The organism is Enterobacter sp. 50588862 (assembly GCF_001462935.1).
In the GTDB taxonomy this organism is placed as follows: domain Bacteria; phylum Pseudomonadota; class Gammaproteobacteria; order Enterobacterales; family Enterobacteriaceae; genus Enterobacter; species Enterobacter bugandensis.
On the sequence record NZ_LNHM01000033.1, the window covers coordinates 1 to 56,903 of the forward strand.

General features: G+C 55.3%; 52 protein-coding genes, 1 other RNA gene and 1 pseudogene (1 of these 54 running past the window's edge). 29 read left to right on the forward strand and 25 right to left on the reverse strand.

From position 1 onward, the window contains the following. Positions 1-254: 254 nt before the first annotated feature. Together yajL and panE are read right to left on the reverse strand one after the other, a co-directional pair. Positions 255-848: a protein deglycase YajL gene (gene yajL / locus APT89_RS17650; protein ID WP_045259897.1), complete on the reverse strand. Its 594-nt coding sequence runs from the start codon at positions 846-848 to the stop codon at positions 255-257. Further along, positions 811-1,722 (reverse strand): 2-dehydropantoate 2-reductase, encoded by a 912-nt coding sequence (panE, locus tag APT89_RS17655; RefSeq protein WP_041911083.1) that lies wholly within the window; start codon positions 1,720-1,722, stop codon positions 811-813. Before panE ends, yajL begins: the two co-directional genes overlap by 38 nt. A gap of 121 nt (positions 1,723-1,843) precedes the next feature. Between panE and APT89_RS17660 the strand changes: the two genes are divergently transcribed. Next, positions 1,844-2,335, forward strand: a complete 492-nt coding sequence (locus APT89_RS17660; RefSeq protein WP_023293165.1) for a YajQ family cyclic di-GMP-binding protein — start codon at positions 1,844-1,846, stop codon at positions 2,333-2,335. A gap of 32 nt (positions 2,336-2,367) precedes the next feature. Here APT89_RS17660 and APT89_RS17665 read toward each other — a convergent pair whose 3' ends face one another. From APT89_RS17665 to APT89_RS17700, 8 genes are all read right to left on the reverse strand, one after another. Beyond that, positions 2,368-3,729 (reverse strand): MFS transporter, encoded by a 1,362-nt coding sequence (locus APT89_RS17665; RefSeq protein ID WP_028012156.1) that lies wholly within the window; start codon positions 3,727-3,729, stop codon positions 2,368-2,370. A gap of 148 nt (positions 3,730-3,877) precedes the next feature. Further along, a complete protein-coding gene (gene cyoE, locus APT89_RS17670) occupies positions 3,878-4,765 on the reverse strand; it encodes a heme o synthase (RefSeq protein ID WP_003859062.1) in 888 nt (295 codons plus the stop codon). An 11-nt stretch (positions 4,766-4,776) separates the two neighbouring features. Beyond that, positions 4,777-5,103, reverse strand: coding sequence for a cytochrome o ubiquinol oxidase subunit IV (locus APT89_RS17675; protein WP_006176899.1), 327 nt, complete (start codon positions 5,101-5,103; stop codon positions 4,777-4,779). Further along, positions 5,103-5,717 (reverse strand): cytochrome o ubiquinol oxidase subunit III, encoded by a 615-nt coding sequence (locus tag APT89_RS17680; RefSeq protein WP_003859057.1) that lies wholly within the window; start codon positions 5,715-5,717, stop codon positions 5,103-5,105. The genes APT89_RS17675 and APT89_RS17680 overlap by 1 nt, the downstream gene beginning before the upstream one ends. Continuing rightward, complete coding sequence (gene cyoB, locus APT89_RS17685; RefSeq protein ID WP_028012157.1) at positions 5,707-7,698, reverse strand: cytochrome o ubiquinol oxidase subunit I; 1,992 nt, start codon at positions 7,696-7,698, stop codon at positions 5,707-5,709. The genes APT89_RS17680 and cyoB overlap by 11 nt, the downstream gene beginning before the upstream one ends. 16 nt (positions 7,699-7,714) lie before the next feature. Next, complete coding sequence (gene cyoA / locus APT89_RS17690; protein ID WP_008503322.1) at positions 7,715-8,662, reverse strand: cytochrome o ubiquinol oxidase subunit II; 948 nt, start codon at positions 8,660-8,662, stop codon at positions 7,715-7,717. A gap of 477 nt (positions 8,663-9,139) precedes the next feature. Further along, positions 9,140-10,615, reverse strand: coding sequence for a muropeptide MFS transporter AmpG (gene ampG / locus APT89_RS17695; RefSeq protein WP_047363949.1), 1,476 nt, complete (start codon positions 10,613-10,615; stop codon positions 9,140-9,142). Positions 10,616-10,660: 45 nt separating this feature from the next. Next, a complete protein-coding gene (locus APT89_RS17700; RefSeq protein WP_028012160.1) occupies positions 10,661-11,239 on the reverse strand; it encodes a lipoprotein in 579 nt (192 codons plus the stop codon). Positions 11,240-11,545: 306 nt separating this feature from the next. Here APT89_RS17700 and bolA point away from each other — a divergent pair, with 306 nt between their 5' ends. From bolA to APT89_RS17745, 9 genes are all read left to right on the forward strand, one after another. After that, entirely contained in the window at positions 11,546-11,863 is a 318-nt protein-coding gene (bolA, locus tag APT89_RS17705) for a transcriptional regulator BolA (RefSeq protein WP_003859051.1), read from the forward strand. A gap of 330 nt (positions 11,864-12,193) precedes the next feature. Beyond that, on the forward strand, positions 12,194-13,492 hold the full coding sequence (gene tig / locus APT89_RS17710; protein WP_008503318.1) for a trigger factor: 1,299 nt from the start codon (positions 12,194-12,196) through the stop codon (positions 13,490-13,492). A 260-nt stretch (positions 13,493-13,752) separates the two neighbouring features. Continuing rightward, entirely contained in the window at positions 13,753-14,376 is a 624-nt protein-coding gene (gene clpP, locus APT89_RS17715) for an ATP-dependent Clp endopeptidase proteolytic subunit ClpP (protein WP_014069126.1), read from the forward strand. A gap of 125 nt (positions 14,377-14,501) precedes the next feature. Then, positions 14,502-15,776: an ATP-dependent protease ATP-binding subunit ClpX gene (gene clpX, locus APT89_RS17720; protein ID WP_028012161.1), complete on the forward strand. Its 1,275-nt coding sequence runs from the start codon at positions 14,502-14,504 to the stop codon at positions 15,774-15,776. Between the two features lie 183 nt (positions 15,777-15,959). After that, positions 15,960-18,314, forward strand: a complete 2,355-nt coding sequence (gene lon / locus APT89_RS17725; RefSeq protein ID WP_023334706.1) for an endopeptidase La — start codon at positions 15,960-15,962, stop codon at positions 18,312-18,314. A 210-nt stretch (positions 18,315-18,524) separates the two neighbouring features. After that, entirely contained in the window at positions 18,525-18,797 is a 273-nt protein-coding gene (gene hupB, locus APT89_RS17730; protein ID WP_002444653.1) for a nucleoid-associated protein HU-beta, read from the forward strand. A 212-nt stretch (positions 18,798-19,009) separates the two neighbouring features. Then, a complete protein-coding gene (ppiD, locus tag APT89_RS17735; RefSeq protein ID WP_060573157.1) occupies positions 19,010-20,881 on the forward strand; it encodes a peptidylprolyl isomerase in 1,872 nt (623 codons plus the stop codon). 148 nt (positions 20,882-21,029) lie between these two features. Then, the gene (locus APT89_RS17740; protein WP_041911079.1) at positions 21,030-21,410 is read left to right on the forward strand and encodes a helix-hairpin-helix domain-containing protein; all 381 of its coding nucleotides are present in this window, start codon (positions 21,030-21,032) and stop codon (positions 21,408-21,410) included. Between the two features lie 97 nt (positions 21,411-21,507). Next, the gene (locus APT89_RS17745) at positions 21,508-21,906 is read left to right on the forward strand and encodes a YbgC/FadM family acyl-CoA thioesterase (protein WP_060573158.1); all 399 of its coding nucleotides are present in this window, start codon (positions 21,508-21,510) and stop codon (positions 21,904-21,906) included. Positions 21,907-21,967: 61 nt separating this feature from the next. Here the strand turns inward: APT89_RS17745 and queC are convergent, their stop codons facing one another. Beyond that, the gene (gene queC / locus APT89_RS17750) at positions 21,968-22,663 is read right to left on the reverse strand and encodes a 7-cyano-7-deazaguanine synthase QueC (RefSeq protein ID WP_023332238.1); all 696 of its coding nucleotides are present in this window, start codon (positions 22,661-22,663) and stop codon (positions 21,968-21,970) included. A 66-nt stretch (positions 22,664-22,729) separates the two neighbouring features. Beyond that, on the reverse strand, positions 22,730-24,430 hold the full coding sequence (locus APT89_RS17755) for an SgrR family transcriptional regulator (RefSeq protein WP_045631407.1): 1,701 nt from the start codon (positions 24,428-24,430) through the stop codon (positions 22,730-22,732). Between the two features lie 101 nt (positions 24,431-24,531). Here APT89_RS17755 and cof point away from each other — a divergent pair, with 101 nt between their 5' ends. Next, a complete protein-coding gene (gene cof / locus APT89_RS17760) occupies positions 24,532-25,350 on the forward strand; it encodes an HMP-PP phosphatase (protein WP_028012168.1) in 819 nt (272 codons plus the stop codon). A 40-nt stretch (positions 25,351-25,390) separates the two neighbouring features. Here cof and APT89_RS17765 read toward each other — a convergent pair whose 3' ends face one another. Continuing rightward, positions 25,391-26,437: a PLP-dependent cysteine synthase family protein gene (locus APT89_RS17765; protein ID WP_041911077.1), complete on the reverse strand. Its 1,047-nt coding sequence runs from the start codon at positions 26,435-26,437 to the stop codon at positions 25,391-25,393. Between the two features lie 115 nt (positions 26,438-26,552). Between APT89_RS17765 and APT89_RS17770 the strand changes: the two genes are divergently transcribed. The 5 genes from APT89_RS17770 (at position 26,553) to amtB (ending at position 32,469) form a co-directional block, all read left to right on the forward strand. Further along, positions 26,553-27,011, forward strand: coding sequence for an Lrp/AsnC family transcriptional regulator (locus APT89_RS17770; RefSeq protein WP_008503307.1), 459 nt, complete (start codon positions 26,553-26,555; stop codon positions 27,009-27,011). A gap of 30 nt (positions 27,012-27,041) precedes the next feature. Further along, complete coding sequence (locus tag APT89_RS17775; RefSeq protein WP_045259904.1) at positions 27,042-28,814, forward strand: SmdA family multidrug ABC transporter permease/ATP-binding protein; 1,773 nt, start codon at positions 27,042-27,044, stop codon at positions 28,812-28,814. Next, complete coding sequence (locus APT89_RS17780) at positions 28,807-30,588, forward strand: SmdB family multidrug efflux ABC transporter permease/ATP-binding protein (RefSeq protein ID WP_060573159.1); 1,782 nt, start codon at positions 28,807-28,809, stop codon at positions 30,586-30,588. Before APT89_RS17775 ends, APT89_RS17780 begins: the two co-directional genes overlap by 8 nt. Before the next feature lie 220 nt (positions 30,589-30,808). Further along, positions 30,809-31,147 carry a P-II family nitrogen regulator gene (glnK, locus tag APT89_RS17785; protein ID WP_008503304.1) on the forward strand — a complete coding sequence of 113 codons (339 nt, stop codon included), beginning with the start codon at positions 30,809-30,811 and terminating at the stop codon, positions 31,145-31,147. Positions 31,148-31,182: 35 nt separating this feature from the next. Next, positions 31,183-32,469 carry an ammonium transporter AmtB gene (gene amtB, locus APT89_RS17790; RefSeq protein ID WP_014882787.1) on the forward strand — a complete coding sequence of 429 codons (1,287 nt, stop codon included), beginning with the start codon at positions 31,183-31,185 and terminating at the stop codon, positions 32,467-32,469. Positions 32,470-32,562: 93 nt separating this feature from the next. Here amtB and tesB read toward each other — a convergent pair whose 3' ends face one another. Continuing rightward, positions 32,563-33,423 (reverse strand): acyl-CoA thioesterase II, encoded by an 861-nt coding sequence (tesB, locus tag APT89_RS17795; RefSeq protein WP_028012172.1) that lies wholly within the window; start codon positions 33,421-33,423, stop codon positions 32,563-32,565. A 203-nt stretch (positions 33,424-33,626) separates the two neighbouring features. On the opposite strand from tesB, the gene APT89_RS17800 reads away from it, so the two are divergent. After that, positions 33,627-34,154, forward strand: coding sequence for a YbaY family lipoprotein (locus APT89_RS17800; RefSeq protein ID WP_028012173.1), 528 nt, complete (start codon positions 33,627-33,629; stop codon positions 34,152-34,154). A gap of 33 nt (positions 34,155-34,187) precedes the next feature. On the opposite strand, the pseudogene APT89_RS17805 reads toward APT89_RS17800, so the two are convergent. Then, a pseudogene (locus APT89_RS17805) lies at positions 34,188-34,584 on the reverse strand (MGMT family protein). An 84-nt stretch (positions 34,585-34,668) separates the two neighbouring features. Between APT89_RS17805 and ffs the strand changes: the two are divergent. The 3 genes from ffs to APT89_RS17820 all read left to right on the forward strand — a co-directional run bounded on the left by ffs (position 34,669) and on the right by APT89_RS17820 (position 35,487). After that, positions 34,669-34,765, forward strand: an RNA gene (gene ffs / locus APT89_RS17810) — signal recognition particle sRNA small type. A gap of 258 nt (positions 34,766-35,023) precedes the next feature. Continuing rightward, a complete protein-coding gene (locus APT89_RS17815) occupies positions 35,024-35,275 on the forward strand; it encodes a hypothetical protein (RefSeq protein ID WP_041911071.1) in 252 nt (83 codons plus the stop codon). Continuing rightward, on the forward strand, positions 35,272-35,487 hold the full coding sequence (locus APT89_RS17820) for a hypothetical protein (RefSeq protein WP_028012176.1): 216 nt from the start codon (positions 35,272-35,274) through the stop codon (positions 35,485-35,487). Before APT89_RS17815 ends, APT89_RS17820 begins: the two co-directional genes overlap by 4 nt. Before the next feature lie 80 nt (positions 35,488-35,567). Here the strand turns inward: APT89_RS17820 and yczR are convergent, their stop codons facing one another. Next, positions 35,568-36,989, reverse strand: coding sequence for a MocR-like transcription factor YczR (yczR, locus tag APT89_RS17825; RefSeq protein ID WP_060573160.1), 1,422 nt, complete (start codon positions 36,987-36,989; stop codon positions 35,568-35,570). 86 nt (positions 36,990-37,075) lie between these two features. Between yczR and yczE the strand changes: the two genes are divergently transcribed. The 3 genes from yczE to APT89_RS17840 all read left to right on the forward strand — a co-directional run bounded on the left by yczE (position 37,076) and on the right by APT89_RS17840 (position 42,029). Next, positions 37,076-37,687 carry a membrane protein YczE gene (yczE, locus tag APT89_RS17830; RefSeq protein WP_047362439.1) on the forward strand — a complete coding sequence of 204 codons (612 nt, stop codon included), beginning with the start codon at positions 37,076-37,078 and terminating at the stop codon, positions 37,685-37,687. Positions 37,688-37,763: 76 nt separating this feature from the next. Beyond that, on the forward strand, positions 37,764-38,834 hold the full coding sequence (locus APT89_RS17835; protein ID WP_041912056.1) for a LacI family DNA-binding transcriptional regulator: 1,071 nt from the start codon (positions 37,764-37,766) through the stop codon (positions 38,832-38,834). A 102-nt stretch (positions 38,835-38,936) separates the two neighbouring features. Further along, positions 38,937-42,029: a beta-galactosidase gene (locus APT89_RS17840; protein ID WP_060573162.1), complete on the forward strand. Its 3,093-nt coding sequence runs from the start codon at positions 38,937-38,939 to the stop codon at positions 42,027-42,029. Positions 42,030-42,062: 33 nt separating this feature from the next. Here the strand turns inward: APT89_RS17840 and APT89_RS17845 are convergent, their stop codons facing one another. Further along, entirely contained in the window at positions 42,063-42,863 is an 801-nt protein-coding gene (locus APT89_RS17845; RefSeq protein ID WP_047362435.1) for a nickel/cobalt efflux protein RcnA, read from the reverse strand. Between the two features lie 133 nt (positions 42,864-42,996). Here APT89_RS17845 and APT89_RS17850 point away from each other — a divergent pair, with 133 nt between their 5' ends. Continuing rightward, positions 42,997-43,269, forward strand: coding sequence for a metal/formaldehyde-sensitive transcriptional repressor (locus APT89_RS17850; RefSeq protein WP_028012182.1), 273 nt, complete (start codon positions 42,997-42,999; stop codon positions 43,267-43,269). Here APT89_RS17850 and APT89_RS17855 read toward each other — a convergent pair. Continuing rightward, the gene (locus APT89_RS17855; RefSeq protein WP_060573164.1) at positions 43,262-44,827 is read right to left on the reverse strand and encodes an EAL domain-containing protein; all 1,566 of its coding nucleotides are present in this window, start codon (positions 44,825-44,827) and stop codon (positions 43,262-43,264) included. The genes APT89_RS17850 and APT89_RS17855 overlap by 8 nt on opposite strands. Before the next feature lie 219 nt (positions 44,828-45,046). Between APT89_RS17855 and APT89_RS17860 the strand changes: the two genes are divergently transcribed. Both APT89_RS17860 and ykgO read left to right on the forward strand, forming a co-directional pair. Further along, a complete protein-coding gene (locus APT89_RS17860) occupies positions 45,047-45,307 on the forward strand; it encodes a type B 50S ribosomal protein L31 (protein ID WP_006176933.1) in 261 nt (86 codons plus the stop codon). A 2-nt stretch (positions 45,308-45,309) separates the two neighbouring features. Further along, positions 45,310-45,450, forward strand: a complete 141-nt coding sequence (gene ykgO / locus APT89_RS17865) for a type B 50S ribosomal protein L36 (protein WP_003859006.1) — start codon at positions 45,310-45,312, stop codon at positions 45,448-45,450. On the opposite strand, the gene APT89_RS17870 is transcribed toward ykgO, so the two are convergent. Beyond that, positions 45,447-46,157, reverse strand: a complete 711-nt coding sequence (locus APT89_RS17870; RefSeq protein WP_060573166.1) for a GNAT family N-acetyltransferase — start codon at positions 46,155-46,157, stop codon at positions 45,447-45,449. The two genes, ykgO and APT89_RS17870, sit on opposite strands and share 4 nt — an antisense overlap. Before the next feature lie 101 nt (positions 46,158-46,258). On the opposite strand from APT89_RS17870, the gene pdxR reads away from it, so the two are divergent. Further along, positions 46,259-47,719, forward strand: coding sequence for a MocR-like pyridoxine biosynthesis transcription factor PdxR (gene pdxR / locus APT89_RS17875; protein ID WP_060573168.1), 1,461 nt, complete (start codon positions 46,259-46,261; stop codon positions 47,717-47,719). Here pdxR and APT89_RS17880 read toward each other — a convergent pair. The 6 genes from APT89_RS17880 to acrA all read right to left on the reverse strand — a co-directional run bounded on the left by APT89_RS17880 (position 47,691) and on the right by acrA (position 54,528). After that, positions 47,691-48,158 (reverse strand): YlaC family protein, encoded by a 468-nt coding sequence (locus APT89_RS17880; RefSeq protein ID WP_041911063.1) that lies wholly within the window; start codon positions 48,156-48,158, stop codon positions 47,691-47,693. The genes pdxR and APT89_RS17880 overlap by 29 nt on opposite strands. Before the next feature lie 116 nt (positions 48,159-48,274). Next, entirely contained in the window at positions 48,275-48,826 is a 552-nt protein-coding gene (gene maa / locus APT89_RS17885) for a maltose O-acetyltransferase (RefSeq protein ID WP_045631463.1), read from the reverse strand. A gap of 209 nt (positions 48,827-49,035) precedes the next feature. Next, the gene (locus APT89_RS17890) at positions 49,036-49,254 is read right to left on the reverse strand and encodes an HHA domain-containing protein (RefSeq protein WP_008499287.1); all 219 of its coding nucleotides are present in this window, start codon (positions 49,252-49,254) and stop codon (positions 49,036-49,038) included. 27 nt (positions 49,255-49,281) lie between these two features. Continuing rightward, positions 49,282-49,656, reverse strand: a complete 375-nt coding sequence (gene tomB, locus APT89_RS17895) for an Hha toxicity modulator TomB (protein WP_028012188.1) — start codon at positions 49,654-49,656, stop codon at positions 49,282-49,284. 509 nt (positions 49,657-50,165) lie between these two features. Beyond that, a complete protein-coding gene (acrB, locus tag APT89_RS17900; protein WP_041911061.1) occupies positions 50,166-53,312 on the reverse strand; it encodes a multidrug efflux RND transporter permease subunit AcrB in 3,147 nt (1,048 codons plus the stop codon). A gap of 22 nt (positions 53,313-53,334) precedes the next feature. Beyond that, entirely contained in the window at positions 53,335-54,528 is a 1,194-nt protein-coding gene (acrA, locus tag APT89_RS17905; RefSeq protein ID WP_041911060.1) for a multidrug efflux RND transporter periplasmic adaptor subunit AcrA, read from the reverse strand. A 141-nt stretch (positions 54,529-54,669) separates the two neighbouring features. On the opposite strand from acrA, the gene acrR reads away from it, so the two are divergent. Together acrR and mscK are read left to right on the forward strand one after the other, a co-directional pair. After that, a complete protein-coding gene (gene acrR / locus APT89_RS17910; RefSeq protein WP_023310602.1) occupies positions 54,670-55,323 on the forward strand; it encodes a multidrug efflux transporter transcriptional repressor AcrR in 654 nt (217 codons plus the stop codon). A gap of 112 nt (positions 55,324-55,435) precedes the next feature. After that, on the forward strand, positions 55,436-56,903 hold the 5' portion of the coding sequence (mscK, locus tag APT89_RS17915; RefSeq protein ID WP_041911059.1) for a mechanosensitive channel MscK. It continues 1,880 nt past the right edge of the window; 1,468 of the gene's 3,348 nt are visible here — the first part of the coding sequence; its start codon is at positions 55,436-55,438; the stop codon falls past the right edge of the window.

A 56,903-nucleotide genomic window follows, 5' to 3' on the forward strand; every position in this document is an offset into this window, starting at 1 on the left:
TGTGGTGGTACAGCACGAAAGTGGGGGTGATCGACCTGAAGAAAAAGTCGATCACCATGGGTAAAGGATGTTAAAAAGTGTTCACCATGTCCCCGAACACCTGTCTACCATGTCCCCGGACTGTACACCCTCAAGGGAGAGGGGGTTGTCCGTGCAGGTATTATTTTGTGGGGATCCCTCCGCCCACAGGGAGAGGGCGCAACCAAAGGTTGCCGTTTTGCTTTTACCTCGCGCCACCCGGCTTTTTTTATGCACTACTCTTCATAGTAATTATAAATCCCCGCCGGCATCACCAGCGACGACGCCACTTCGTAGGCCTTCTCCCGCCCGACCAGCAGATCAATAATCTTTAAGCCAAAATCAATCGCGGTGCCGGGTCCCTGGCTGGTCAGCAGGTTGACGCGCGGATCCCAGACAACGCGTTTATCCACCCAATGCTCCTCCGGGATCGTATCCTTAAGCCCCGGGAAGCCGGTCATATTGCCGATGGGGAAGATGTCGTGCGGAATCAGAACTGTTCCAGCGGCGGCACAGATTGCCGCGACGATACGACCCGACAGATGAAACTGACGCACGGTTTCAACCAGCAGCGGGCTGTCGCGGAAACATTCCGCGCCTTTTAAGCCGCCGGGCAGGACGATGATGTCGTAGTCGCCGTCAGCAACCTGGACAAGCGGTGCGTCTGCCAGTATTTTCACCCCTCGTGAACAGGTGATTGCCAGATTGCCGTCGCTGGCTACGCTGGCGGTTGTTACCTTAATGCCGCCACGTACCAGTAAATCAATGGTGGTGACCGCTTCCATCTCTTCGCTACCAGGAGCGAGGCAAATCAGTGCCGACGCGCTCATATTCACTCTCCTTACGTTTAACCAGGTCATACAGACGGGCGTTTTCCGGCACGGCGATGCCGTGCGAGCGGGCGCGCTTTAGCAGATAGCCGGTAATGTAATCTATCTCCGTATGGCGTAATGCCCGAACGTCCTGCAGCATCGAGGAGATGTTCTCAGCCGTACTCTCAATAACCTGCTCGACATAACAGCGTAAATCCTCTGCTGAGGTGTGCAGGCCTTCTCGCTCAATGACCGACGCGACTTCTGCACACAGGGACGCCACCTCCTGCGGATGGTTTTTCAGCTCCCCGTTCGGGCAGTTCCACAGCGCCGTCAGCGGATTGATCACGCAGTTTACGGCCAGCTTGCGCCACAGCTGAGGGCGGATGTTGTTGTGCCAGGCGACGTCCGGCAAGACCTTTTGCAGAACATCGGCCAGATAGCTGTAGTCGCCATCCTGTGTTCTGGCCGGGCCGATGTGCGTCACGCCGCTGGCGACATGCACGATAATAGTCCCGTCGCGACGCGCAGCGTGGGTGGTGGTCGCCATTAGCAGAGGCTGCGGGACGCTTTTCAGCTCATCAAGGGTTCCCATACCGTTATGCAGCAGCAGAATGGGGGACGTGGGGGGGAGCTGCGCGGCCAGAGTCTTAACCGCATCTGAGACCTGCCACGCCTTGAGCGTCACCAGCAACAGGTCGCTTTGCGCCAGGAAATCAGGATCGTTTGCGGTGAGGGATTCGTTAAAAATGCTTCCGTCTTCACCAATCAGGTTGACACTGCAATAGGGCTGGGGCACGCGCAGCCAGCCCTGAACCTCATGTCCGTGCTTGCACAGCGCGGTCAGCCACAGCTGGCCGAGCGCTCCGCATCCGAGCACCGTAATTTTCATTGTTCCTCCTCACCTGCAACTGCGCCAGGTGTTACAGCTTAATTATACAGCTAAGCTTGTGTTGAGTTATGCCTCGTAGCGGGTATTATGCAACGCAACAAAAGTGAAGGGAGAAGAAAAGATGCCATCTTTCGATATTGTTTCCGAAGTTGATATCCAGGAAGTTCGCAACGGCGTTGAGAACGCAACCCGCGAAGTTGAGTCACGTTTCGATTTTCGTGGCGTTGAGGCGTCGTTTGAGCTGAACGACGCAAATAAGACCATTAAGGTGCTGAGCGAGTCTGATTTCCAGGTGAATCAGCTGCTCGACATTCTGCGCGCCAAGCTGTTAAAACGTGGCATCGAAGGAACGTCTCTGGACGTGCCGGACGAGTTTGTCCACAGCGGTAAGAACTGGTTTGTAGAAGCCAAACTGAAGCAGGGCATCGAGAGCGCGGTGCAGAAGAAGATCGTGAAGCTTATTAAAGACAGCAAGCTGAAGGTGCAGGCGCAGATCCAGGGCGAAGAAATTCGCGTGACCGGTAAATCTCGCGATGACCTCCAGTCCGTGATGGCGCTGGTGCGCGGCGGGGATTTGGGACAGCCGTTCCAGTTTAAAAACTTCCGTGATTAAGACAAAAAAGCCCGGTTCAACCGGGCTTTTTTTCAGGCCTTCAGCGCCTGCTCCACCTCAAAGCGGTTCGTCACTTTGCTGTCAATTTTGACATAAGCGCTGCGCTCTTCGGGAACAATCAGCACCTCTGTGACCCCTTCTTTTCCTTCCAGACGCTGCTTCAGCGCGTCGCTAATCTCCACGTCATCCGGGATTTCTACCCGCAGGCTGCTCACGTAACGTGGCTCTTTCATGGTGCTGGCGACCAGCAGCCAGACTGTTGCCAGCAGCGCGCCCGCGAGAAACACGGTTTGTGAATCAAACAGGCCGTCGACCCAGCCGCCAAGCGAGCCGCCGATCGCCACGCCGAGGAACTGGCTGGTGGAGTAAATGCCCATTGCCGTGCCTTTGTAACCGGCGGGGGACTCTTTGCTGATCAGTGACGGCAGCAGCGCTTCCATCAGATTAAACGCCAGGAAGAACAGCTGCACGCCTGCGATCAGCTCCCAGAAGTGCGGGCCAGCGCCCCAGAGCACAATCTCGGCAATCAGCAGTAACGCCACGCAGCCCACGAAGACGCGTTTCATTTTGCGCTTCACTTCGGCGTAGATGATGAACGGCACGACAGAGACAAACGAAATCAGCATCGTGACCAGATAAATTTTCCAGTGCTCGGCCGCCGGGAAACCTGCTGCGGCAAGCTGACCGGGCAGGGCGACAAAGGTGGACATCAGCAGAATATGCAGGCACATAATGCCGAAGTTAAGCTTTAGCAGACGCGGCTCGGCGATGACTTTGCTAAAGCAGCCTTTAACCATCCCGGATTCACGGTTAAGGACGTGATTTTTACTGTCTGGCACAACCCACAGGGTGAGTGCGATCCCGATAGTCGCCAGCACCGCAATCATCCAGAACAGGGCGTGCAGACCCAGTTTGTGCGTAATGATGGGACCGAGCACCATCGCAATCGCAAACGTTACGCCAAAGCTCACGCCGATGAACGCCATCGCTTTGGTGCGGTTTTGCTCGCGGGTTAAATCTGACAGCAGCGCCATCACCGCGGCGGCAATCGCACCGGAGCCCTGCAGGGCGCGGCCCAAAATAATGCCCCAGATGGAGTGGGAGAGGGCGGCAATAACGCTCCCGAGCACAAAGACCAGCAGCCCGCCGACAATCAGCGGCTTGCGGCCCACCCGATCAGAGAGCAGGCCAAAGGGGATCTGAAAAATTGCCTGCGCCAGGCCGTAGATACCGATCGCCAGACCAATCAGCGCTTCGCTGGCACCCTGTAACGCCATGCCGTACGTGGTCAGAACGGGCAGGACCATAAACATGCCAAGCATCCGCAGCGAGAAAACAGTCCCTAAACCCCAGGTCGCACGCAGCTCGCCCGGCGTCATTTTATAATCGTTCATTACCACCTCAGTTCAAAAGCAGGCCATAGTGTAGTGCGGGGAAGGGGCGGGGTAAATAAAGGCTTATTTAACAAATATTACATGCGTAATTAATAGATTTCGTGAATAAAAAAGGGTGCCGAAGCACCCTTTTCATCATCACATAAACTTACCAGACGTAAGTCAGCAGGTTTTGCGAGTCCGGCACCATGAAGTCTACGGACATCATCACGGACAGGGAGGTGATGGCGACAATCGAGAACACAAACAGCTTGCGTGCCCAGACTTTGTCATCTTCCACCTTGTAGCCGCGCAGGGCCATGCCGAGCCACCAGACGCTCACCGCGGCTGCTACCACCAGATATTTATATCCGGCGTAACCGCCCAGAGAAAGCATCAGCGTTGCCACGGCAAAAGCGATGATGTAGAGCGTGATGTGGTTCTTGGCAACTGAAATGCCCTTCACGACCGGCAGAACCGGAATATTCGCTGCCTGATAATCCTTGAAGCGGAAAATCGCGATGGCATAGGAGTGCGGCATCTGCCACAGGCTAAAGATAGCCAGCAGGATGAGCGCACCGCTGTCGAACTCGTTCGTGACAGCGCAGTAGCCAATCACCGGCGGCGCAGCGCCGGAGAGAGAACCAATCAGCGTGCCGTAGACGGAGTGACGCTTCATATACAGGCTGTAGACGCCTACATACACCACGAACCCCATCACCCCCAGCCAGCAGGCCAGCGGGTTAGCACCAAACCACAGCAGCATAAAGCCAGCAATACCCAGCAAGGTGGCGTACACCAGCGAGACGGAAGGGGCAATCAGGCCTTTAACCAGCACCCGATTCTTGGTCCTTTCCATCTTCTTGTCGATATCCATGTCGATGTAGTTGTTAAATACACAACCGGACGCAACCACCAGTGACACACCGACCAGCGTGTAAATAAAGAGGGTGTAATCAATGCTGCCTTTAGAGGCCAGCAGGAACCCTCCGATTACGGAGATCAGGTTGCCAAAGATGATGCCTGGTTTCGTGACTTGCAGGTATTGCTTAAACATACTCGCCGCTCTTAGTGAACCATCATGTTGTAGTTGAGGTTCCACATAATCCAGATGGAACCGACTACCAGGATAGCGATGATAATCACGGTAAAGATAAAGGCAGTCATATTCCAGCCTTCATCGGACTTGGTGTTCATGTGCAGGAAGCAAACCAGATGCACCAGAATCTGAATCACCGCGGTCACCAGGATTGCTCCCAGGATAACCGGCTTGGACGCAGAACCGCTCATCACCATCCAGAACGGGATCACCGTCAGGATGATCGACAGGATGAAACCTGTCATGTAGGTTTTTACGCTGCCGTGGGAAGCGCCATGATCGTTAGAATGACTCATTACATCGCCCCCATCAGATAGACAACAGAGAACACGCAGATCCATACCACGTCCAGGAAGTGCCAGAACAGGCTCAGGCACATGATACGGGTACGGTTAGTGCTGGTCAGGCCGCGGCGGGAGATCTGGAACATCAGTACTGCCATCCAGATCAGACCCGAGGTCACGTGCAGACCGTGGGTACCCACCAGCGCGAAGAACGCGGACAGGAAGCCACTGCGATCCGGACCGAAGCCTTCCATAATCAGGTGGTGGAATTCATAGATTTCCATCCCGATAAAGCCAGCACCAAACAGCCAGGTCAACGCCAGCCAGGAGACAACCTGGCTCTTGTTGTTTTTGTACATGGCGATAGCCGCCATGCCGTAGGTGATGGAGCTGAATAACAGCAGTGCGGTTTCAACCAGAACGAACGGCAGTTCAAAAATGTCCTTGCCGGTCGGGCCGCCCGCTGTGCCGTTCACCAGAACGGCATAGGTCGCGAACAGACAGCAGAACAGAATGCAGTCGCTCATCAGGTAGATCCAGAAACCGAAGACTTTGGTCGGTCCTGTATCATGGTGCGCATGTTCATGCGCGTGGGCAGTTGAGTGCGCCAGAGTATCAGTTGCCATTTTTCAGCCCCGCTTTAGAAATCTCGTCGAAATGCTGATTTTCCAGCTTTTCAACTTCACGGACTGGTACGTAGTAGTCCACGTCCTCGTCAAAGCTCTTCACAATCCAGCTGATTACGATGCCAGCGAAGCCAACAATCGCCATCCACCAGATGTGCCAGATCATTGCGAAACCAAATACCGTTGCGAAAGCGGCAATCACGATGCCCGCAGCGCTGTTTTTCGGCATATGGATCTCTTCGTAATGCTCAGGTTGCTTGTACGCTTCACCTTTTTCTTTCATTTCCCAGAATGCGTCACGCTCGTGAATGTGCGGCACTACGGCAAAGTTATAGAACGGTGGTGGAGAAGAGGTTGCCCACTCCAGCGTACGGCCACCCCAAGGGTCACCGGTCAGGTCGCGGTTCAGGTTACGGTCGCGGATGGACACGTAGTACTGAATCAGCTGGCACAGAATACCGCAGGCAATCAGCGCTGCACCGCCCGCTGCAACCATCAGCATTGGGTGGAACTGTGGATCGATCTGCTGGCTCAGACGACGGGTCATACCCATGAAGCCCAGCACGTACAGCGGCATAAACGCCACGAAGAAGCCAATGATCCAGAACCAGAACGCGCGTTTACCCCAGGTTTCGTTCAGCGTGAAGCCAAACGCCTTAGGCCACCAGTAAGTCACACCTGCGAAGCAGCCGAAGACCACGCCGCCGATGATAACGTTATGGAAGTGCGCAATCAGGAACAGGCTGTTGTGCAGAACGAAGTCAGCACCTGGCACCGCCAGCAGTACGCCGGTCATCCCACCTACGGAGAAGGTCACGATGAAGCCGATGGTCCACAGCATTGCTGAGTGGAACACGATACGGCCCTGGTACATGGTGAACAGCCAGTTGAAGATCTTCACCCCGGTAGGGATGGCGATAATCATGGTGGTGATACCGAAGAAGGCGTTTACGTTCGCGCCCGCACCCATGGTAAAGAAGTGGTGCAGCCAAACGATGAACGACAGAACGGTAATACACACGGTTGCCCACACCAGAGAGGTGTAACCAAACAGACGCTTACGCGAGAAGGTTGCCGCGATTTCGGAGAACACACCGAAAACAGGCAGAACCAGAATGTACACTTCCGGGTGACCCCAGGCCCAAATCAGGTTGATGTACATCATCATGTTGCCACCCATATCATTCGTGAAGAAATGGGTGCCCAGGTAGCGGTCCAGGGTCAGCAGCGCGATGGTGACGGTCAGAATTGGGAACGACGCGATAATCAGTACGTTGGCGCACAGAGATGCCCAGGTAAATACTGGCATCTTGAACATCGTCATACCTGGTGCACGCATCTTCAGGATGGTCACGAAGAAGTTGATACCGGTCAGGGTAGTACCGACACCGGAGAGCTGAAGCGCCCAAATCCAGTAGTCAACGCCTACACCCGGACTGTACTCAATTCCCGAAAGCGGTGGGTAAGCCAGCCAGCCGGTCTGTGCAAATTCGCCCACGCCCAGTGACAGGTTAACCAGGATAACGCCGACAACCGTGAACCAGAAGCTCAGGTTGTTCAGGAACGGGAACGCTACGTCGCGCGCGCCAATTTGCAGCGGAACGACAACGTTCATCAGACCGATTACCAGCGGCATCGCCACGAAGAAGATCATGATAACGCCGTGGGCGGTAAAGATCTGATCGTAGTGGTGCGGTGGCAGGAAGCCGGCTTCGCCCGCAGACGCGAGTGCCTGCTGGCTACGCATCATGATTGCATCCGCAAAGCCACGAATTAACATGACGATACCGACGATGCAGTACATGATACCGAGTTTTTTGTGGTCAACCGAAGTCAGCCACTCATTCCACAGGTAGCTCCACTTACCGAAGTAAGTGATCAGGCCAACTAAGGCCGCGCCACCAATGATAATTGCAGCCACCGTAACCATGATAATCGGTTCATGGTAGGGCACTGCATCCAGTGTCAATTTTCCGAACATTTTCTTCCTCGGCCCCTTAGTGAGCGGTTTCCGCGTGGCTCATGTCCATGCCTTCCATACCTTCGTGCGCGCTGTGCTCGCCTTCTGGCTGGGTCATGTCCATGCTCTTGCCGTGATCCATAAATTTGCCAATAACGTCTTTGAACAAATCTGGTTTCACGTTAGAGAAGTACTCCACCTTGTTGTATTCGCTAGGTGCAGCCACTTTTTCGAACGCCGCCATGTCAGACATGGTGTTTGGAGACTGCTTCGCTTTTTCAACCCACTGGTCGAAAGCGGCACGGTCCGGCGTCGCAATAGCTTTGAACTTCATACCTGAGAAGCCCGGGCCGCTATAGCTGGCGGAGATACCATCGTAGGTGCCTGCTTCATTCGCGATCAGATGCAGGTTCGTCTGCATACCGGCCATCGCGTAAATCTGGCTACCCAGACGCGGGATGAAGAAGGAGTTCATTACGGAGTTGGAGGTCACTTTGAACTGAACCGGAGTGTTCGCCGGGAAGGCGATTTCATTCACGGTAGCAATGCCCTGCTCTGGATAGATGAAGAACCATTTCCAGTCCATGGAGACCACTTCAATGGTAATAGGTTTTTCATCGTGAACCAGCGGCTTGCTTGGCTCAAGTGCGTGAGTGGTTTTCCAGGTCAGTACGGCAAGGAACAGGATGATCAGGATAGGTACCGTCCAGACCACAGCTTCAACTTTGTTGGAGTGTGACCAGTTCGGGCTATACTTCGCATCTTTATTGCTCGCACGATACTTCCAGGCGAAACCAACAGCCATCAAAATGGCAGGAATAACCACAATCAACATCAGGCCAAAAGCCGTCAATATCAGTGAACGTTGTTCCAGTCCAATCTGTCCTTTGGGGTCTAGTAGTGCAGAATCACAGCCACTGAGTAATACAGTACCTGCGAATAATGACAACCATCCCAAACTTTTATTGTATTTCCTGAGTCTCATTTAACGACCTCAATTCCACGGGAGTCTGGTGGCGTTTAAAGTGTGCGGGCATTTTACGGGAAGGTTACATTACTGTAAACATCATTAGGCCTGTGTCAGGAAGGTGTTACCGGGTTCTGCCGCACATGTCACAAGTGTTGCAGATTATGTCGGTTTTTATGACCGAAGCCGCATGATATGGGCTTTATAACGAAAGGACCCCCAAGCATACCCTAAAAGGGGCAATTGGTATAACCATTGTTAAAAATATACAAAAAATTAACAATTAATTATCAATAAAAAGACATCTAAAAAACGAAAAATCAAACTTTCCAATGCTGAATCGTTTAATGAAAAATAGCGTTTTGGAATTGGCTCCAATAATTTCCAAATCCTATCCCGCACAAAACAACAAATATTTTTTTAGCGGCTGTTGGCTATTTCACCGTTATAATTTCGGTTAGTGATTACAACGGGAAATAACCTTTCACTTTTTCTTCAGGTCATTTGCGTTTTACGCAATGCCATAAAATCGAGCAAACCGCCCGTCAGGATCCCGGTGATGGCCAGCAGGGCTCCTGCGTCCAGCAGAAGGGCTTCGAGGGGGAGCGCCAGAGACGTACTGGCGTTAACGATAAGTACCACAAGCCATAGCGCCAGCGCGCCGCAGCCCGCCATTAGCAGACGTAACGCAAATCGGTAGGCGCGGTGATATTCAGTACGCGGCATAAAGTGTTCGGTCCGCTGGGTATATTCCAGCGTCTGGCGACACACCAGCAATAATAAAATCCCCGGCACGGCAGCCGCGACCGAGAAGAGATAAAACGTTGGCCAGCCGTGGGCTTCTACAAACCAGCCAGCAATCGGACCTACGTACACGCGCCCAACGGCCGAGAGCGCCGAGAGCAGCGCAAACTGCGTGGCGGAAAACGATTTATTGCACAGGGTCATCAGCAGGGCGACAAATGCCGCCGTCCCCATGCCGCCACAGAGATTTTCAAAGAACACCGCCGCGGCCATGCTGAACATATGCTTGTCCGTCACCGACAGCAGCCAGTAGCCCGCGTTAGATGCGCCCTGCAGGATGCCGAAGATCAGCAGCGCGCGGAACAGCGTCAGGCGCTGCATCAATACGCCGCCATAAAGCGCACCGACGATGGTCGCAAACAGCCCCAGCGTTTTATTCACCACTCCCACTTCACCGGCATCAAAACCGACGCCGCGGATCAGGAAGGTGGTGGTCAGGCTCATGGCAAAGGCATCGCCCAGCTTATAAAGGACGATGAGCAGCAGGATCAGCCAGGCATTGTTGCGGCCAAAAAAGTCACGCAGCGGTTCGGCCACGGCCTGCTCCAGCGAGCGGGGAACCGGAATGACGTCGCTCGGTTCGGGTGCAAATAGCGTAGCGATAATGCAGGGGATGAGCAGGGCAGCCATCAGCCAGTACATACCCTGCCAGCCGAGATAACGGTCGGCCAGCCACAACGCCAGCCCGCCGGAGACCAGCATCCCGAGGCGATAGCCCAGCACGCTGATCGCCGCACCGGCACCGCGCTCTTCCGCAGGTAACACGTCCGTCTTCCAGGCGTCGAACACGATATCCTGAGAGGCGGAACAGAAGGCTATCACCACCGCAAGCGCGGCCATCCAGCGGAGCTGTGTGGTCGGCTCAAGAAAGCCCATCGCCGCAATCGCCAGCAGCAGCAGGACCTGTGTCATCACTAACCAGCCGCGACGACGCCCCAGAAACGGCGGCGTATAGCGATCCATCACCGGCGACCACAGGAACTTAAAGACATACGCCTGACCGACAAGCGAGAAGAAACCAATGGTTTTGAGATCGATGTTCTCAACCGTCATCCACGCCTGAAGCGTGCCGGAGGTGAGCGCGAGGGGTAAACCGGAGGCAAAGCCGAGGATCAGCAGAATCGCTGATTTCGGTTGCTGGAAAATGCGTAAGTAGTGACTGGACATGTTCTTATGAACTGACCCGGTGAAGCACCGGGTCAGTGAGCAGGATTAACGTGCGTTCTGCTTGATAAAGTCGTGAATGCTGGTGTCCTGCGCCATATCGGCGATGGTGTCCGTCAGCACGCTATTAACGGCGTTAGCAATATTCTTGTTAGAGGCCTGGAACGCGCCTTCAACAGAGTAGCTGGCGCGGTAGTTTTTGGTCATCTTGTTGCCGTTCTTCGCGGTGGCAATGATGGCGATATCCGCTTTGGTCGCAATGTTGTAGCGCACGTTGCCCTGAGAGACGTCTGCGTACAGGTTGTTGACGATAATCTGCAGATCAACCGCGCCGCTTGGGCCAATCATGTAGCCGCGAGCGGTCATTTGCTTCTCAAGCACTTCCTGCAGCAGGAAGCGCAGGTCGCGGGACGCGGTCAGCGTCACCTGCTGGTTGTCGCGGGTCACTTTTGCCAGCGCCTGGTCCTGACGCTGATCGGCACCGTTAATGCTCACAGTGACGCCCATCAGGCTTGGGTCCTGCTGAGGCAGGGTGATTTTTGGTGAAACATCAATAGTGGTAGGCGGAGTCGCACAGCCTGCCAGCATAAAAAGGGCTACCAACGGAAAGAAGAGTTTTTTAAACATTTTCAGGTTCTCAACGAATCGTAAGCATTAAAGAGAGAAAAATTGCCGCCATCATATCATCGACTACGGCCAGGGGAAGTGGTCAACGCATGTAAATTCATCGTCTTGTCTGAAAACTGACCAGCTCATCCTTTTTCTCCTCCCGCGAGAGACGACAGGTATGAGTCTCACAGTGAACTTCATCCATTTGAATGAGAAAATCAGACGAAAGCTAAATATTTGTTGTCAAGGTGTAATGGAAACGGTAAAAGCGGCTAACATTTAAAGGGATGGGTGACATCTTAGCGTTGTCGGAGGAGTAATTTCATGATGATACGTGAACAGATAGAAGAAAAATTAAGGGCAGCGTTCAACCCTGTGTTCCTCGAAGTCGTCGACGAAAGCTATCGTCATAACGTGCCGGCAGGTTCTGAAAGCCACTTTAAAGTGGTTCTGGTTAGCGATCGCTTCACGGGAGAACGTTTCCTGAACCGACATCGCCTGATCTACAGCACCTTGACGGAAGAACTCTCCACGACCGTGCATGCGCTGGCACTGCATACCTACACCATTAAGGAATGGGAAGGCTTGCAGGATACGGTTTTTGCGTCGCCGCCTTGTCGCGGTGCAGGCACCATCGCCTGATAAATCGGATTTGCAACGGCTGGAGCTTTTCCAGTATGTTGCTTACAGATTTCCTCAAAACGGCCTCCGGGCCGTTTTGTTTTGTCTGAGTTTTGAGCGGATGGTGCGATTTTAAGGCTAAAAATAGCCTTAAAGTGTGAAAAAAGCCGCAGCAACATGCTCCAACCGTTCTCGACTCACCTAAGTGATGCCGCTATAATGCCGCGTCTTATTGAATGTCTTCGGGATGATTCTGGCGACAGGGAATGTGAATCTGCACTAAGAGAGCATCCCGGTATAACAGACAGATTCAGAGTTGACCGAGCACTGTGATTTTTTTGAGGTAACAAGATGCAAGTTTCAGTTGAAACCACTCAAGGCCTTGGCCGCCGTGTAACGATTACTATCGCTGCTGACAGCATCGAAACTGCTGTGAAAAGCGAGCTGGTCAACGTAGCAAAAAAAGTACGTATTGACGGCTTCCGTAAGGGCAAAGTACCAATGAATGTTGTTGCTCAGCGTTATGGCGCTTCCGTGCGTCAGGATGTGCTGGGTGAACTGATGAGCCGCAACTTTATCGACGCGATCATCAAAGAAAAAATCAATCCAGCCGGCGCGCCAAACTACGTGCCAGGCGAATACAAACTGGGCGAAGACTTCACCTACTCCGTAGAGTTCGAAGTGTACCCGGAAGTTGAGCTGAAAGGCCTGGAATCTATCGAAGTTGAAAAACCGATCGTTTCCGTGACCGACGAAGACGTTGACGGCATGCTGGACACCCTGCGTAAGCAGCAGGCGAACTGGAAAGAGAAAGAAGGCGCTGTTGACGCGGAAGACCGCGTAACCATCGACTTCACCGGTTCTGTAGACGGCGAAGAGTTCGAAGGCGGCAAAGCGTCTGACTTCGTACTGGCAATGGGCCAGGGTCGTATGATCCCAGGCTTCGAAGACGGCATCAAAGGCCACAAAGCGGGCGAAGAGTTCACCATCGACGTGACCTTCCCTGAAGAGTACCACGCTGAAAACCTGAAAGGTAAAGCAGCGAAGTTCGTCATCAACCTGAAGAAAGTTGAAGAGCGCGAACTGCCAGAACTGACTGAAGAGTTCATCAAGCGTTTCGGCGTGGAAGATGGTTCTGTTGCTGGCCTGCGTACCGAAGTGCGTAAAAACATGGAGCGCGAGCTGAACGGTGCTGTGCGTAACCGCGTGAAATCTCAGGCGATTGAAGGTCTGGTAAAAGCGAACGAAATCGACGTTCCTGCTGCCCTGATCGACAGCGAAATCGACGTGCTGCGCCGTCAGGCTGCACAGCGCTTCGGTGGCAACCAGCAGCAAGCGATGGAACTGCCGCGCGAGCTGTTCGAAGAGCAAGCGAAACGCCGCGTTGTTGTTGGCCTGCTGCTGGGCGAAGTGATTCGTACCCACGAGCTGAAAGCTGACGAAGAGCGTGTGAAGGGCCTGATCGAAGAGATGGCGTCTGCATACGAAGATCCATCAGAAGTGATCGAGTTCTACGGTAAGAACAAAGAGCTGATGGACAACATGCGCAACGTCGCACTGGAAGAGCAGGCTGTTGAAGCGGTACTGGCGAAAGCGAAAGTGACCGAAAAAGCGACCTCTTTCAACGAACTGATGAACCAGCAGGCGTAATTTCGCTCTAACGGTTTAAAGTTTGAACAAAAAACCCGTTGCCTTCCGGCGACGGGTTTTTTTTATCGCTGCATGGGTTCTGGAAGGGTGCTAAAACGCCCTTTCAGTGTTAGCGTTACAACAAAAGGTTGTTATGCTTGAAATAGGGCGTGGCGAACCCCATAAGTATGTAATCACGATGATTGAGACTGGCTGATAATCCGTCCATAAGGTTACAATCAGTACAGCAGGTGTTTTCAATTTTGAACCAGGAGACGGAAATGTCATACAGTGGCGAACGAGATAACTTTGCACCCCATATGGCGCTGGTGCCAATGGTTATTGAACAGACCTCACGCGGTGAGCGTTCTTTCGATATCTATTCCCGTCTGCTCAAGGAACGCGTTATCTTTCTGACCGGCCAGGTAGAAGACCATATGGCTAACCTGATCGTGGCGCAGATGCTGTTCCTGGAAGCGGAAAACCCGGAAAAAGACATTTACCTGTACATCAACTCGCCTGGCGGTGTGATTACGGCGGGCATGTCCATTTATGACACCATGCAGTTCATCAAGCCAGATGTCAGCACTATCTGTATGGGGCAGGCTGCATCCATGGGGGCCTTCCTGTTAACCGCAGGGGCGAAAGGTAAGCGTTTCTGCCTGCCTAACTCCCGCGTGATGATTCACCAGCCGCTGGGGGGTTACCAGGGGCAGGCGACGGATATCGAAATCCACGCCCGCGAAATTCTGAAAGTAAAAGCGCGCATGAATGAACTTATGGCGCAGCATACAGGTCAATCTCTTGAGCAGATCGAGCGCGATACCGAGCGCGATCGCTTCCTCTCTGCTCCAGAGGCAGTTGAGTACGGCTTAGTCGACTCCGTATTGACCCATCGTAATTGATGCCCGCGACGCGAGTGTGCCGCTATACTAAGGTAGGGCGGCACGCTGCTTAAAGCACACGCGTCTTAGAATGGCATTTGCGTCGTCATGTGCGGCACAAAGAACTTAAAAAGAGGTTTGGACTCATGACAGATAAACGCAAAGATGGTTCGGGCAAACTGCTGTACTGCTCTTTTTGCGGCAAAAGCCAGCATGAAGTGCGTAAACTGATTGCCGGGCCGTCCGTGTATATCTGCGACGAATGCGTCGATTTATGTAACGACATCATTCGCGAAGAGATTAAAGAAGTTGCGCCGCACCGTGAGCGTAGCGCATTGCCAACGCCGCATGAGATTCGTCATCACCTTGACGACTATGTCATCGGTCAGGAGCAGGCCAAGAAAGTGCTGGCGGTGGCGGTATACAACCACTACAAACGTCTGCGTAACGGCGACACCAGCAATGGCGTAGAACTGGGCAAAAGTAACATTCTGCTGATCGGGCCAACAGGCTCCGGTAAAACGCTGCTGGCGGAAACCCTGGCGCGCCTGCTGGATGTTCCGTTTACCATGGCCGATGCCACCACCCTGACCGAAGCCGGTTATGTGGGTGAAGACGTTGAGAACATCATTCAGAAGCTGCTGCAGAAGTGCGATTACGACGTTCAGAAAGCACAGCGCGGGATTGTTTATATTGATGAGATCGACAAGATCTCCCGTAAATCAGACAACCCGTCCATCACCCGTGACGTGTCGGGTGAAGGCGTGCAGCAGGCCCTGCTGAAGCTGATCGAAGGTACGGTTGCGGCCGTTCCGCCGCAGGGTGGACGCAAACATCCGCAGCAGGAGTTCCTGCAGGTTGATACCTCCAAGATCCTGTTCATTTGCGGCGGCGCGTTTGCTGGTCTGGATAAAGTCATTTCCCACCGTGTTGAAACCGGCTCCGGCATCGGTTTTGGCGCAACGGTGAAGGCGAAGTCCGAGAAAGCCAACGAAGGTGAACTGCTTTCGCAGGTTGAGCCTGAAGATCTGATCAAATTTGGTCTGATCCCTGAATTCATTGGCCGTCTGCCGGTTGTGGCAACGCTGAATGAGCTGAGCGAAGACGCGCTGATTCAGATCCTGAAAGAGCCGAAAAATGCGCTGACCAAGCAGTATCAGGCGCTGTTCAATCTGGAAGGCGTTGAGCTGGAATTCCGTGACGAAGCGCTGGATGCGATTGCCAAGAAAGCGATGGCGCGTAAAACCGGTGCGCGTGGTTTGCGCTCTATCGTTGAAGCGGCATTGCTCGACACCATGTACGATCTGCCGTCGATGGAAGACGTCGAAAAAGTGGTTATCGACGAGTCCGTGATCGGTGGCCAATCCAAGCCGTTGCTGATCTACGGTAAACCGGAAGCCCAGCAGGCATCTGGCGAATAATTCACCAAATCATACAAGCAGTTAATCAAAAAGGGGGGATTTTATCTCCCCTTTACTTTTTCCGTATTCATAGCGTTGAATGTGTGGGAAACATCCCCATATACTGGATACATGTTAATGGTTATGTGAAGCACTGTGACATGACCAGCTTACCTGGCGGACACTAAACTAAGAGAGAGCTCTATGAATCCTGAGCGTTCTGAACGCATTGAAATCCCCGTATTGCCGTTGCGCGATGTGGTGGTTTATCCGCACATGGTCATACCCTTATTTGTAGGGCGGGAAAAATCTATCCGTTGCCTCGAAGCCGCCATGGATCATGATAAAAAAATCATGCTGGTGGCCCAGAAAGAAGCATCAACGGATGAGCCGGGTGTAAACGATCTTTTCACCGTCGGGACCGTGGCCTCTATTTTACAAATGCTGAAGCTGCCGGACGGCACCGTGAAGGTGCTGGTCGAAGGCCTGCAGCGTGCGCGTATTACCACGCTGTCAGACGATGGCGAACACTTCTCTGCCAAGGCAGAGTACCTTGATTCGCCTGAACTTGATGAGCGCGAGCAGGAAGTGCTGGTACGTACCGCGATTAGCCAGTTCGAAGGCTATATCAAGCTGAACAAGAAAATCCCACCAGAAGTGCTGACGTCGCTGAACAGCATCGACGATCCTGCGCGTCTGGCGGACACCATCGCTGCACACATGCCGCTGAAGCTGGCTGACAAACAGTCCGTGCTGGAGATGTCCGACGTTAACGAACGTCTGGAATATCTGATGGCGATGATGGAGTCTGAAATCGATCTGCTGCAGGTTGAGAAGCGCATTCGTAACCGCGTGAAAAAGCAGATGGAAAAATCTCAGCGTGAGTACTATCTGAATGAGCAAATGAAGGCCATTCAGAAAGAGCTGGGCGAGATGGACGACGCACCGGACGAAAACGAAGCGCTGAAGCGTAAGATCGACGCGGCGAAGATGCCGAAAGAGGCGAAAGAGAAAGCCGAAGCAGAACTGCAGAAGCTGAAAATGATGTCTCCGATGTCGGCTGAAGCAACCGTCGTGCGCGGCTACATTGAGTGGATGGTGCAGGTTCCGTGGAACGCCCGCAGCAAGGTCAAGAAAGACCTGCGTCAGGCCCAGGAGATCCTCGATACTGACCACTACGGCCTGGAACGCGTGAAAGACCGCATCCTTGAGTACCTCGCGGTACAGAGCCGTGTAAACAAAATTAAAGGCCCAATTCTGTGCCTGGTCGGACCGCCGGGGGTGGGTAAAACCTCTCTGGGCCAGTCCATCGCCAAAGCGACCGGACGTAAGTACATCCGTATGGCGCTGGGCGGCGTGCGTGATGAAGCGGAAATCCGTGGTCACCGCCGTACCTACATCGGTTCTATGCCGGGTAAACTGATCCAGAAAATGGCGAAAGTGGGTGTTAAAAACCCGCTGTTCCTGCTTGATGAGATCGACAAAATGTCGTCGGACATGCGCGGCGACCCGGCGTCTGCTCTGCTGGAAGTGCTTGATCCAGAACAGAACGTGGCGTTCAGCGATCACTATCTGGAAGTGGACTACGACCTCAGCGATGTAATGTTCGTGGCGACCTCCAACTCCATGAACATACCGGCACCGCTGCTGGACCGTATGGAAGTGATCCGCCTCTCCGGTTATACCGAAGACGAAAAGCTGAACATTGCTAAACAGCACCTGCTGCCGAAGCAGATTGAGCGTAACGCGCTGAAAGCCAACGAGCTGACCGTCGAGGACAGCGCGATTATCGGCATCATTCGCTACTACACCCGTGAAGCGGGCGTGCGTAGCCTTGAGCGCGAAATATCTAAGCTGTGCCGTAAGGCGGTAAAACAGCTGCTGCTGGATAAGAGCCTGAAGCACATCGTGATTAACGGTGACAATCTGCATGCCTACCTGGGCGTTCAGCGCTTCGACTATGGCCGCGCGGATAACGAAAACCGCGTGGGTCAGGTGACCGGTCTGGCATGGACGGAAGTGGGCGGCGATCTGCTGACCATCGAAACCGCCTGTGTGCCGGGCAAAGGCAAGCTGACCTACACCGGCTCGCTGGGTGAAGTGATGCAGGAGTCCATCCAGGCTGCGCTGACCGTGGTGCGCGCGCGCGCGGAAAAACTGGGTATCAACCCGGATTTCTACGAAAAACGCGACATTCACGTTCACGTTCCTGAGGGGGCGACGCCGAAAGATGGCCCAAGCGCGGGTATTGCCATGTGTACCGCTCTGGTTTCCTGTCTGACGGGCAACCCGGTACGTGCCGATGTGGCAATGACCGGTGAAATTACGCTGCGCGGTCAGGTCCTGCCAATCGGCGGGTTAAAAGAAAAACTGCTGGCGGCACACCGCGGTGGGATCAAAACCGTATTGATCCCGTACGAAAATAAACGCGATCTGGAAGAGATTCCGGACAACGTGATTGCCGATCTGCAGATCCATCCTGTTAAGCGAATTGAGGAAGTTCTCAGTCTCGCACTGCAGAATGAACCCTCCGGAATGCAGGTTGTAACCGCAAAATAGTGACCTCGCGCAAAGAGCGTCAATAAAAACAAGGCTGGTAAGTCATTTCGCACTTGCCAGCCTTTTTTTGTATAGCTAATTTAGATTGCTGATTAGGTCAGCCATCAACAACGGGTGTTGTAAGGTCATGGCAGGCCTGATATAACTGCTGCGCGGTCGCGTTGTGAAGGACTCAGGCGCGATATAAATTATAAAGAGAGGAAGAGAACAGTGAATAAATCTCAACTGATTGACAAAATTGCTGCTGGTGCTGATATTTCTAAAGCTGCAGCTGGACGTGCGTTAGATGCATTAATTGCTTCTGTTACTGAATCTCTGCAGGCTGGGGACGACGTTGCACTGGTAGGCTTCGGTACTTTTGCTGTTAAAGAGCGTGCTGCCCGTACTGGCCGCAACCCTCAGACCGGTAAAGAGATCACCATTGCTGCTGCTAAAGTGCCGGGTTTCCGTGCAGGTAAAGCGCTGAAAGACGCAGTAAACTGATTGCTTTCCCGTTTCAGGGAAGCCGGATAGTACAAGGGCGCATCGTTTGATGTGCCTTTTTTGTTTGTCCAGACCTGATTTGTGCGAGTTTATGCGAGTTGTGGGCTGACAATCGCCCCGTTTTCTTGTCACAATACGCCTTCACGCGCGACGGGCAGGATTTTCCGTCAGCGTCAGGTAACCAGTCACCTACAGCGGAGTGTTGTTACACCATGATGGACAGCTTACGCACGGCTGCTAACAGTCTCGTGCTCAAGATTATTTTCGGTATCATTATCGTGTCGTTCATATTGACCGGCGTGAGCAGTTACCTTATTGGCGGTGGCGCGAACTATGCCGCAAAAGTGAATGGCCAGGAAATCAGCCGTGGTCAGTTCGAGAATGCTTTTGCCGGTGAGCGTAACCGTATGCAGCAACAGCTGGGCGACCAATTCTCTGAACTGGCGGCGAATGAAGGGTACATGAAAACCCTGCGCCAACAGACACTGAACCGTCTTATCGACGAAGCGCTGCTGGATCAGTATGCCAAAAAGCTGGGCCTTGGCATCAGCGACGAGCAGGTCAAAAAAGCGATCTTCGCCACTCAGGCATTCCAGTCTAACGGTAAATTCGACAACGCGCGTTACAACAGTATCGTTAACCAGATGGGCATGACGGCGGATCAGTACGCGCAGGCGCTGCGTAACCAGCTGACAACCCAGCAGCTCATTAACGCTGTCGTGGGTACCGATTTCATGCTTAAAGGTGAAACCGACGAACTGGCCGCGCTGGTGGCCCAGCAGCGCGTGGTCCGTGAAGCGACCATTGATGTGAACGCCCTGGCGGCGAAACAGCAGGTGAGCGACGCAGACGTTAATGCTTACTACGAGCAGAATAAAAACGCCTTTGTTTCTCCGGAGCAGTTCCGCGTCAGCTACATTAAGCTGGATGCAGCTGCGCTGCAGGAAAGCGCGTCTGATGCCGAGATCCAGTCTTACTACGACCAGCATCAGGATCAGTTCACTCAGCCGCAGCGTAACCGCTACAGCGTGATTCAGACCAAAACTGAAGCAGATGCTAAGGCGGTACTGGATGAGCTGAACAAAGGCGCTGATTTCGCCACCCTTGCGAAAGCGAAATCCACCGACATTATCTCTGCGAAAAACGGCGGTGATATGGGCTGGCTGGAAGACGCAACCACGCCCGACGAGCTGAAAAATGCCGGCCTGAAAGAGAAAGGCCAGCTGTCTGGTGTGATTAAATCATCCGTTGGTTTCCTGGTCGTGCGTCTGGACGACATCACCCCGGCGAAAACCAAGCCGCTGGCTGAGGTTCGTGATGATATCGCCGCGAAAGTGAAACAGGAAAAAGCCCTGGATGCCTACTACGCGTTGCAGCAGAAGGTGAGCGATGCTGCCAGCAACGACAACGAATCTCTGGCAGGTGCAGAGCAGGCGGCGGGTGTGAAAGCGGTTGAGACCGGCTGGTTTGGTCGCGACAACCTGCCGGAAGAGCTGAACTTCAAACCGGTTTCTGATGCCATCTTTAACGGTGGTCTGGTGGGCGAGAACGGCACGCCGGGCAGCAACTCTGACATCATTACCGTTGACGGCGATCGCGCCTTTGTTCTGCGCGTCAGCGAGCACAAGCCAGAAGCGGTCAAACCGCTGGCGGAAGTGAAGGATCAGGTCGTCGCTCAGGTTAAGCATAACAAAGCAGAACAGCAGGCTAAACTGGACGCTGAGAAGATTCTGGCCGATCTGAAAGCGGGTAAACAGGACGCGCTGAAAGCGGTAGGTCTGAGCTTCGGTGAGGCAAAAACGCTTAGCCGCACCGGTCAGGACCCAATCAGTCAGGCCGCGTTTAGCCTGACGCTGCCGGCAAAAGACAAGCCAAGCTTCGGTACCACCACCGATATGCAGGGTAACGTTGTTCTGCTGGCGCTGGACGACGTGAAAGCCGGCACTCTGCCAGAAGCGCAGAAGAAGGCGATGGTTCAGGGCATTACTCAGAACAATGCTCAGATTGCTTTCGAAGCCATGATGAGCAACCTGCGTAAAGACGCCAAAATCAAGCTGGGCGATGTCATGACCCAGCAGCAGTAATTACGTGTCTGCTCGCAGATTTTCGTAACGCTCTGCAAAAACTAAAGGCCGCTTTCGCGGCCTTTTCCATTTCTGCAATCTGCTGTTTGTGCCTGTTTTCACAGGCGGCTATCGTTGCGTGGCTGTCAACAAACAAGGAGATAACAGCATGAAATGTGGAATCAAAGCACTGTTAATTACGCTGGCTATTGCCACCACCGGGATGAGCGCGGGCGCGCAGGCGGCGGCGACCGCCGCCAAACCACAGGCTACGCAGAGCAAGTCTGACGCGGCCGCGCCGGTACAAGGGCAGACCAAAGCGGCTGACGTCGGTAAAAATGCGGATGATGACGGTACGCGGGTCAGCATTAACTCGGCCTCGGCAGAGGATCTCGCCCGCGCAATGAATGGCGTGGGCCTGAAAAAAGCGCAGGCTATCGTCAGCTATCGTGAAGAGTACGGCCCATTCAAAACGGTCGACGATCTCAAACAGGTTCCGGGCATGGGCAGCGCGCTGGTTGAGCGCAACCTCTCACACCTGACACTGTAATAACGCAATTTCTTGCACTGCGGCAAAAGTTTGCCAGGATAAAGAGGTCATACCAGTTATGACCTCTGATCCTATAACAATGAAAGGCTATTGCGCTATGCAGACAAAAATCAAAGTACGCGGTTTCCATCTTGATGTTTATCAGCACGTCAATAACGCTCGCTATCTCGAGTTTCTTGAAGAAGCGCGCTGGGACGGGCTGGAAAACAGCGAAAGCTTTCAGTGGCTGACCGCGCACAACATCGCGTTCGTGGTCGTCAATATCAACATCAACTATCGCCGTCCGGCCGTGCTGGGCGATGTGCTCACCGTGACCAGCCAGGTAAAACAGCTAAACGGCAAGAGCGGCGTGTTAAGCCAGGTGGTGACGCTCGATCCAGAAGGGCAGGTGGTGGCTGATGCACTGATCACCTTTGTCTGTATCGATCTGAAAACTCAGAAAGCGCTGCCGCTGGAAGGGGAATTGCGGGAAAAGCTGGAGTTGATGATCGTATAAGACATATTAAGGTGCACTCGTGCTGTCGACACCTGTTTTGCGACAGCACGGTCAAAAAACGCTATTTAAGTCCGGTCTTTTGCTTCATTGCCGCCATCACGCCGACTTTATCAGCCAGGTAATGGTTAAGCCCGTTAGCGCGCAGATTACAGGCGGCGCACTGGCCGCAACCGTCGCCTTTGATGCCGTTATAGCAGGTGAGGGTTTCGCTGCGAACCAAATCCAGCTTGCCCCAGTAGTCGGCCAGCGCCCAGGTTTCGGCTTTATCCAGCCACATGAGCGGGGTTTCAAAGCGCGTCTCTTTCGCCATCCCCAGATTGACGGCGTGGTTGAGCGCTTTGACAAACTCATCGCGGCAGTCCGGGTATCCTGAGAAGTCGGTCTCACATACGCCCGTAATTACCGCTTCGGCTTTTACCTGATAGGCATAAATCGCCGTAAGGGTCAGGAACAGAATATTTCGCCCCGGCACAAACGTGTTCGGAATGCCGCTGGCATCGGGTTCGTAGTCCGGTACAGGAATACTGTCCCGGGTGAGGCTGCTGACGGCCAGTTCATTTAACAGCGTAACGTCCAGCACCTTGTGCGCGCGTGCCCCTAGTTTTAGGGCCAGTTCACGGGCAACGTCGATTTCAGCGCGGTGACGCTGGCCATAATCGAAAGTCACACAGTGAACTTCATCATACTGATGAAGGGCCTGAACCAGGCAGGTTGTAGAGTCTTGTCCTCCGCTGAACACGACGACGGCACGTTTCATAAATCATCTCGACTGTTACGGTAAAAACGTTATGTTACCGTCTGGCTACGGCGGCGACCAGCTTCTTCACGATTTGGGGGCGGGAAGCCAGGCTTCGGTAAAATCAAACCAGCCGCGGGTGTTGAGGCGTATGCCGTTGACTCCCGGCGGGGCGCTGATTTGATATTGATAGTTAAAAAGCGGCGTCAGCACCGCATTCTCCATCAGGCGGTTGAAAATGGCTTGCAGACCGGCGTGTCGGTCCCGAGCTTCGGCCTGAGACTGCACCGCATCCAGCGTGGCTTGCAGATGGGCGTAGGCCGGTGCGCTTAACACGTGCGGCCACAGGGCATCGCAGCGCAGCCACTGCTCAAGCGTATACGCTGGCGCTTCGCCAATCAGCCTGTCCCCCATCATGATGTCTGCATCGGCAAGCTGCTGGCATCCGTCCCACGTCTTGGCGTCGTGGAAGATGACGGTCAGGTCACAACCCTGTTGCGCCAGGTACGCCTTTAACTGGCTGGCCATGGTGTGAAGCTCAACGGGAAGATGGTAAACCAGCGTCAGCGCCCCAGGCAGGGCAACGTCCGTTAAGTCAGGCCATTCGGGGATTGTCCAGCCGGGAAGCAGTTCCTCGGTGGGCGTAATGAGTCCTTCGTTGAGCGGAAGCGTGTGCAGAAGCCTGGAGAGATGGATGATATTGATAAGCCGCTTCGCCTGGATCTCACTCAGACGCGCGCTCTGTTTCAGCGTGAGGTAACAGAAGCCCAGGCTGGTGCTGCTGCTGACCAGCCTCAGGGTTTCAAGCTCATCGGCCTCGCCAATCGCGATTTGCACCGGGTGACGACAGCTGGTGCCCAGCCTGTAATCAAACAGCTGGGGGGTGATCCAGTATTCGATGGCTTTGAGCAGCGGATGGCTCAGGTGGTATTGCTCATGGCTTTCCAGACGAACCAGGTCGGGCTCAAATGCGGCCAGCCGGAAGGGGCCGCAGCCAAGTTCAGGATAGTCGGGATGCGCCAGACGGCTGCAGTAGGTTGCCAGCCTGTGCGCCAGCCAATAGTCCGGTTGATGCAGCATAAATGTCAGACACTGTGGATGCGTTGTTTCGAGACGTAAAACGCTCCTGAACAGGGTGCGCAGGGCGGGAAGCGTCAACAGTGCCGTCAGGCTTCGCTGGAGCTGCGCCGTTTCTATTTTATCGCCGTTATGCCAGTGCAGGGTGGAGCGAATGTAGAAATGCCAGCGCAGCCCGTCAGCAGAGACCTCCCAGTGATGCGCGAGATCGCCCGTGGGTTCACTGCTGTTACCGTTAAAACGCGTCAAGCCTGAAAATACCTGTCCCGCCAGATGCTGCTCCGCCCGGCCAGGCAAAAAGCCCGGCTGAAGCGGCTCCAGCGAGCGATAGTAGGGGATGCGCAGCGTCGGCGTGTCGTTTTGCCACTGTCCGCCTAAAAACGGATGCAACAACGATCTCAGTGCTTCAGGAGCAAGCTGGGCCAGCTCCAGCGCGTTATGCTGCTGCCCGCTCTTCAGCGCCTCTTCCATCATCGCATTGCGCAGTGACTCCGGGCTGGCATGGAACGTCAGCTCACCGCGCTTGCCGCGACCAGACCGCGCGTGCCAGCTGAGCCAGCCCGCCTCCTGAGCCTGACGCAGCAGGGTGCGGACATGCCGCTCGCTACAAAAACAGCGGCTGGCAAGCTCACTTATGGTGACCTGCTGTGGAGCGCCAGCGGAAGGTTGCCACAGGCGTTGATACTGGTTAAGACGGTTAAGCTGGCGCATAAGAAACCCGGAACAATAATTTTCATCTATTCACTATTACTTCCGTATATCTCACACGATACTGATGCACAAGTTAATCGCATCACATTTCAGGAGTAATCATGGCCCGCCTCGCTGCATTTGATATGGACGGTACGTTGTTAATGCCGGATCACCGTCTGGGGGAGAAAACGCTGAGTACCCTGAAGCGTCTGCGCGAGCGTGATGTCACCCTGACGTTTGCCACTGGCCGCCACGTGCTGGAGATGCGTCATCTGCTGGGCACGTTTTCCCTGGATGCGTTTTTAATCACGGGTAACGGAACGCGCATTCACACCGTTGAAGGAGAGGTGCTGCACCGCCAGGATCTCAACCCGGAAGTGGCGGATATTGTTCTGCACAGCACGTGGGACACGCAGGCCAGTATCCACGTATTCAACGATCAAGGCTGGTTTACCGGAAGCGAAATCCCCGAATTGTTGCACGCGCATGTTTATAGCGGCTTCAAATACCAGCTTATCGATCTGCGCCGGATCCCTGCCCACGCGGTGACCAAGATTTGCTTCTGTGGCGATCACGACGATCTTTGCCGCTTACGCATTCAATTAAATGAGGCGCTGGGCGACCGGGCGCACCTGACCTTCTCGGCGGTGGATTGTCTTGAAGTCCTGCCGGTGGGCTGTAACAAAGGTTCAGCCCTGGCGGTGCTCAGCGACCACCTGGGCTTAACGCTGCAGGAGTGTATGGCGTTTGGCGACGCCATGAATGACCGTGAAATGCTGGGCAGCGTGGGGCGCGGCCTGATTATGGGGAATGCGATGCCGCAACTGATCGCAGAGCTTCCTCATCTACCGGTTATCGGACACTGCGGCAACGAAGCGGTGTCCCATTTTTTGACGCATTGGCTGGACAACAACAACCTCCCATATTCCCCCGAATAGTGAGACCCTTCCAGCAAGCCAGACTTCGGTCTGGCTTTTTTTATTCCAGCAGCTGCGCAATCTGCGCTTTCCACGGGGTGATGTCGCCGATGTTGGCCTGTACCCACTCCGCATTGTAGTAGGTCTCAAGGTAGCGCTCGCCGCTGTCGCACAGCAGCGTGACGATGGAGCCGGTACGGCCTTCCTCGCGCATGCGTGCCGCAAGCTGCAGTGCGCCCCACATGTTGGTGCCCGTTGATGCGCCCACCTTGCGGCCGAGCTGCGTCTCCAGCCAGTGCGCGGTGGCGACGCTGGCGGCGTCCGGCACGCGGAGCATTTCGTCGACAACGTCAGGAATGAACGACGGTTCCACGCGCGGGCGGCCAATTCCTTCAATTTTACTGCCCACCGGACTGCGCAGGCCGGCATCGCGGCTTTGCCAGTAGTCGAGGAACACGGAGTTCTGGGGGTCAACCACCATCAACTGGGTATCGTAGCCCTGACAGCGAATGTAGCGTCCGATAGTGGCTGACGTGCCGCCCGTACCGGCGCTCATCACAATGTACGACGGAACCGGATGCGGTTCGTGGGTCATCTGGCGGAAAATACTGTCGGCAATGTTGTTATTGCCGCGCCAGTCCGTTGCGCGCTCGGCAAAGGTGAACTGGTCCATATAGTGGCCGTTTAGCTCGCGGGCGAGCATTTCAGAGGCAGCGTAGATTTCGCAGGCGCTTTCCACAAAATGGCAGCGTCCGCCGTAAAATTCGATCTGCTCGATTTTGCGTTTTGCGGTGCAGGAGGGCATCACGGCGATAAACGGCAGGCCCAGCAGACGAGCGAAATAGGCTTCAGACACCGCCGTTGAACCGGATGAGGATTCAATAATGGTCGTGCCTTCTTTGATCCAGCCGTTGCACAAACCGTATAAAAACAGAGAGCGCGCCAGGCGATGCTTCAGGCTACCGGTAGGATGGGTGCTTTCATCCTTCAGGTAGAGCTGAATACCGTCAAATCCCGGCAGGGGGAGGCGAATCAGGTGGGTATCCGCCGAGCGCTGGTAGTCGGCATTGATTTCGCTGATGGCATGTTTAACCCAGGTGCTATTCATCGTAGTTATCCGTTTGTCATTTTGTGCCCAGCATAGCGAAAAGCACAGAAAAAATTGTTGCTATCTGGCCTTTAAAATAGAATGAAGGGAGAAAAATTTTCTCTATGAGGTGGGTATGCTAGATAAAATTGACCGCAAGCTCCTTTCATTGCTGCAAAGTGACTGTACCCTCTCTTTGCAGGCGCTGGCAGATGCCGTTAATCTGACCACCACACCGTGCTGGAAGCGCCTAAAAAAGCTGGAAGATGACGGCATTCTTCTGGGGCGCGTCGCATTACTCGATCCCGAAAAACTGGGGCTTGGGCTGACGGCATTTGTGCTGATAAAAACCCAACACCACAGCAGCGAGTGGTATTGCCGCTTCGTCACTCAGGTGTCTGAGATGCCCGAGGTGCTCGGCTTCTGGCGTATGGCCGGCGAGTACGATTACCTGATGCGCGTCCAGGTGGCTGACATGAAGCGCTATGATGATTTCTACAAGCGGCTGGTGAACAGCGTCCCGGGCTTGTCGGACGTCACCTCAAGCTTCGCCATGGAACAGATTAAGTACACCACAGCCTTACCCATTGAATAACTTCGTAAAATACCTTCAGGAACAAACCGCGTGCGATTATTTGCCCAATTAAGCTGGTACTTTCGTCGGGAGTGGCAACGCTACCTCGGTGCAGTCGCCCTGCTTATTATCATTGCCATTTTGCAGCTGATCCCGCCGAAGGTGGTGGGCTACGTCGTGGATGGCGTCACTGAACAGCATTACACCACCGCACGGGTGTTGATGTGGGTTGGCACACTGGTGCTGACGGCGGTCATTGTTTATCTCCTGCGCTACGTCTGGCGCGTGCTGCTGTTTGGTGCGTCCTATCAGCTGGCCGTTGAGCTGCGTGAAGATTTTTACCGCCAGCTGAGCCGACAGCATCCCGAATTTTATCTGCGTCATCGCACCGGGGATCTCATTGCCCGCGCGACGAACGACGTCGATCGCGTGGTCTTTGCCGCCGGGGAAGGGGTGCTGACGCTGGTGGATTCGCTGGTGATGGGCTGTGCGGTGCTGATCGTCATGTCCACGCAGATCAGCTGGCAATTAACCCTGCTCGCCCTGCTGCCGATGCCGATCATGGCGCTGGCGATCAATCGCTACGGCGAACAGCTGCACGAGCGCTTCAAGCTGGCGCAGGCGGCGTTTTCTTCTCTGAACGATCGCACCCAGGAGAGCATGACCAGCATCCGCATGATCAAAGCGTTTGGCCTCGAAGATCGGCAGTCCGCGCTGTTTGCGGCCGATGCGGCAGACACGGGGGCGAAAAACATGCGCGTCGCGCGTATTGATGCGCGATTTGATCCAACGATTTATGTCGCAATCGGCATGGCAAACCTGCTGGCGATTGGCGGCGGGAGCTGGATGGTGGTGCAGGGCACATTGACCCTGGGGCAATTGACCAGCTTTGCGATGTATCTGGGGCTGATGATCTGGCCGATGCTGGCGCTGGCCTGGATGTTTAACATCGTAGAGCGCGGCAGCGCCGCCTACAGCCGCATCCGCGCCATGCTGGCCGAAGCGCCGGTGGTCAATGACGGCAGCGAAGCGGTGCCGGAAGGGCGCGGCGTTATGAACGTCGACGTTCGCAAATTTGTCTATCCGCAAACGGAACATCCGGTGCTGGAGAACGTTAGCTTTACGCTGCGGCCGGGCCAGATGCTGGGCATCTGCGGCCCGACGGGGTCCGGAAAAAGTACCGTGCTCTCTCTGCTTCAGCGCCACTTTGACGTCACCGAGGGCGATATCCGTTTCCATGATATCCCCCTGGCGAACCTGCTGCTGGACGAGTGGCGTGGCCGTCTGGCGGTAGTCAGCCAGACGCCGTTTTTATTTTCGGACACCGTGGCGAATAACATTGCGCTTGGTCACCCGTCGGCGACGCAGGAAGAGATCGAACATGTGGCGCGCTTAGCCAGCGTACATGACGATATTTTGCGTCTGCCGCAGGGCTACGAAACGGAAGTCGGGGAACGTGGCGTCATGCTGTCCGGCGGGCAGAAACAGCGAATCTCGATTGCCCGCGCGCTGCTGCTGAATGCTGAAATCCTCATTCTGGATGATGCGCTCTCCGCCGTGGATGGTCGTACCGAGCATCAGATTCTGCATAACCTGCGCCAGTGGGGCGACGGACGCACGGTGATTATCAGCGCCCACCGTTTGTCAGCGCTCACCGAGGCCAGCGAAATTCTGGTCTTACAGCACGGACACATTGCCCAGCGCGGGCAGCATGAAACGCTTGCCGAGCAGCCGGGCTGGTATCGCGATATGTACCGCTATCAACAGCTTGAGGCGGCGCTGGACGATGCGCCGGAACAGGATCAGGAGGCCACCAATGCGTAAGCTCGGAACGATGTGGCCGACGCTCAAACGTCTGCTGGCCTACGGCTCGCCGTGGCGCAAACCCCTCTCCGTGGCCGTGCTTTTACTCTGGATAGCGGCGATTGCTGAGGTGAGCGGGCCGCTGCTCATCAGCTACTTCATCGACAATATGGTCGCCAAAAGCGACCTGCCGCTGGGGCTGGTGGCGGGCTTAGGCGTGGCCTACGTTGGGTTGCAGCTTGCGGCGGCAGGGCTGCACTATGCGCAGTCGCTGCTGTTTAACCGTGCCGCCGTAGGCGTGGTTCAGCAGTTGCGCACGGATGTAATGGACGCGGCGCTTCGCCAGCCGCTCAGCGAGTTTGATATCCAGCCGGTCGGGCAGGTGATTTCGCGCGTGACCAACGATACCGAAGTGATCCGCGACCTGTACGTCACCGTGGTCGCGACGGTGTTACGCAGTGCGGCGCTGATCGGCGCGATGCTGGTGGCGATGTTCAGCCTCGACTGGCGCATGGCGCTGGTGGCGATTACCATCTTCCCGGCGGTGCTGATCGTGATGATCATCTACCAGCGCTACAGCACGCCAATCGTGCGTCGGGTGCGCGCCTATCTGGCCGACATTAACGATGGCTTCAACGAAGTGATTAACGGCATGAGCGTCATCCAGCAGTTCCGCCAGCAGGCGCGCTTTGGCGAGCGGATGGGCGAAGCCAGCCGATCGCACTATATGGCGCGTATGCAGACGCTGCGCCTTGACGGCTTCCTGCTGCGTCCGCTGCTCAGCCTTTTCTCTGCGCTGGTGCTTTGCGGTTTACTGATGCTCTTTGGCCTGAGCTCAAGCGGTACGATTGAAGTGGGCGTGCTGTACGCTTTTATTAGCTATCTGGGGCGCCTTAACGAGCCGCTGATCGAGCTCACGACCCAGCAATCGATGCTGCAGCAGGCGGTCGTCGCCGGCGAGCGCGTGTTTGAGTTGATGGACAGGCCGCGCCAGGCCTACGGTCGTGACGAGCGACCTCTGCAAAGCGGCGCCATTGCCTTTGATATCGTCTCGTTTGCCTATCGCGAAGACCGGCTGGTGTTGCAGGACATTACGCTGGATGTCCCGTCGCGCGGTTTCGTGGCGCTGGTGGGACATACGGGAAGCGGCAAGAGCACGCTCGCCAGCCTGTTGATGGGCTACTACCCGGTCACGCAAGGCGAAATCCGCCTCGACGGACGCCCGCTCGCGTCTCTCAGCCACAACGTGTTGCGTAAAGGCGTCGCGATGGTGCAGCAGGATCCGGTCGTCCTGGCCGATACCTTCTACGCCAACGTGACCCTGGGGCGAGACTACTCTCAGGAGCAGGTATGGGAGGTGCTGGAAAAAGTGCAGCTGGCAGACCTTGCGCGCGGGTTTAGCGACGGGATTAATACCCGGCTGGGCGAGCAGGGAAACAACCTCTCCGTTGGGCAAAAGCAGCTTCTCGCGCTGGCGCGGGTGCTGATTGAAACCCCGCAGGTGCTGATTTTGGATGAAGCGACGGCCAGCATTGACTCCGGCACCGAGCAGGCCATCCAGCAGGCGCTGGCCGCGGTACGCGACCATACGACGCTGGTGGTGATTGCCCATCGCCTTTCCACCATTGTCGATGCCGATACCATTCTGGTGCTGCATCGCGGACAAGCCGTGGAGCGCGGGACGCACCGTGAATTGCTGGAAGCCAAAGGGCGCTACTGGCAGATGTATCAGCTTCAACTGGCGGGTGAAGAGCTCGCGGCCAGCGTGCGCGAGGAAGAGTCGCTCAGCGCCTGATGCACCAAAACAAAGCAACGCGCTAACAGTCATTCCTGTTGGTGCAATACTGAAACGCACCGTGCACCGACATGGTGCGTTTTTTTTCGCCGGTTCATTAAGGAAGACGGCATAACGCTCGTCGCACCGCTTTTCTCCCTCCATTTCATTTCTGGCACACCCCTTGCAATACCTTCTGCGTGAGCTGCGGCCATTACCGAATTCTGACTGGAGGGGATCTATGAAGCTGGTTACGGTGGTAATCAAACCATTCAAACTGGAAGACGTGCGTGAAGCATTGTCCTCAATGGGTATTCAGGGACTGACTGTCACCGAAGTGAAAGGCTTTGGTCGTCAGAAGGGTCATGCCGAGCTTTATCGCGGGGCGGAATACAGCGTTAACTTTCTGCCAAAAGTAAAAATTGATGTCGCGATTGCTGACGATCAGCTTGATGAAGTGATTGATGTGATTAGCAAAGCGGCCTACACCGGCAAAATTGGCGACGGCAAAATTTTCGTTGCCGAACTGCAGCGCGTCATTCGCATTCGTACCGGCGAATCTGACGAAGCGGCACTGTAAATAACGCCTGGCACACAGTGATAGGGATCGAGAAAATGAAGATAGCAACACTTAAAACGGGTCTGGGTTCGCTGGCACTGCTGCCGGGCCTGGCGCTGGCTGCTCCTGCCGTGGCAGACAAAGCCGATAACGCCTTTATGATGATCAGCACCGCGCTGGTGCTGTTCATGTCTATCCCGGGCATTGCGCTGTTCTACGGCGGCCTGATCCGCGGCAAAAACGTTCTCTCCATGCTGACGCAGGTTGCCGTGACGTTCGCGCTGGTCTGCGTGCTGTGGGTGGTTTACGGTTACTCGCTGGCCTTCGGTACCGGCAACGCCTTCTTTGGTAACTTCGACTGGGTAATGCTGAAAAATATTGAACTGACCGCGCTGATGGGCAGCTTCTACCAGTACATCCACGTCGCGTTCCAGGGCTCGTTCGCCTGCATTACCGTCGGGCTGATTGTGGGCGCGCTGGCGGAGCGCATCCGTTTCTCTGCCGTTCTGATCTTCGTGGTGGTCTGGCTGACCCTCTCCTATGTGCCGATTGCGCACATGGTCTGGGGCGGTGGTCTGCTGGCAACGCACGGCGCGCTAGACTTTGCGGGCGGTACCGTTGTACATATCAACGCCGCGGTAGCGGGTCTGGTGGGCGCATACCTGATTGGCAAACGCGTGGGCTTCGGTAAAGAGGCGTTCAAACCGCATAACCTGCCGATGGTGTTTACCGGTACGGCTATCCTCTACTTTGGCTGGTTCGGCTTCAACGCCGGCTCCGCAAGTGCCGCAAACGAAATCGCCGCGCTGGCCTTCGTGAACACCGTTGTGGCGACGGCGGGTGCAATTCTCTCCTGGGTATTCGGCGAGTGGGCGGTACGCGGTAAACCTTCCCTGCTGGGTGCCTGTTCAGGGGCGATTGCCGGTCTGGTCGGTATCACCCCGGCGTGTGGCTATGTGGGTGTCGGTGGTGCGCTGCTGGTGGGACTGGTCGCGGGTCTGGCAGGTCTGTGGGGCGTCACCGCACTGAAACGCGTGCTGCGCGTGGATGACCCTTGCGATGTGTTCGGCGTCCACGGCGTGTGCGGCATCGTCGGCTGTATCATGACCGGCATCTTCGCCGCGAAATCACTGGGTGGCGTGGGCTACGCAGAAGGTGTCACCATGGTTCATCAGGTGCTGGTGCAGCTGGAAAGTATCGCTATCACCGTGGTGTGGTCTGCTGTTGTCGCCTTCATTGGCTATAAGCTGGCGGATATGACCGTTGGGCTGCGCGTACCGGAAGAGCAGGAGCGCGAAGGTCTGGACGTCAACAGCCACGGCGAGAATGCGTATAACGCCTAATAAAAGCAAAACGGCAACTTCGGTTGCCGTTTTTAATGTTTATTCCCTCTCCCATTGGAGAGGGGCAGGGTGAGGGCATCAGGCCGCACACCATCACCCGCGATTACGCATTACCCCTTCCTGCACCGTAGAAGCGACCAGCACGCCGTCCTGGGTATAAAACTCTCCACGCACAAACCCGCGAGCGCTCGACGCTGACGTACTCTCCACGCTGTAAAGCAGCCACTCATTCATATTGAACGGACGGTGGAACCACATGGAGTGATCGATGGTTGCGACCTGCATCCCTTTTTCAAGGAAACCAACGCCGTGCGGCTGTAGCGCAACCGGCAGAAAGTTAAAGTCAGACGCGTAGCCCAGCAGATACTGATGCACGCGGAAATCTTCCGGCACGGTGCCATTGGCGCGGATCCAGACCTGACGTTTCGGCTCGGCGGTGTGGCCTTTCATGGGGTTGTGGAACTCAACCGGGCGGATCTCCAGCGGTTTATCGCAGAGAAACTTCTCTTTGACCTGCGGCGGAAGCAGATGCGCCAGCGCGCGGGCGATATCGGTCTCTGATTTGAGTTCGTCCGGCGACGGTGCTGGCGGCATCACTTTCTGATGTTCATACCCCGGTTCCGGTGCCTGGAAAGAGGCGGTCATATAAAAGATAGGCTTACCGTTCTGAACGGCCGCCACGCGGCGTGCGCTGAAGCTGTTACCGTCTCTCAGGACTTCAACGTCATACACGATCGGTTTTGCGCTGTCGCCAGGGCGTAAGAAATAGCTGTGGAATGAGTGCACCAGGCGGTCTGCAGGGACGGTCTCCTTTGCAGCGTAGAGCGCTTGTCCAACGACCTGGCCGCCGAAAACCTGACGTAAGCCGAGGTCTTCGCTCTGCCCGCGATAGAGTCCTTCCTCAATTTTTTCCAGATTCAGTAATGTCAGCAGATTGTTCAGTGCCTGACTCATAATTGTCCTCAATAAACGCCGTAGCGAAAGATAGGCAGAGTATAACGCAGAAATGAAAGTGGTCCGATGGGTAGAATAATCTGAATGTCGGCACGTTTTTAGGCATTAATCGGTGATCTGTGCCACACTTAAAAACGTTATGTGATTGAAACGACATCGGATGGGATCGATCCCGCTGGTGCATTGATGATAAGGAGACTTCAATGAAACTCGTGCCCATGCTAAGTGGTGTAGCTATTGCGGTGGCGTTGTCCGCCTGTGCCGGTAAGAGCGCCCAGGTGCCGGTACCAGCTGCAGATCCGAACGGGATTAATACCCTTTCACAGCAATCCATTCAGCAGCCTAACGTTTCCGGTACAATCTGGATTAAACAGAGAGTCGCTCTGCCGCCGGATGCGGTATTAACGGTCACGCTGTCTGATGCTTCCCTGGCGGACGCGCCGTCGAAGGTGCTGGCTCAGCGCGCGGTCCGTACTGAAGGTAAGCAGGCTCCGTTTAGCTTCGTGTTGCCGTATAACCCATCAGACGTGCAGCCAAATGCCCGTATTCTGCTGAGCGCTGCAGTAACCATTAACGGCAAGCTGGTCTTTATCACCGATACGGTCCAGGAAGCGATTAACCACGGTGGAACCAAAATCGACCTGAATCTGGTGCCGGTGCAGCAAACCGAAGTCCCGGTTGCTCCACAGACCAATCAGCCGTCCCTGCCAACCCCACCGACCCAGATGTAACTGTTGCTCTTACCCTCTCCTTCGGGGGAGGGTTTAGTACACCCAGCGGTATTTCTGCAAATCTATCTGTCCTGCGCCCGACACCTGCACACCCTCTGAAAGCAATGCTTGACGCTGACGCTGGAGATCCGGCCCGGTCAGCGAGATAGCGCCATGACGGTTTACCACCCGATGCCAGGGCAGCGTACTGCCTTCCGGCAGCCGCTTCAGGACGCCACCGACCTGTCGCGCCGCGCGTGGAGAGCCTGCCAGCCTTGCCACATCACCGTAGGTGGTGACATAGCCTTCCGGAATCGAGGCCACGATTTGCCATACGCGCTGGGGAAAGGAGTCGTTTTCGTCCATACCTTCACCTGTGGGGATGTTTGGACCGTCATGGTAAACGAAGATCGCCCTGATTGCTGCGCCTGTTTGCGCAAGAAACCAGCATCCGGTTCCTGGTCGCTTGCAATTGGCTCTTCGCACAGGGATAATGCGCCAGCGCGTTGGTTATCAACGCTCTCAATGGGGGCTCTGTTGGTTCTCCCGCAACGCTACTCTGTTCACCAGGTCAGGTCCGGAAGGAAGCAGCCAGGGCAGACGACGTGGGTGCCGGGATGTAGCTGGCAGGGCCCCCACCCATTTGTGGCCTCATCCATCTTTCCTGTTTCCATCTCTTTTTAGCCTTTATTCCACAATAATATAATGCCTATACCGTGTAATATATATTTCATCGCTCTGAAATATTACTGTCATAAACCTGTAATAATAGACTGGCATTTTATAATTGGACGTCTATTTTCGTCAAAATTCAAAAAAATATAGATCTGGATAACAGTGATAACTTCGTGTATTAAATAAAGTACTTATTCCGAAGGGAAGTGATAAACATGGCTACTGCAGTTTTAAATGTTAAAATTGACGAAGCGCTAAAAGAAAGACTCCGCCACTATGCGGAAGTAAATAACGAAAATTTAAGCGTGACCACAGAGAAACTGCTGCTGCTGGCGTTTGAAGCAGTAGAAGAGGCGGGAGTATCGGAAGAGGATATTGATAATCAGCATACGGAAGAAGAGAGTGTTTCTCCTTTTACTCCTAAAGAAATCAAGGCCATACGTAAACTTCTGAAGAAGAGAAAATGAAACAACAACTGTCAACTGCCAGTGACTACAACGAGGCCTGCGCTCTGTTGCGTTCAGGCTACGTGAAGCATGTACGTCTTGGCTGGAATGTTGGAAGCGATGAGTTCTTTCGTATTGCGTCTGACTGGTGTGATACCGGTGCAAAAATAAAGAAAGACGGTGATAATTTCGTTATTTCCCTGAAAGGTTTCCCCATTCCTCCTCAGCACTAAATCCTGACCAGTGAAAACTGCTGACTGCATATATTACAGTCAGCAGTTTTTATTTTATGATCCAGTTCAAAATTTTAATATTAAACCAGGCGGCGTTTGACTGCTGGCGTATTTGAATTTAGCGCGAGCCATAACGGTTTAATCCGCAGCAATGCCGCTTCCAGCTCCGCTGGCTCCAGCGAAAAGGGCATACGTAAAAAGCGGTCAAACGACCCCGATAAGCCAAACCGCGTCCCGGTTCCCAAGTTAATCCCGATGATTTCTGCCCGTGCGGCAAGCTGTGTCGCCAGCATGCCAGGAAGTTCGATCCAGTAAGAGAGCCCACCCTCCGCCTCATGAAACGTCCACTCCGGGAAATGTTCTCGCAGCAGGTTACTGCATCGATCGCGCCGTTCCGCCAGCATCTTGCGGCGAGCGGGCAGAAAACGCTCGCTATTGTCGATAAGCCACAGCGTTGCCAGCTGCTCTAGCAGCGGCGAGCCTAAATCCAGCGTATCGCGCGTCTGGGCGAGCGTGGCGATAGTCCGCGAGGAGGCGCGGATCCAGCCGAGACGCAGCCCGCCCCAGAAGCTTTTTCCGGCAGAGCCTAGCGTAATCACGCTGGCCTGCGGGTTAAACGATGCCAGCGGTGGCGGCGGTGGCGAATCAAACCAGAGATCGACCATCGTTTCATCCACGACCAGCGCCGTGCGGGTCTGGGCTGCCATATCAGCGATTGCCTGACGGGTGGCGATATCCATGCATCGACCGGTTGGGTTGTGAAAATCGGGCATCAGGTAGGCCAGGCGCGGCGCGGTCTGGGCAAGCGTAGCCGCAAAGCCATCCGTATCCCAGCCCGTTTCCGGTAACGACACTCCTACTGGCCGACACTGTGCTCCCTGAATAGCGGCAATCGCCAGCGGATAGGTGGGGTGATCGACCACGACGCGATCCCCCGGTCCGGCCATCATCCGCAGCACCAGCGCGAACCCGCTGACGGCACCGTTGACCACCATCACCTCGTCTGCCCGGGTTGGAAGACCTCGCGCGGTATAGCGCGCAGCGATGGCCTCCCGTAGCGCCGGCAGCCCAAGCTGCTCGTAGCCCGTCAGCGAGAGGTGTTGAGTAATAGCCGTAAGTGCATGGGTGTAAGCCTGGTGGATCTCCGGCCCGGCGCTGAGGGCGGCAGTGGAAAGATCCAGGGCGACGCTCGCTGCGGAAAGGGTGGGAACGGCGCGTGCATCCGGGAGGATGACGCGCGACCCGCTGCCGTGGCGGCTTTCAAGATAACCCTCTTCACGCAGGTGGGCGAGGGCGCTGCTGACGGTGGTTCGGCTGACGTTCAGCGCCGTCGCCAGCTCACGCTCACCCGGCAGGCGCGTATGCAGTGCCAGCCGGCCATCAAGGATTAATAAGCGCAGCGCGTCGGCCAGCTGGCGCCAGAGCGGAGTGCGGGATGAAGTTTGCTGCCAGTGCCCTAAAAGGCGTACCAAAGACTGGCTTCCGAAGCGGCGTGATGACATAAGCAGTCCACTATTTAAAAACTGGACATTAATCTTAGTGCCATTTTAGGTCAGGATGAAAGTCGGGTTCACTGGAGAAGATAAAAATGGTACGTCGTCTGCTACAACTTTATGTCGGTTTAGGGCTGTATGGGCTTTCCACCGCGATGTTTATTCGTGCGGATCTGGGGGTCGATCCGTGGGATGTGTTTCACCTTGGCGTGGGAATACAGCTGGGGATGAGCATCGGGACGGTGATCATTTTGACCGGGGCTGCGGTGCTCTTACTGTGGATCCCACTGCGTCAGATGCCCGGTCTTGGCACGATCAGCAACGTGATTTGTATCGGTCTGGCGGCGGACGCCAGCATGGCGCTTATCCCCGAACTGAGTTCGTTATCCGTGCGCATCGCTTTCCTGGTGTCGGGCATCGTGATGAACGCGATCGCCACCAGCATGTACATCGGGGCCGGTTTCGGGCCTGGTCCGCGCGACGGCCTGATGACCGGCATTCACGCCCGGCTGGGGTGGTCCATTCGCAGCGTGCGTACCTCCATCGAAGTGTCCGTCCTGCTGATTGGGTGCGTGCTGGGTGGCTCGTTTGGGGTGGGAACTGTGGCGTATGCTCTGACCATTGGCCCGCTTATCCAGCTCTGTTTGCCCTGGTTCCGCCAGAAGCCGCGCGGTGAGAAAATGACGCAGACGGAGCGCGTTGTTTAATTTGCGAAGCGCTCACATGTTTTAACAGCGTCGCTGTGCCAGAATAGACGCTTCGAAAATCGCGATGCCAGAACGCATGAAAGCAATCACTCTTTATGATGTCGCCCTCCTTGCGGGGGTTTCTTATCAGACCGTTTCCCGCGTGATTAACAACGCGGAGCACGTCTCTGCCCGCACGCGGGAAAAGGTGCAGCAGGCAATGGCGGAGCTGCATTACGTTCCCAACCTGCGGGCGCAGCAGCTGGCGGGGAAACGCACCCGTACGCTGGGGCTCATCACCACCGATCTGGCGCTGCACGCGCCTTCGCAAATTGTCTCGGCGGTAAAATCCCGGGCTGCAGGGCAGGGGGCGAGCGTCCTGATTTCCATGGTGGAGCAGCCGCAGCAGTGTCAGGCGGCGCTTCAGGCGCTGCTGGGGCAGCGGGTAGACGCGCTGCTGGTCAATGTGCCGCTTGACGATCCGCACGCCGAAGCGCTCAGGTCGCTGGCGATGCCCGTCCCGGTGCTGTTCCTCGACGTGTCACCGTCAGCGCAGGTAAATAGCCTCGTGTTCAACGCCGAGGAGGGGGCACGCCTGGGCGTTGAGCATCTGCTTTCGCTGGGGCATCAGCATATTGCCCTGCTGAGCGGGCCGGAAAGCTCTGTCTCTGCGCGCGCGCGTCTGGCGGGATGGAAAGCGACGCTGGCGCAGGCGGGTCTCGACGCGGCTGCGGTGGCCTACGGCGACTGGAGCGCGGCCAGCGGCTATGAGAAGGGACATGTGCTGCTCTCGGGGGCGGTACTGCCGGATGCCATTCTGGTGGCGAACGATCAGATGGCGCTTGGAGTAATGCGCGCCTGTGCGGAAAAAGGGATAGCTGTTCCTGGCCAGATATCGGTGGTCGGGTTTGACGATACGGCAGACAGCGCCTGGTTTTCTCCGCCGCTGACGACCATTCGTCAGGCGTTTCGCGAGGCTGGCGAGCGCAGCGTGGAGTGGCTTCTGTCCCCCAGCGGGGGGGAGGAATGCTGGCAGGTTCAGCTGCCGGTAACGCTGGTGACCCGCCATTCCAGCGCGCGCCGTACCCCGCAGCAGGCCGAACGCGAGGATCTGGCGCAGCAGCTCAGAAGCCTGGCCCTCCTTGCCGGGCAGCTTGCCCGCAAATAAAACTTTGTGATCGGACTCGCTACCCCGCGATTGCGTGCTTTACCGTCGCCGGGTGCCAGGGCATGTTAACCAAAATTGTGAGCGCTTCGCAAAGAGGTTAATATGCCCAACACTTTATCGCTGACTCTCAGCGCCATTCTGGCCCGACGGGACTGGGAAAACCCGGGGGTCACCCAGTGGAACCGTCTGGAGGCACATGCGCCGTTACACAGCTGGCGTCTTGAACAGCCTTCCCTGGATGATGCTGCATCCGCCAGCAGACGCTCCCTCAATGGGGTGTGGCGATTTAACTACTTTCCTGCACCCGAGCAAATCCCGGAGGCGTGGGTAACCGAAGACTGTGCGGATGCCGTTGCGATGCCCGTGCCGTCGAACTGGCAGATGCAGGGGTTTGACACGCCCATCTACACCAATGTCACCTATCCTATCCCCGTTAATCCGCCTTTTGTGCCGCAGGAAAACCCAACCGGCTGTTACTCGCTCACATTTGATGTGGATGACGCGTGGCTTCAGAGCGGGCAGACCCGCATCATCTTTGACGGCGTGAACTCTGCGTTTCATCTGTGGTGCAACGGGCGCTGGATGGGCTATTCCCAGGACAGCAGGCTGCCTGCCGAATTCGATCTCTCGACGGTCCTGCGGCCCGGTGAGAACCGCCTGGCGGTCATGGTGTTGCGCTGGTGCGACGGTAGCTATCTGGAAGATCAGGACATGTGGCGCATGAGCGGTATTTTCCGCGATGTGACGCTACTGCATAAACCCGAAACGCAGATTGCCGATTATCGCGTGGTGACGGACCTGAATGCGGAGCTGGACCGCGCGGTGCTTAAGGCAGATGTCGCGCTGGCAGGGGCGGGCTTTGCAGACTGCGAGGTGGTCTTTACCCTGTGGCGCAAGGGTGAAAAATGCGCCAGCGTTTCCCGGCGTCCGGGGTCTGCCGTTGTGGACGAGCGTGGCAGCTGGGACGAACGCTTAACGGTGGCGATCCCCATTGACCGCCCCGAGCTCTGGAGTGCTGAAACGCCGGAACTGTATCGCCTGACGATGGCGCTTCTCGGCCCGCAGGGTGAGGTGCTGGAGGTTGAGGCGTGCGATGTGGGCTTCCGCCGCGTTGACATCAGCAACGGCCTGCTGAAGCTTAACGGTAAGCCGCTGCTGATCCGCGGGGTTAACCGACACGAGCATCACCCGGAAAACGGTCAGGTGATGGACGAGGCGACCATGCGTCGCGACATCGAAATCATGAAGCAGCATAACTTCAACGCCGTTCGTTGCTCGCACTACCCGAACCATCCGCTGTGGTACAGCCTTTGCGATCGCTACGGGCTGTACGTTGTTGACGAAGCCAATATTGAAACCCACGGCATGGTGCCGATGAGCCGCCTCGCTGACGATCCGCGCTGGCTGCCCGCCATGAGCGAGCGTGTAACCCGCATGGTGCAGCGCGATCGCAATCATCCCTCAATTATCATCTGGTCGCTGGGTAACGAGTCCGGCCACGGCGCGAATCATGATGCGCTGTACCGCTGGCTGAAAACCACCGATCCCACGCGCCCGGTGCAGTACGAAGGCGGCGGGGCGAATACGGCGGCGACCGATATTGTTTGCCCGATGTACGCCCGGGTCGATTGGGATCAGCCTTTTCCGGCGGTGCCTAAATGGTCAATCAAGAAATGGATCGGCATGCCCGACGAAACGCGTCCGCTGATCCTCTGTGAATACGCCCACGCGATGGGAAACAGCTTCGGCGGGTTTGCGAAATACTGGCAGGCGTTTCGCAGCCATCCTCGCCTGCAGGGTGGGTTTGTCTGGGACTGGGTCGATCAGGCGGTGACGAAGAAAGACGAAAAGGGCAACGCGTTCTGGGCCTACGGTGGGGACTTTGGCGATACGCCGAACGATCGGCAGTTCTGCCTTAACGGACTGGTATTCCCCGATCGCACGCCGCACCCGGCGCTGTACGAGGCGCAGCGCGCCCAGCAGTTCTTTACCTTTACGCTGGTCAGCACCTCTCCGCTGGTGATTGAGGTGCAAAGCGGCTACCTGTTCCGCCCTACCGATAACGAGGTGCTGAGCTGGACGGTTGTCCGGGATGGGAAGGTACTGGCTTCGGGCGAGGTGACGCTGGCGATAGCCCCTGAAGGCGTTCAGCGTCTGGAGATCGCTCTGCCGGAATTGAAAGCCGAGCCGGGTGAAATCTGGCTGAACGTTGAGGTTCGCCAGCCGCGGGCAACGCCGTGGTCACCGGCAGGCCATCGCTGCGCGTGGGAGCAGTGGACGCTTCCGGCCCCACTCTTTATTGCACCGCCAGCCTCTACGGGCGAGCCGCCGGTTTTAACGCAAAACGGTCGCATCCTGGAGGTCACGCATCGTCAACAGCGATGGCAGTTCGATCGCGCATCCGGATACCTGACTCAATGGTGGCGAAATGGCGTTGAAACGCTGCTTTCACCCGTGACGGATAACGTCAGCCGCGCGCCGCTGGACAACGACATTGGGGTGAGCGAAGCGACGCGCATCGATCCAAACGCGTGGGTTGAACGCTGGAAAGCGGCGGGCATGTACGATCTCACCTCGCGCATGCTGCACTGTGAGGCAGAGCAGCATGCGCGTGAGGTGGTGGTTACCACGCTTAATGTCCTGGAGCATCGCGGCAGGGCGCTGTTCCTGAGCCGTAAAATCTGGCGGGTGGACGAGCAGGGGGTTCTGCATGGCGACATTCAGGTCGATATTGCGTCTGATATCCCGGAGCCCGCGCGCATTGGCCTGAGCGTTCATCTCGCTGAAACGCCAGAAAAGGTTGACTGGCTGGGGCTGGGGCCGCATGAAAACTACCCGGACAGAAAGCTGGCGGCGCAGCAGGGGCGCTGGACACTGCCCCTGGCAGACATGCACACGCCGTATATCTTCCCGACGGAAAATGGTTTGCGCTGCGATACCCGCAAACTTGTGCTGGGTGCGCATCAGCTGAATGGCGCGTTCCATTTCTCAGTGGGCCGCTATAGCCAGCAGCAGCTGCGTGAGACAACCCATCATCATCTGCTGCGGGAAGAGCCGGGGTGCTGGCTCAATCTCGATGCGTTTCATATGGGGGTGGGCGGCGATGACTCCTGGAGCCCCAGCGTTTCGCCGGAATTTATCCTGCAGACGCGCCAGCTTCGTTATACCTTTAGCTGGCAGCAGACTCTTACCTGACCAGAGAGGCGGCCACCGGGCGTGGCCGCCTGCTTACGCCAGAATGCCGCTCAGGCCATGCAGGCTCATGTAAATCCCTACCACGATAATCAGCGCGGCGGAGATCCACGGCGCTTTGCGGGAAAGTTCGCTGAATCCGGGCCAGCGTTTTGTCGCGTGCTTGAGGCTTAAGGCGGCAATCGCGCCGGAAGCGACCAGCGTTAACGCCAGACCGATGCTGAAGCTGAATACCAGCGTCGCGCCGAGCGCAAAATGCTTCAGCTGCAGGCAGATCAGCAGAACGGTGATGGACGCCGGGCAGGGGATAAGCCCGCCGGTCAGGCCAAACATCGCGATCTGTCCTGTCGTCACGTTTTGTCCGTTAAAACGCCGGTTGATATCCTGCGCGTGCGCGCGCTGGTGGGCGTCCTGCCACTCCTCTTCAACCAGTGGGTGTGCATGGTGATGATCATGATGGTGGTCATGATCGTGATGATGATGATGATCGTGCGGCTGGCCCTCTTTCCAGGTTCGCCACGCCATCCACAGGGCGATTGCAACGATCAACACCCCGGAGATCAGCTGGAACCAGGGTTCGGACGTATGTACGTCCCAGCCGCGGCCAAACCATAGTCCTGCCATGGCAATGATCCAGACTACCGCCGTATGGGAAAGCGTAGCCGCCAGACCGAGCAATACCGCCTGCTTCAGCGTGCCGCGGATAGCCACGATAAAGGCAGCCATCATTGTTTTTGAGTGGCCCGGCTCCAGGCCATGCAGCGCACCGAGCAGGATAGCGCTGGGAACAAACAGCCAGGCATTACCCTGCTGCAGGAGTGAAGCAAAATCGTTCATTGAAATTTCCAGTATGGAAAGCGTGCGCAAATAGTACTCCCCCCCAGTAGGTTAATACTACCCCCCAGTAGAAAAATACTCAGGGGGAGTAGAGCGTGATATGCTTTAAAAGCCAAAACTGAGGGAGACAGAGATGTCACATACCGTTCGCGATAAGAAGATGTTATTGACTCGCCTGAAGAAAATTCAGGGGCAGAGCACCGCGCTGGAGAAGATGCTCAACAGCGATCACGAATGTGCCGAGGTGTTGCAGCAGCTGGCGGCGATCCGTGGCGCGGTCAATGGCATGATGATGCAGGTGATTGAAGGGCATCTTACCGATCATGTCGTGAAAGAGCCCGAAGAGGCGCAGCGTGAAGCCGATCTTGGCGTCGTGCTGCAGGTGATCAAATCCTATCTTAAGTAGAGCGCGTGGCGAGGTTGTTCTCTGCCCAAAGGATAAATTCCGTCCTGGGCAGCGCCTTACTGTAGAACCACCCCTGCCCATACTGCACGCCATGGCGGTGCAGCCAGGTAAGCTGCCCTTCGGTCTCCACGCCTTCCGCCACCATTGCCAGCTGCAGCGACTTCGCCATTTCGATAATGTGCGGCGTTACGTTTTTGTACTCCAGTGCATCCACGAACGATTTGTCAATTTTTAGCGTGTCGACATCGAGATGCTGCAGATAGCTGAGGCTGGAATAGCCCGTGCCAAAATCATCAATGTAGACAGGGTGGCCCGAACGGCGAAACGCGGCGATAGCCGGCGCGCTGATTTTGGGGTCGGCAAAGCCACGCTCGGTTAACTCAAGGGCGATTTGTCGGGGATGAATCTGCCACTTATTCAGGAGTTGACTCAGTAAAGGCGGCAGATTACCGGAGGTCAAATCGGCCGGGGCGAGGTTGATGGAGATATGCTGATCGGGGTGGTGCTGCAGCCAGTGGCCCATATCTTCAAACACTTTTTCCATAACTAACTGCGTCAGCTGCGAGATGAGGCCGGTTTGCTCGGCAAGCGGCACAAATATATCAGGCGAGAGACTGCTTCCGTCTGGCTGGGGCCAGCGCGCAAGCGCTTCCGCACCCACGATTTTTCCACTGCACAGCGCCACGATGGGCTGATAGTGAACCACAAAATCGCGGCTGTTAATGGCGTCCAGCAGGCGATTGCGCGGCGACTGGATTCGTCGCAGGATCCGCAGGACAAACAGTGCCGCCAGCAGGCTTATCAGGACGCCAAACGGCAGCCAGAAAAGCAGCTGTCGGTGCCAGCTTTCAGCCAGGGGGGTGAGCGATGCCCACGTGACGACAGTAAATCCAAGCTCAGGTACCGGCTTCATCACGTACATGGAGCCCTTGTACTGAACGCTGGAGACGCCTCGATCGTTGATCCGATCGCGGATATGCGGATCAAGCGTGTTACTGCTGGCGAAAATAAGATGCGTTGCGCTTCCCACCAGAGCGGCATCAATGGCAATCGCCCCGAAAGGGATCACATCCACAAGCGAGGCAGGATCGACCAGAACAAGGTAATGGCCCTTCCCGAGCACGGCCATATAGCGGTGAAAGCCAAGATCGTTCTGTGCGGTAAGCCACGCGCTGTAGCCATCTTCGGTGATACGCATGGGGGGAGGATAAGCGGCGGATTTACTGGCCTGCTCAAGCGAAGAGCAGAGGGGTTTGAGGTTGTCGATATAGATCACCTCCTGGATATAGCGCCACGAGAACGCGACCCGACGTATTTCCCTCAAATGCAGCGGACTACAGGGAACGCCCTTAAATCCCTGCAGGTGATTTAACGCTTCTTTGGCCTGATCCACGACCCTGTCGGTGCGCATCAGCACCCGAGAAGCATAGCTATCCAGCGCATCAACAAATTTCTCTTCTGCCTGGCGATGGGCAAGCCAGATGCTGAGGCAAATGGGAACCAGCACGGAAAAGATAAGTACGCCAGTCACCAGACTGACCAGATGTCGGGTTTTCATGCTGTCGTTTCCTTTCTCATATGCCCAAATCCGGACGCTGAGTTTCCTGCCTGAAGAGAAAGATTTTACCGCGAAATGAAATAGTTATAGCACGTGGGGGCTGGGTTTTCATGTTATCTAAAGCAAATTAGAAAATATCCTCAGGAGAGAGAGGGTTGTTTTTTCAACCTTGCCTGGATATTATTTTGTTATGTTATAACAAAACACAAAGGGTTTATGATGAAACCAAACATCCATCCAGCGTATCGCACCGTGGTATTCCACGACACCAGTGCCAATGAATACTTTAAAGTGGGTTCAACCATTAAAACCGACCGCGAAATTGAGCTCGACGGTGAAACGTATCCGTACATCACTATCGAGGTTTCTTCAAAATCGCATCCGTTTTATACCGGTAAGCAAAAAACGTTTTCCACGGATGGCAGCGCAGCGCGCTTCCGCAAGCGTTTTGGCGGTTTTCTTAATGCGAAGCGGGGCTAACCATGCAGGTGCTTAACTCATTGCGCAGCGCAAAACAGCGTCACCCGGATTGCCAGATAGTCAAACGCAAGGGACGCTTATACGTGATTTGCAAATCCAATCCGCGCTTTAAGGCGGTGCAGGGACGTAAAAAAAGACGCTAGACGCGCGTTTCTCGCCAGCTTTCCAGGGATCTTTTCTGTTTGCCATCGGCAGTAAAATTGTCGGTGGCAAGCCAGCCTTCAAAGGCGCTCGCCAGCGCCGGCCACTCTTTGTCGAGAATCGAAAACCAGTCGGTATCCCGGTTACGGCCTTTTATGACCAGCGCCTGGCGAAAACGGCCTTCAAACTGAAAGCCCAGACGCAGTGCCGCTTTGCGTGATGGTTCGTTCAGGCTGTTGCACTTCCATTCATATCGCCGGTAGCCCAGGGTATCGAACGCGTACCGCATCAGCAGATATTGCGCTTCTGTTGACATGGGCGTGCGGCTTAACAGCACGGAGAAGTGAACGTGTCCCACTTCCACAACGCCGTTTTTAGGATCGATCCGCATCAGGGCCAGCGTCCCGACGGGGGCCTGGGTCTGATTATCGATAACGGTAAAGTGCATCGGGTCAGATAACTCACACACGCTTGCCACCCATTTGGCAAACTCAGCGGCCGTGGCATCGGGTTCACGCAGTAGCCACGTCCAGCTCCGGGTGTCTCCGGCCAGAGCATAGGCGGAGAACAGCGCCCCGGCATGCTCCACGCGCAGCGGTTCAAGCCGACAATAATGCCCCTGCAGTACCACCCGGGACGGATGAGGGCGAGGCTGCCAGTCGGTAAGGGCTTCGCCCACAGGTTGTCCAAACTCATTGAATGTCTTCATCTTTATTTCCGTGACGTTGAGAAGAGTTCCAGATTAGAAAATTACTGGTTCCTTAAAAAGAACCACTCGGCTATGTTTTGGTGGTACCACAAGGAGATGAGATGAACATACCGGGCGATGAACTTTATACCTTGCTCCATGCTGCGCTTAAAACGCGTGGGGAAGAGACGCTCCAGCGCGCGCTCTATCTCGCTTTGCGGGAGGCCATACTGGGCGGAAGGCTTCGGTCCGGCAGCCAGCTGTCCGGCTCGCGAACGCTGGCGCAGCAGCTTTCCGTTTCACGGAACACCGTCAATGCGGCGCTGGACCAGCTCACGCTCGAAGGCTATTTGCTGCGTAACCGTCAGGGGACGCGGGTGGCGCAATTCGCCCATCGTGCCAGCCCGCGGGTTCTGACCGATCCTGAGGTCAGGCTGGCAAAACGTGTCGTCCAGCTGCCTGCGCCTGTGCCGCGCGACACCCCGGTGATGGCCTTTACGCCGGGAACGCCCGCCATCAACTATTTCCCCTTGCCGCTGTGGCGGCGATTGTACGATCGCGTCCTGCGGGAGGAGGGGAGCGCTCTGCTGGGCTATGGCGACCCGGCCGGTGAGCCGTCGCTGCGGGCAGCCATCGCCCGTCACCTTGCGCTTTCTCGCGGCATTGACTGCGACGCCAGCCAGATTGTGATAACCGAAGGGGCGCTGGAGGGCGTCAATCTGTGCACGATGCTGTTAAGCGAGCCGGGGGATGTCGCCTGGGTGGAAAATCCCGGCTACAGCGGGGCCAAAAGCGCCTTCGTCAAAACCGGCCTTGCGATGACCGGCATACCGGTGGATGACGAGGGAATGTGCTGGGAAGGGCTGCATGCGCCTTCACCTGCGCTCATTTTCACTTCGCCGTCGCATCAGTTTCCTTACGGGAGCGTGCTCAGCGCGCGGCGGCGTCTGGCGCTGCTGGAACTGGCCCGCCAGCACAAGGCGTGGATCATTGAGGACGATTATGACAGCGAGTTCCGCTATGTCGGCGAGCCCGTACCGGCGATGCTGGGCATGGTCAACAACGCGCCCGTTGTGTATCTGGGGACGTTCAGTAAAACGCTGTTTCCGTCGCTCCGAATGGGGTTCATGGTGTTACCGCCAGCGCTGGCGAAAGCGGCGCGTCCGGCCATCGGCTCGCTGCTGCGCGGCGGGCATCGCGCAGAACAGCGCACCCTGGCGCTGTTTATCGAGGAGGGGCACTATGCCCGTCATCTTGCCGCCATGCGTCGCCTGTATCGTAAGCGTTACCGCCAGCTGCGGGAGGTGCTGAGCGCAGAGCTTTATACTCCGCACCGTGTTCTTGCCGGTGAAGGGGGAATGCACCTGACATTGGCGATTGACGGTATCGACGACCAGCGGCTGGTGGACAAAGCGAGGGCATTTCAGCTGGCACCCGCTGCGCTGAGCGGCTATTACCTGGAGACGAAGCAGGGGCAAACCGGCCTGGTTTTAGGTTACGGCAACACCTCTGCTTCGCAGTTTGCGCCGGGTATCCGACGCCTGCAGGCGTTAATTACGCAGCAGCAGGGCGGGAAAGGGTAAAAACATCATAAAAAGAGAGCTGGCCTTTCGTTGCGATCATTTTCTGCAGCTTCTCTTTGTGCACGGTTTCGACAGCCGGAGAGTGCAGGATGCTGTCGATAAGCTCATTTGGCACAAAACGCGTGTTGTACCATTCGCCGTTGTAGCAGACCCGGAAATCGAGGACGTCGATATCTTCGTAACGGTAGCGGGGATTCACGTCGAAAAAGAAAAAGGCGTTAAACACGACAAACAGCACCACCAGCAGCCAGACGGAGTCCACCAGCGTTTCGGACTTCAGCATGACAATCAGCGTCGCCAGCCAGGCGGCATACATGGCAACAAACAGCCCGGGATGTTTGCGGATAAAGCTAATGCTAAAGCGCGGGCGATTGTCTCGCTTTTCGCGGTGGTTAAGATCGTCGATTGTAGCGGTAAGCAGGCGCTGTATCTCGGTCATTTTTGGCCTTTTGAGAGTTGACAATACAGGGTATCTGCCAATTTTAGGGGAGCCATCCGGCTGAAAAAAGTAACAGTCGGGCGCTAAAAGACCATAACAGTTGGCTCCCCGGATCGTTACAGCGTTTTGATGATTTTCGCCGGGTTGCCGCCCACGACGACGTTAGCCGGCACGTCTTTCGTCACGACGGCACCGGAAGCCACAACCACATTATCCCCGATGGTGACGCCTGGGTTAATGACCGCACGTCCACCAATCCAGACATTATTGCCAATGGTGACGGGCTTACCAAACTCCACTCCGCTGTTACGTTCTTGCGCATCCAGCGGATGGGTGGCCGTATAAATATGAACGCCCGGCGCGAGCATGCAGTTGTCGCCAATATGTACAGGGCAGACATCCAGCATTACGCAATCGAAGTTGGCGTAAAAGTCTTTGCCCAGAAAAATATTATATCCATAGTCACAGCGGAAGCTCGGCTCAATATACGCCCCTTCGCTTTGTCCCAGCAGTTCCGCCAGAATGTTCTGGCGTTCTGTTTTTTCGTCAGGCGCGGTGTGGTTATAGCGGTGAAGCAGATGGCGCGCCCGAAGCCGGTCGGCGCGTAACGTCTCATCACCAGGGCGGTAATGTTCACCTGAAATCATCTTCTGTTTTTCTATGCTCATCGGAAACCTCTCTGGATGTTATTCCTGAAGGGTAATCGCAACAGGCGTTAAGGGGAACGTTCCCGGAAGGCCGATGTGACCACAGTCACAACATTGTTGCTGATGAGCGCGTTTAACACGGAGACCTGGCTTTCGCGCAGGGAGCATAACGGGACAGGTGAATACAGCTTATAACGTGGCGTAGAAACTCTACAGACACACTTCAAAGATTAACGGACAAATTTCCATACAGAAGTAGGGATTTTGTCATACAGCTTATTCATCGTTAGCTCTGCAAGGCGATGGTCAGCGGCTGAATAAAATACCGCCAGTTCATTATCAGAAAGCTCGTATTTATTCTTTTCAATGACGCGTTCAAGGGTGTCAATTGACTGACAACGTCGTAAGCGCATCAAATAATCGATTTTTGTGAGTGGTTTATCAGACATAAATTCACCTTAGTAATTGTAATAATTTTAACAGGAAAGACTAACCGGGTTAGCTCTGCTCACATTGACGAAACAGCGGAATAGCCGGTTTCCCGATTTACGCCATTTTTGCAAATCCTGAGTGTTAATGCCGTAACTGCTGAACAACATAAAGGTGTCGTCCAGGTATTCATCAATTTGCTCAATGAGCTTATTATCTTCATTGTACTTAATTTTATAATTAAGTGCGAAGGTAGCGATATGCTCTATCAGCTCATTCAATTGTAAATTGATGGCAGACGTTGGGTCATTTACCCAGCCATGGTTGCTTTCATCAAGATTGGCAAGGCAGTCATGGTACAAGGATTCGCAGAGAAATTTCAACTGCGCGATATCATGCCTTTTTGGCGAGTACTCGTCCATAGCGCATCCCCTTCTGAGTGATTTCTTACTCACCGAACATCATTGTCGGGATGGATACATCTGACTTAGCTACATGAGCGCTGTGTTCCTGATAACCTAACTATAAGCCACTCCTTCCTGGATTTCACCGCGCTATTACGAAAAATTACAAATAAAACCGCAGGCTGCGAGCGTCTACGCAAATGTTCATCCGAAACTGAACTTTTTTATCAGGATTAACGATAGTTTTTTCGCTTCCTTACATTTCATTGGCTTAGCTTAGAGCCATAAGAAAAGTTCACATCCGGAGTTCCGTTTGTCTTAACTTTTAATTAGGAATATTCCTAACAACTTAAGCAAGGAAATAGATTTAAAAAAATCCTGAGTTCACCTATTAAGTTATCAGTTAATTATGATATGTCTGTTTAAGATGACAGAAAATAAATAGGACCTCAATAAGCTTATTTTATGATTTTTTCTGAAAATGAAAAAGGCCGCAAATGCGGCCTTTTTATTATATGAAACCGGTATCAGTGAGGTTCTACCGAATGACTGTGCTCAACATCTTCATTCTTCCGGCTGAAGCGGCGGCGCACCACCACGAAGAACACCGGGACGAAGAAGATAGCCAGTACGGTCGCGGTGATCATACCGCCCATTACACCTGTACCGACCGCGTTCTGCGCACCGGAGCCTGCACCGGAGCTAATAACCAGCGGCATTACGCCGAGGATGAACGCCAGAGAGGTCATCAGGATTGGACGCAGACGCATACGCACCGCTTCCAGCGTCGCCTCAATAAGGCCTTTACCCTCTTTCTCCATCAGATCTTTGGCGAATTCAACGATAAGTATCGCGTTCTTCGCCGACAAGCCAATGGTTGTCAGCAGGCCTACCTGGAAGTACACGTCGTTGGTCAATCCACGGAACGTTGCCGCAAGCAGCGCACCAATAACCCCGAGTGGAACCACCAGCATAACGGAGAACGGAATTGACCAGCTCTCGTACAGCGCCGCCAGACACAGGAAGACCACAATCAGTGAAATGGCATACAGGGCAGGGGCCTGGTTACCGGACAGACGTTCCTGATAGGACATACCGGTCCAGTCATAGCCGATACCCGCAGGCAGTTTGCTGGCAAGCTCTTCCATCAGGTTCATGGCTTCACCGGTGCTTCGGCCCGGTGCGGCCTGGCCCAGGATTTCCATCGACGGCAGACCGTTGTAACGTTCCAGACGCGGAGAGCCGTATTCCCAGTGTGACGTTGAGAAGGATGAGAACGGCACCATCTGACCGTTGCTGCCGCGAACGTACCAGTTGTTGATATCGTTCGGCAACATACGGTACTGCGCTTCGGACATGACGTACACTTTCTTCACGCGACCACGGTCGATGAAGTCGTTGACGTAGCTACCGCCCCAGGCCGCGCCCAGCGTGGTATTGATGTCGCTGATGGACACGCCCAGCGCCTGCGCTTTTTCCTGATCGATGTTGATCTTATACTGCGGCGTATCTTCCAGTCCGTTTGGACGTACGCCGACCAGCAGGTCAGGGTGTTTAGCCACTTCGCCGAACAGCTGGTTACGCGCCTGCGTCAGTTTCTCGTGACCCAGACCGCCCTGGTCGATCAGCTGGAAGTCGAAGCCGGTCGCCGTACCCAGTTCAACAATCGCTGGCAGGTTAAAGGCGAAGACCATCGCATCTTTAATCTGCGAGAAGGTGCCCATGGCACGGCCCGTGATCGCTTCAACTTTATTCTCATCGCCCGGACGATCCGCCCAGTCTTTCAGAGAAACGAAGGCGATACCGGTGTTCTGACCACGACCCGCAAAGCCAAAGCCGTTAACCGCAAACACGGATTCAACGTTCGCTTTCTCTTTGGTGAGATAGTAGTCCGTCACTTCGTCCAGCACCTTCTGGGTTCGCTCTTGCGACGCCCCTGCCGGAAGCTGTGCCATCGTCAGGAACACGCCCTGGTCTTCATCTGGCAGGAACGAGCTTGGCAGACGAACGAACAGGAACGCCATCCCCACTACGATGATGATATAGAGCAGCAGATAACGACCGGTGCTGCGCAGGATATTGCCCACGCTGTCGGTGTAGTGGTGTGTGCTCTTATCAAACATGCGGTTAAACCAGCCGAAGAACCCTTTATGCTCGCCGTGACCACCTTTCTGAACCGGCTTCAGCATGGTGGCACACAGCGCTGGCGTCAGGATTAACGCTACCAGTACCGACAGCGCCATCGCGGAGACGATGGTAATGGAGAACTGGCGGTAAATCGCACCCGTAGAGCCTCCGAAGAAGGCCATCGGGATAAATACCGCGGACAGCACCATCGCAATACCGACCAGTGCGCCCTGGATCTGGCCCATGGATTTACGGGTGGCTTCCTTCGGCGGCAGACCTTCTTCCGCCATCACGCGCTCGACGTTCTCTACTACTACGATGGCGTCATCCACCAGCAGGCCGATGGCGAGCACCATCCCGAACATCGTCAGGGTGTTTATCGAGAACCCAAAGGCTGCAAGGATGGCAAAGGTCCCCAGCAGAACGACCGGCACGGCGATGGTTGGGATCAGCGTCGCGCGGAAGTTTTGCAGGAACAGATACATCACCAGGAACACCAGGATGATCGCTTCTACCAGCGTTTTAACCACTTCGTGAATCGAAATTTTAACGAACGGCGTAGTGTCGTACGGATAAACGATTTTCAGACCTGACGGGAAGAACGGTTCCATCTTCTTCAGTTCCGCACGGATCGCCGTCGCGGTGTCCAGGGCGTTCGCGCCTGTCGCCAGTTTGATACCCAGACCGGACGCCGGTTTACCGTTAAACTTCGCGATGATGTCGTAGTTCTCACCACCCAGCTCAACCCTGGCCACGTCGCGCAGACGAACCTGCGAACCGTCCTGGTTCACCTTCAGCAGAATTTTGCTGAACTCATCGGCGGAGGTCAGACGGGTTTGCGCGATAATGGACGCGTTAAGCTGCTGGCCTTTCACCGGCGGCGTACCGCCTAACTGACCGGCTGCCACCTGGGCGTTCTGCGCTTTAATCGCGTTAATCACGTCAACCGGCGTCAGCTGGAAGTTGTTCAGTTTGTTCGGATCCATCCAGATACGCATCGCGTACTGGGAACCGAACAGCTGAACGTCACCCACACCGGACGTACGGCTGATGGCGTCCTTCATGTTAGCGCCCACGTAGTCGGAAATATCCTCCTGCGTCATGGTGCCGTTGGTGTTAATAACGCCGACAACCATCAGGAAGCTGCTGGACGATTTCTCGACGCTCACACCCTGCTGTTGCACTTCCTGCGGCAGAAGAGGCATTGCCAGCTGCAGTTTGTTCTGCACCTGAACCTGCGCAATGTCCGCATCCGTACCGGATTCAAAGGTCAGGGTGATCTGAACCGTACCGGTGGAGTCACTGTTTGAGGACATGTACATCAGGTTATCGATACCGTTCATGTTCTGTTCGATAACCTGAGTCACGGTATCCTGCACCGTTTTCGCATCAGCCCCCGGGTAGGTTGCGGAGATCGTTACCGCCGGTGGCGCAATCGTTGGATATTGCGCAACAGGCAGCTTCAGGATCGCAAGTCCCCCGGCCAGCATGATGATAATGGCGATCACCCACGCAAATATGGGGCGATCGATAAAGAAATTAGGCATGTCTTAACGGCTCCTGTTTAAGTTAAGACTTGGTTTGTTCTGACTGGCCAGCGGCCGAAGCTTGTTGTTTATCGTCAGATGTCACTTCCTGTGCTTTTACCTGCGCGCCAGGACGTACTTTTTGCAAACCAGTAACAATCACGCGATCGCCATCTTTCAGACCTTCCGTCACCAGCCATTTATCGCCAATCGCCTGCGTGGCGGTGATATTGCGCGTTTCGACTTTGTTATCTGCCCCAACAACCAGTGCGCTCGCATCGCCGCGTGGCGTACGGGTCACACCCTGCTGTGGAACAAGAAGTGCGGTTGGATTCGTTCCTTCTTCCAGACGCGCGCGAACGAACATACCTGGCAGCAGATTTTTGTCAGGGTTCGGGAAAATCGCACGTAAGGTGATGGAACCGGTGGTCTGGTCGACCGTCACATCAGAGAATTCCAGAGTACCTTCCTGCGGGAACTTGATACCGTCGTTGGTAACCAGCTCCACTTTGGCTTTACCGTTTTCCTGTTTCAGGGTGCCGTTAGCCAGCTCCTGTTTCAGGCGCAGGAAATCGTTGCTGGACTGCGTCACGTCAACGTAGATCGGATCAAGCTGCTGCACGGTAGCCAGCGCAGTGGTCTGCCCGTTCTGCACCAGCGCCCCTTCCGTCACGGAAGATTTACCAATACGACCGCTGATAGGGGAGGTCACTTTGGTATAGGCCAGGTTAATGCGTGCAGTTTCGACAGCCGCTTTGGCTGCTACCACGGCCGCGTTAGCCTGCTGGGCATCTGCCAGCGCGGTATCGTAATCCTGTTGACTGATGTACTTCGTGCCGAGCAGTTTCTGATAGCGGTTCAGCGTCAGCTGAGCGATTTTCGCCGCCGCTTGTGCTTTAGCCAGGTCACCTTTCGCGCTTTCATAAGAAGCCTGATAGGTCGCGGGATCAATCTGATACAGGGACTCACCGGCCTTCACATCGCCGCCTTCGGTAAAGTTACGTTTCAGGATAATGCCGCTAACCTGAGGACGCACTTCCGCAATGCGGTAAGCGTTTGTACGGCCTGGTAATTCTGTGGTGATCTGCAGAGGTTCAGATTTGAGTGTCACAACGCCGACTTCTGGCGCCTGCTGAGCTCCTTGTTGAGCCGGTTTGTCGTCACATCCTGTAAGCGCTAAGCTGCCTGAGAGCATCAGAACGACCGCCAGAGGCGTTAACCCTCTGTTTTTGTTCATATGTAAACCTCGAGTGTCCGATTTCAAATTGATCAAGGGTCCTGAGTCTAAAAACCCATTGCTGCGTTTATATTATCGTCATGCTATGGTACATACATTCACAAATGTATGTAAATCTGACTCCTGTAAATTCACCCACCTATGGCACGAAAAACTAAACAACAAGCGTTGGAAACCCGACAACACATTCTGGATGTGGCAATACGTTTGTTCTCTCAGCAGGGTGTTTCTTCTACCTCGCTGGCGCAAATTGCTCAGGCTGCCGGTGTGACGCGGGGAGCGATTTACTGGCATTTTAAAGACAAGTCAGATCTGTTCAGTGAAATCTGGGAGCTTTCAGAGTCCAGCATTAGCGATCTCGAGAGTGAGTATCGGGCAAAATTCCCTGACGATCCACTCTCAGTATTAAGAGAAATATTAGTATATATCCTTGAAGCAACGGTAGTTGAAGAGCGTCGCAGATTAATGATGGAAATTATCTTTCATAAATGTGAGTTCGTGGGCGAAATGGCGGTGGTGCAACAGGCGCAGCGCAGCCTCAGCCTGGAGAGCTACGATCGTATCGAACAGAACCTGAACCTGTGTATGCAGGCAAAGCTGTTACCGGCCAATTTACTCACCCGCCGGGCGGCCATCCTGATGCGCAGCTACATTTCAGGTCTGATGGAAAACTGGCTGTTTGCGCCGCAATCCTTTGACCTCAAAGAGGAAGCCCGCAGCTACGTGGCGATTTTACTGGAAATGCTACAGCTCTGCCCGACGCTGCGCAGCGACGCGCCTTCGCTCACGGCCTGAGCCCTTCCAGGATTTATCTCAGAGGCTTGCGTTCTCGCTATTCTGCTTCCGACGAGCGTGATATTCTTCACGCCGGACTATTTTCGGTCATCTGCTGACATCATTCACAACTATGCTGCCCATCAATCGCTCGCAACATCCTGTATTTGCATTGCTCTTTGCTATGCTGTTTTTCTTCTCCACCGCGCCGCTTTCCTGGGCCCGCGCAGACAACAGCACTGATATTCCCTCGCGCAGCGAAATTCAGTCGCAGCTCGACACCCTGAACAAACAAAAAGAGCTCTCTCCTCAGGAGAAACTCACCCAGCAGGATCTGACGGAAACGCTGGAAAACATTGATAAGATTGAGCGCGTTAAAGCTGAAACCACCCAGCTTCGTCAGAAGGTGGCGCAGGCGCCGGAGAACATGCGTAAGGCCACGGAAGCGCTGAGCGCGCTGAGCGACGTCGATAACGACGATGAAACGCGCAAAACGCTCGCCACGCTCTCATTACGCCAGCTGGAATCGCGCGTCGCGCAATTGCTCGACGATCTGCAAACCGCACAGTCTGACCTCGCGACCTACAACAGTCAGCTCGTCTCCCTGCAAACCCAGCCCGAGCGCGTGCAAAACGCGATGTACGCCGCGTCTCAGCAGCTGCAGCAGATCCGCAACCGCCTGAACGGCACGACGGTAGGGGAGGGCACGCTGCGCCCGACCCAGCAAACCCTGCTGCTGGTTCAGCAGTCGCTGCTCAATGCGCAAATCGAACAGCAGCGTAAAAGCCTGGAAGGGAATACGGTGCTGCAGGACACGCTCCAGAAACAGCGTGATTACGTGACGGCGAATATTAATCGTCTGGAGCATCAGCTTCAGCTGTTGCAGGAGGCGGTAAACAGCAAACGCCTGACCCTGACGGAAAAAACCGCTCAGGAAGCCGTCTCGCCGGACGAAACTGCCCGCATTCAGGCCAACCCGCTGGTGAAGCAGGAGCTTGAGGCTAACCACCAGCTCAGCCAGCGCCTGATACTGGCGACGGAAAGCGGCAACTCGCTGGTTCAGCAAAATATTAAAGTGAAGAACTGGCTGGATCGCGCGCTGCAGGCGGAGCGCAACATCAAAGAGCAGATCGCGGTTCTGAAGGGCAGCCTCCTGCTGTCGCGTATTCTCTACCAGCAGCAGCAGACGCTGCCGTCTGCCGACGAGCTGGAGGACATGACCAACCGCATTGCGGATTTACGTCTGGAACAGTTTGACGTCAACCAGCAGCGCGATGCCCTTTTCCAGAGTGATGCTTTCGTCGCCAAAATCGAAGAGGGGCACTCCAGTGACGTAAATCCGGAAGTGCATGACGCGCTGCTCCAGGTGGTGGATATGCGCCGTGAACTGCTGGACCAGCTCAATAAACAGCTGGGCAACCAGCTGATGATGGCAATTAACCTGCAGATCAACCAGCAGCAGCTGGTCAGCGTGTCAAAAAGCCTGCAGGAAATTTTGACGCAGCAGATTTTCTGGGTGAACAGCAACAAGCCGATGGACTGGGACTGGATTAAGTCCTTCCCGGAGACGCTGAAAACGCAGATTAAGAGCATGAAAATCA

Excerpts from the sequence above, each read along its gene's own strand:
- yajL (WP_045259897.1), bottom strand. The coding sequence starts at position 848 with ATGAGCGCGTCGGCACTGATTTGCCTCGCTCCTGGTAGCGAAGAGATG.
- panE (WP_041911083.1), bottom strand. The coding sequence starts at position 1,722 with ATGAAAATTACGGTGCTCGGATGCGGAGCGCTCGGCCAGCTGTGGCTG.
- APT89_RS17660 (WP_023293165.1), top strand. The coding sequence starts at position 1,844 with ATGCCATCTTTCGATATTGTTTCCGAAGTTGATATCCAGGAAGTTCGC.
- APT89_RS17665 (WP_028012156.1), bottom strand. The coding sequence starts at position 3,729 with ATGAACGATTATAAAATGACGCCGGGCGAGCTGCGTGCGACCTGGGGT.
- cyoE (WP_003859062.1), bottom strand. The coding sequence starts at position 4,765 with ATGTTTAAGCAATACCTGCAAGTCACGAAACCAGGCATCATCTTTGGC.
- APT89_RS17675 (WP_006176899.1), bottom strand. The coding sequence starts at position 5,103 with ATGAGTCATTCTAACGATCATGGCGCTTCCCACGGCAGCGTAAAAACC.
- APT89_RS17680 (WP_003859057.1), bottom strand. The coding sequence starts at position 5,717 with ATGGCAACTGATACTCTGGCGCACTCAACTGCCCACGCGCATGAACAT.
- cyoB (WP_028012157.1), bottom strand. The coding sequence starts at position 7,698 with ATGTTCGGAAAATTGACACTGGATGCAGTGCCCTACCATGAACCGATT.
- cyoA (WP_008503322.1), bottom strand. The coding sequence starts at position 8,662 with ATGAGACTCAGGAAATACAATAAAAGTTTGGGATGGTTGTCATTATTC.
- ampG (WP_047363949.1), bottom strand. The coding sequence starts at position 10,615 with ATGTCCAGTCACTACTTACGCATTTTCCAGCAACCGAAATCAGCGATT.
- APT89_RS17700 (WP_028012160.1), bottom strand. The coding sequence starts at position 11,239 with ATGTTTAAAAAACTCTTCTTTCCGTTGGTAGCCCTTTTTATGCTGGCA.
- bolA (WP_003859051.1), top strand. The coding sequence starts at position 11,546 with ATGATGATACGTGAACAGATAGAAGAAAAATTAAGGGCAGCGTTCAAC.
- tig (WP_008503318.1), top strand. The coding sequence starts at position 12,194 with ATGCAAGTTTCAGTTGAAACCACTCAAGGCCTTGGCCGCCGTGTAACG.
- clpP (WP_014069126.1), top strand. The coding sequence starts at position 13,753 with ATGTCATACAGTGGCGAACGAGATAACTTTGCACCCCATATGGCGCTG.
- clpX (WP_028012161.1), top strand. The coding sequence starts at position 14,502 with ATGACAGATAAACGCAAAGATGGTTCGGGCAAACTGCTGTACTGCTCT.
- lon (WP_023334706.1), top strand. The coding sequence starts at position 15,960 with ATGAATCCTGAGCGTTCTGAACGCATTGAAATCCCCGTATTGCCGTTG.
- ppiD (WP_060573157.1), top strand. The coding sequence starts at position 19,010 with ATGATGGACAGCTTACGCACGGCTGCTAACAGTCTCGTGCTCAAGATT.
- APT89_RS17740 (WP_041911079.1), top strand. The coding sequence starts at position 21,030 with ATGAAATGTGGAATCAAAGCACTGTTAATTACGCTGGCTATTGCCACC.
- APT89_RS17745 (WP_060573158.1), top strand. The coding sequence starts at position 21,508 with ATGCAGACAAAAATCAAAGTACGCGGTTTCCATCTTGATGTTTATCAG.
- queC (WP_023332238.1), bottom strand. The coding sequence starts at position 22,663 with ATGAAACGTGCCGTCGTCGTGTTCAGCGGAGGACAAGACTCTACAACC.
- APT89_RS17755 (WP_045631407.1), bottom strand. The coding sequence starts at position 24,430 with ATGCGCCAGCTTAACCGTCTTAACCAGTATCAACGCCTGTGGCAACCT.
- cof (WP_028012168.1), top strand. The coding sequence starts at position 24,532 with ATGGCCCGCCTCGCTGCATTTGATATGGACGGTACGTTGTTAATGCCG.
- APT89_RS17765 (WP_041911077.1), bottom strand. The coding sequence starts at position 26,437 with ATGAATAGCACCTGGGTTAAACATGCCATCAGCGAAATCAATGCCGAC.
- APT89_RS17770 (WP_008503307.1), top strand. The coding sequence starts at position 26,553 with ATGCTAGATAAAATTGACCGCAAGCTCCTTTCATTGCTGCAAAGTGAC.
- APT89_RS17780 (WP_060573159.1), top strand. The coding sequence starts at position 28,807 with ATGCGTAAGCTCGGAACGATGTGGCCGACGCTCAAACGTCTGCTGGCC.
- glnK (WP_008503304.1), top strand. The coding sequence starts at position 30,809 with ATGAAGCTGGTTACGGTGGTAATCAAACCATTCAAACTGGAAGACGTG.
- amtB (WP_014882787.1), top strand. The coding sequence starts at position 31,183 with ATGAAGATAGCAACACTTAAAACGGGTCTGGGTTCGCTGGCACTGCTG.
- tesB (WP_028012172.1), bottom strand. The coding sequence starts at position 33,423 with ATGAGTCAGGCACTGAACAATCTGCTGACATTACTGAATCTGGAAAAA.
- APT89_RS17800 (WP_028012173.1), top strand. The coding sequence starts at position 33,627 with ATGAAACTCGTGCCCATGCTAAGTGGTGTAGCTATTGCGGTGGCGTTG.
- APT89_RS17815 (WP_041911071.1), top strand. The coding sequence starts at position 35,024 with ATGGCTACTGCAGTTTTAAATGTTAAAATTGACGAAGCGCTAAAAGAA.
- APT89_RS17820 (WP_028012176.1), top strand. The coding sequence starts at position 35,272 with ATGAAACAACAACTGTCAACTGCCAGTGACTACAACGAGGCCTGCGCT.
- yczR (WP_060573160.1), bottom strand. The coding sequence starts at position 36,989 with ATGTCATCACGCCGCTTCGGAAGCCAGTCTTTGGTACGCCTTTTAGGG.
- yczE (WP_047362439.1), top strand. The coding sequence starts at position 37,076 with ATGGTACGTCGTCTGCTACAACTTTATGTCGGTTTAGGGCTGTATGGG.
- APT89_RS17835 (WP_041912056.1), top strand. The coding sequence starts at position 37,764 with ATGAAAGCAATCACTCTTTATGATGTCGCCCTCCTTGCGGGGGTTTCT.
- APT89_RS17840 (WP_060573162.1), top strand. The coding sequence starts at position 38,937 with ATGCCCAACACTTTATCGCTGACTCTCAGCGCCATTCTGGCCCGACGG.
- APT89_RS17845 (WP_047362435.1), bottom strand. The coding sequence starts at position 42,863 with ATGAACGATTTTGCTTCACTCCTGCAGCAGGGTAATGCCTGGCTGTTT.
- APT89_RS17850 (WP_028012182.1), top strand. The coding sequence starts at position 42,997 with ATGTCACATACCGTTCGCGATAAGAAGATGTTATTGACTCGCCTGAAG.
- APT89_RS17855 (WP_060573164.1), bottom strand. The coding sequence starts at position 44,827 with ATGAAAACCCGACATCTGGTCAGTCTGGTGACTGGCGTACTTATCTTT.
- APT89_RS17860 (WP_006176933.1), top strand. The coding sequence starts at position 45,047 with ATGAAACCAAACATCCATCCAGCGTATCGCACCGTGGTATTCCACGAC.
- ykgO (WP_003859006.1), top strand. The coding sequence starts at position 45,310 with ATGCAGGTGCTTAACTCATTGCGCAGCGCAAAACAGCGTCACCCGGAT.
- APT89_RS17870 (WP_060573166.1), bottom strand. The coding sequence starts at position 46,157 with ATGAAGACATTCAATGAGTTTGGACAACCTGTGGGCGAAGCCCTTACC.
- pdxR (WP_060573168.1), top strand. The coding sequence starts at position 46,259 with ATGAACATACCGGGCGATGAACTTTATACCTTGCTCCATGCTGCGCTT.
- APT89_RS17880 (WP_041911063.1), bottom strand. The coding sequence starts at position 48,158 with ATGACCGAGATACAGCGCCTGCTTACCGCTACAATCGACGATCTTAAC.
- maa (WP_045631463.1), bottom strand. The coding sequence starts at position 48,826 with ATGAGCATAGAAAAACAGAAGATGATTTCAGGTGAACATTACCGCCCT.
- APT89_RS17890 (WP_008499287.1), bottom strand. The coding sequence starts at position 49,254 with ATGTCTGATAAACCACTCACAAAAATCGATTATTTGATGCGCTTACGA.
- tomB (WP_028012188.1), bottom strand. The coding sequence starts at position 49,656 with ATGGACGAGTACTCGCCAAAAAGGCATGATATCGCGCAGTTGAAATTT.
- acrB (WP_041911061.1), bottom strand. The coding sequence starts at position 53,312 with ATGCCTAATTTCTTTATCGATCGCCCCATATTTGCGTGGGTGATCGCC.
- acrA (WP_041911060.1), bottom strand. The coding sequence starts at position 54,528 with ATGAACAAAAACAGAGGGTTAACGCCTCTGGCGGTCGTTCTGATGCTC.
- acrR (WP_023310602.1), top strand. The coding sequence starts at position 54,670 with ATGGCACGAAAAACTAAACAACAAGCGTTGGAAACCCGACAACACATT.